The sequence below is a fragment of the Pseudonocardia cypriaca genome (genome assembly GCF_006717045.1).
Classification (GTDB): domain Bacteria; phylum Actinomycetota; class Actinomycetes; order Mycobacteriales; family Pseudonocardiaceae; genus Pseudonocardia; species Pseudonocardia cypriaca.
The window spans coordinates 1-56,739 of record NZ_VFPH01000001.1 but is presented as its reverse complement, the minus strand read 5'-3'; the positions used below and the strand labels follow the sequence as shown (position 1 = coordinate 56,739).

The 56,739-nt window shown below is 72.8% G+C and carries 56 protein-coding genes and 3 pseudogenes (1 of these 59 only partly in view); 26 read left to right on the top strand and 33 right to left on the bottom strand.

The genetic code is table 11. The features are described 5' to 3' along the window. The 3 genes in view from FB388_RS00295 to FB388_RS00285 are tightly spaced (at most 37 nt apart) and all read left to right on the top strand, a layout consistent with a single transcriptional unit that may run on beyond the window. Window positions 1–479, top strand: the 3' portion of a protein-coding gene (locus FB388_RS00295; protein ID WP_142095448.1) for a (Fe-S)-binding protein. 247 nt of this gene lie to the left of the window's left edge; 479 of the gene's 726 nt are visible here — the last part of the coding sequence; its start codon lies off the left edge, out of view; its stop codon occupies window positions 477–479. A 37-nt stretch (window positions 480–516) separates the two neighbouring features. Further along, on the top strand, window positions 517–1,983 hold the full coding sequence (locus FB388_RS00290) for a LutB/LldF family L-lactate oxidation iron-sulfur protein (RefSeq protein ID WP_142095446.1): 1,467 nt from the start codon (window positions 517–519) through the stop codon (window positions 1,981–1,983). After that, entirely contained in the window at window positions 1,980–2,609 is a 630-nt protein-coding gene (locus FB388_RS00285) for a LutC/YkgG family protein (RefSeq protein ID WP_142095444.1), read from the top strand. The genes FB388_RS00290 and FB388_RS00285 overlap by 4 nt, the downstream gene beginning before the upstream one ends. 24 nt (window positions 2,610–2,633) lie before the next feature. On the opposite strand, the gene FB388_RS00280 is transcribed toward FB388_RS00285, so the two are convergent. Then, window positions 2,634–3,917 carry a glutamate mutase L gene (locus tag FB388_RS00280; protein ID WP_246121413.1) on the bottom strand — a complete coding sequence of 428 codons (1,284 nt, stop codon included), beginning with the start codon at window positions 3,915–3,917 and terminating at the stop codon, window positions 2,634–2,636. 117 nt (window positions 3,918–4,034) lie between these two features. Here FB388_RS00280 and FB388_RS00275 point away from each other — a divergent pair, with 117 nt between their 5' ends. From FB388_RS00275 to FB388_RS00265, 3 genes are all read left to right on the top strand, one after another. Further along, window positions 4,035–5,696, top strand: a complete 1,662-nt coding sequence (locus FB388_RS00275; protein WP_142095441.1) for a long-chain fatty acid--CoA ligase — start codon at window positions 4,035–4,037, stop codon at window positions 5,694–5,696. Continuing rightward, window positions 5,693–6,466, top strand: coding sequence for a maleylpyruvate isomerase N-terminal domain-containing protein (locus FB388_RS00270; RefSeq protein ID WP_142095439.1), 774 nt, complete (start codon window positions 5,693–5,695; stop codon window positions 6,464–6,466). The genes FB388_RS00275 and FB388_RS00270 overlap by 4 nt, the downstream gene beginning before the upstream one ends. An 89-nt stretch (window positions 6,467–6,555) precedes the next feature. Continuing rightward, on the top strand, window positions 6,556–7,230 hold the full coding sequence (locus FB388_RS00265) for a nucleoside/nucleotide kinase family protein (RefSeq protein WP_142095437.1): 675 nt from the start codon (window positions 6,556–6,558) through the stop codon (window positions 7,228–7,230). Here the strand turns inward: FB388_RS00265 and FB388_RS00260 are convergent. From FB388_RS00260 to FB388_RS00240, 5 genes are read right to left on the bottom strand one after another with little or no spacing between them, the layout of a single operon-like run. Continuing rightward, window positions 7,177–7,950 (bottom strand): SRPBCC family protein, encoded by a 774-nt coding sequence (locus FB388_RS00260; RefSeq protein WP_142095435.1) that lies wholly within the window; start codon window positions 7,948–7,950, stop codon window positions 7,177–7,179. The two genes, FB388_RS00265 and FB388_RS00260, sit on opposite strands and share 54 nt — an antisense overlap. Further along, entirely contained in the window at window positions 7,947–8,258 is a 312-nt protein-coding gene (locus FB388_RS00255) for an ArsR/SmtB family transcription factor (RefSeq protein ID WP_142095433.1), read from the bottom strand. Before FB388_RS00255 ends, FB388_RS00260 begins: the two co-directional genes overlap by 4 nt. Before the next feature lie 40 nt (window positions 8,259–8,298). Continuing rightward, the gene (locus FB388_RS00250; RefSeq protein WP_142095431.1) at window positions 8,299–9,804 is read right to left on the bottom strand and encodes an amino acid permease; all 1,506 of its coding nucleotides are present in this window, start codon (window positions 9,802–9,804) and stop codon (window positions 8,299–8,301) included. A 52-nt stretch (window positions 9,805–9,856) separates the two neighbouring features. Further along, entirely contained in the window at window positions 9,857–10,777 is a 921-nt protein-coding gene (locus FB388_RS00245; RefSeq protein WP_142095429.1) for a cation diffusion facilitator family transporter, read from the bottom strand. An 11-nt stretch (window positions 10,778–10,788) separates the two neighbouring features. Continuing rightward, complete coding sequence (locus FB388_RS00240) at window positions 10,789–11,373, bottom strand: TetR/AcrR family transcriptional regulator (RefSeq protein ID WP_142095427.1); 585 nt, start codon at window positions 11,371–11,373, stop codon at window positions 10,789–10,791. A 79-nt stretch (window positions 11,374–11,452) separates the two neighbouring features. Between FB388_RS00240 and FB388_RS00235 the strand changes: the two genes are divergently transcribed. Then, complete coding sequence (locus tag FB388_RS00235; RefSeq protein WP_142095425.1) at window positions 11,453–12,586, top strand: DUF418 domain-containing protein; 1,134 nt, start codon at window positions 11,453–11,455, stop codon at window positions 12,584–12,586. Between the two features lie 2 nt (window positions 12,587–12,588). On the opposite strand, the gene manA is transcribed toward FB388_RS00235, so the two are convergent. The 5 genes from manA to FB388_RS00210 form a co-directional block, all read right to left on the bottom strand. Then, entirely contained in the window at window positions 12,589–13,803 is a 1,215-nt protein-coding gene (gene manA / locus FB388_RS00230) for a mannose-6-phosphate isomerase, class I (RefSeq protein ID WP_142095423.1), read from the bottom strand. 16 nt (window positions 13,804–13,819) lie between these two features. Beyond that, complete coding sequence (locus FB388_RS00225) at window positions 13,820–14,914, bottom strand: SIS domain-containing protein (RefSeq protein ID WP_142095421.1); 1,095 nt, start codon at window positions 14,912–14,914, stop codon at window positions 13,820–13,822. Between the two features lie 2 nt (window positions 14,915–14,916). Continuing rightward, complete coding sequence (locus FB388_RS00220) at window positions 14,917–15,126, bottom strand: Trm112 family protein (protein ID WP_142095419.1); 210 nt, start codon at window positions 15,124–15,126, stop codon at window positions 14,917–14,919. A 97-nt stretch (window positions 15,127–15,223) separates the two neighbouring features. Further along, on the bottom strand, window positions 15,224–16,579 hold the full coding sequence (locus FB388_RS00215; RefSeq protein ID WP_142095417.1) for a phosphomannomutase/phosphoglucomutase: 1,356 nt from the start codon (window positions 16,577–16,579) through the stop codon (window positions 15,224–15,226). 26 nt (window positions 16,580–16,605) lie between these two features. Then, window positions 16,606–16,962: a DUF3499 domain-containing protein gene (locus FB388_RS00210; RefSeq protein ID WP_142095415.1), complete on the bottom strand. Its 357-nt coding sequence runs from the start codon at window positions 16,960–16,962 to the stop codon at window positions 16,606–16,608. Between the two features lie 208 nt (window positions 16,963–17,170). Here FB388_RS00210 and FB388_RS00205 point away from each other — a divergent pair, with 208 nt between their 5' ends. Continuing rightward, on the top strand, window positions 17,171–17,653 hold the full coding sequence (locus FB388_RS00205) for a metallopeptidase family protein (RefSeq protein ID WP_142095413.1): 483 nt from the start codon (window positions 17,171–17,173) through the stop codon (window positions 17,651–17,653). 35 nt (window positions 17,654–17,688) lie between these two features. Here the strand turns inward: FB388_RS00205 and FB388_RS00200 are convergent, their stop codons facing one another. Then, window positions 17,689–18,021 (bottom strand): WhiB family transcriptional regulator, encoded by a 333-nt coding sequence (locus FB388_RS00200; RefSeq protein ID WP_246121411.1) that lies wholly within the window; start codon window positions 18,019–18,021, stop codon window positions 17,689–17,691. Window positions 18,022–18,187: 166 nt separating this feature from the next. Between FB388_RS00200 and FB388_RS00195 the strand changes: the two genes are divergently transcribed. Then, window positions 18,188–18,964 carry a site-2 protease family protein gene (locus FB388_RS00195; RefSeq protein ID WP_211361697.1) on the top strand — a complete coding sequence of 259 codons (777 nt, stop codon included), beginning with the start codon at window positions 18,188–18,190 and terminating at the stop codon, window positions 18,962–18,964. Between the two features lie 142 nt (window positions 18,965–19,106). Here FB388_RS00195 and FB388_RS00190 read toward each other — a convergent pair whose 3' ends face one another. The 4 genes from FB388_RS00190 to FB388_RS00175 all read right to left on the bottom strand — a co-directional run bounded on the left by FB388_RS00190 (window position 19,107) and on the right by FB388_RS00175 (window position 22,941). Beyond that, window positions 19,107–19,649, bottom strand: coding sequence for an NUDIX hydrolase (locus FB388_RS00190; protein ID WP_142095411.1), 543 nt, complete (start codon window positions 19,647–19,649; stop codon window positions 19,107–19,109). Beyond that, complete coding sequence (locus tag FB388_RS00185; RefSeq protein ID WP_142095409.1) at window positions 19,643–20,836, bottom strand: coenzyme F420-0:L-glutamate ligase; 1,194 nt, start codon at window positions 20,834–20,836, stop codon at window positions 19,643–19,645. Before FB388_RS00185 ends, FB388_RS00190 begins: the two co-directional genes overlap by 7 nt. Further along, window positions 20,829–21,821: a 2-phospho-L-lactate transferase gene (gene cofD / locus FB388_RS00180; RefSeq protein ID WP_142095407.1), complete on the bottom strand. Its 993-nt coding sequence runs from the start codon at window positions 21,819–21,821 to the stop codon at window positions 20,829–20,831. Before cofD ends, FB388_RS00185 begins: the two co-directional genes overlap by 8 nt. A gap of 121 nt (window positions 21,822–21,942) precedes the next feature. Beyond that, the gene (locus FB388_RS00175) at window positions 21,943–22,941 is read right to left on the bottom strand and encodes a LacI family DNA-binding transcriptional regulator (RefSeq protein ID WP_142095405.1); all 999 of its coding nucleotides are present in this window, start codon (window positions 22,939–22,941) and stop codon (window positions 21,943–21,945) included. 141 nt (window positions 22,942–23,082) lie between these two features. Between FB388_RS00175 and FB388_RS00170 the strand changes: the two genes are divergently transcribed. From FB388_RS00170 to FB388_RS00155, 4 genes are read left to right on the top strand one after another with little or no spacing between them, the layout of a single operon-like run. Continuing rightward, window positions 23,083–24,882, top strand: coding sequence for a glycoside hydrolase family 127 protein (locus tag FB388_RS00170; protein WP_142095403.1), 1,800 nt, complete (start codon window positions 23,083–23,085; stop codon window positions 24,880–24,882). Between the two features lie 26 nt (window positions 24,883–24,908). Continuing rightward, a complete protein-coding gene (locus FB388_RS00165) occupies window positions 24,909–26,234 on the top strand; it encodes an ABC transporter substrate-binding protein (RefSeq protein ID WP_211361696.1) in 1,326 nt (441 codons plus the stop codon). Beyond that, window positions 26,231–27,160, top strand: a complete 930-nt coding sequence (locus FB388_RS00160) for a carbohydrate ABC transporter permease (RefSeq protein WP_142095399.1) — start codon at window positions 26,231–26,233, stop codon at window positions 27,158–27,160. The genes FB388_RS00165 and FB388_RS00160 overlap by 4 nt, the downstream gene beginning before the upstream one ends. 4 nt (window positions 27,161–27,164) lie before the next feature. Next, window positions 27,165–28,025, top strand: a complete 861-nt coding sequence (locus FB388_RS00155) for a carbohydrate ABC transporter permease (protein WP_170225412.1) — start codon at window positions 27,165–27,167, stop codon at window positions 28,023–28,025. 196 nt (window positions 28,026–28,221) lie between these two features. On the opposite strand, the gene FB388_RS00150 is transcribed toward FB388_RS00155, so the two are convergent. From FB388_RS00150 to FB388_RS00125, 6 genes and pseudogenes are all read right to left on the bottom strand, one after another. Next, on the bottom strand, window positions 28,222–29,130 hold the full coding sequence (locus FB388_RS00150; protein WP_142102370.1) for a DNA-3-methyladenine glycosylase family protein: 909 nt from the start codon (window positions 29,128–29,130) through the stop codon (window positions 28,222–28,224). Between the two features lie 5 nt (window positions 29,131–29,135). Beyond that, a complete protein-coding gene (gene manB / locus FB388_RS00145; protein WP_142102368.1) occupies window positions 29,136–30,206 on the bottom strand; it encodes a mannose-1-phosphate guanylyltransferase in 1,071 nt (356 codons plus the stop codon). Between the two features lie 14 nt (window positions 30,207–30,220). Then, a complete protein-coding gene (locus FB388_RS00140) occupies window positions 30,221–30,973 on the bottom strand; it encodes a glycosyltransferase family protein (RefSeq protein ID WP_142095397.1) in 753 nt (250 codons plus the stop codon). Between the two features lie 47 nt (window positions 30,974–31,020). After that, window positions 31,021–31,914: pseudogene (gene mmuM, locus FB388_RS00135) on the bottom strand (homocysteine S-methyltransferase); the annotation flags it as partial. A gap of 40 nt (window positions 31,915–31,954) precedes the next feature. Beyond that, the gene (locus tag FB388_RS00130) at window positions 31,955–32,803 is read right to left on the bottom strand and encodes a tetratricopeptide repeat protein (protein WP_142095393.1); all 849 of its coding nucleotides are present in this window, start codon (window positions 32,801–32,803) and stop codon (window positions 31,955–31,957) included. A 52-nt stretch (window positions 32,804–32,855) separates the two neighbouring features. Beyond that, the gene (locus FB388_RS00125) at window positions 32,856–33,683 is read right to left on the bottom strand and encodes a glycosyltransferase (protein WP_142095391.1); all 828 of its coding nucleotides are present in this window, start codon (window positions 33,681–33,683) and stop codon (window positions 32,856–32,858) included. 342 nt (window positions 33,684–34,025) lie between these two features. Between FB388_RS00125 and FB388_RS00120 the strand changes: the two genes are divergently transcribed. Continuing rightward, window positions 34,026–35,450, top strand: coding sequence for an LCP family protein (locus tag FB388_RS00120; RefSeq protein WP_170225411.1), 1,425 nt, complete (start codon window positions 34,026–34,028; stop codon window positions 35,448–35,450). Between the two features lie 22 nt (window positions 35,451–35,472). Next, a complete protein-coding gene (locus tag FB388_RS00115) occupies window positions 35,473–36,195 on the top strand; it encodes a TIGR03089 family protein (protein ID WP_142095387.1) in 723 nt (240 codons plus the stop codon). A 549-nt stretch (window positions 36,196–36,744) separates the two neighbouring features. Here FB388_RS00115 and FB388_RS00110 read toward each other — a convergent pair. After that, window positions 36,745–38,289 carry a ketol-acid reductoisomerase gene (locus tag FB388_RS00110; RefSeq protein WP_246121408.1) on the bottom strand — a complete coding sequence of 515 codons (1,545 nt, stop codon included), beginning with the start codon at window positions 38,287–38,289 and terminating at the stop codon, window positions 36,745–36,747. Between the two features lie 24 nt (window positions 38,290–38,313). Beyond that, a complete protein-coding gene (locus FB388_RS00105) occupies window positions 38,314–39,150 on the bottom strand; it encodes an oxidoreductase (protein WP_142095385.1) in 837 nt (278 codons plus the stop codon). A gap of 318 nt (window positions 39,151–39,468) precedes the next feature. Between FB388_RS00105 and FB388_RS00100 the strand changes: the two genes are divergently transcribed. Beyond that, complete coding sequence (locus tag FB388_RS00100; protein WP_142095383.1) at window positions 39,469–40,152, top strand: TetR/AcrR family transcriptional regulator; 684 nt, start codon at window positions 39,469–39,471, stop codon at window positions 40,150–40,152. Window positions 40,153–40,234: 82 nt separating this feature from the next. Here the strand turns inward: FB388_RS00100 and FB388_RS00095 are convergent, their stop codons facing one another. Next, a complete protein-coding gene (locus FB388_RS00095) occupies window positions 40,235–40,819 on the bottom strand; it encodes a TetR/AcrR family transcriptional regulator (protein ID WP_142095381.1) in 585 nt (194 codons plus the stop codon). Between the two features lie 76 nt (window positions 40,820–40,895). Between FB388_RS00095 and FB388_RS00090 the strand changes: the two genes are divergently transcribed. Together FB388_RS00090 and FB388_RS00085 are read left to right on the top strand one after the other, a co-directional pair. Continuing rightward, a complete protein-coding gene (locus FB388_RS00090; protein ID WP_142095379.1) occupies window positions 40,896–41,870 on the top strand; it encodes an alpha/beta hydrolase in 975 nt (324 codons plus the stop codon). Window positions 41,871–41,948: 78 nt separating this feature from the next. After that, entirely contained in the window at window positions 41,949–42,539 is a 591-nt protein-coding gene (locus FB388_RS00085) for a GrpB family protein (RefSeq protein WP_211361695.1), read from the top strand. Here the strand turns inward: FB388_RS00085 and FB388_RS00080 are convergent. After that, window positions 42,532–43,686, bottom strand: a complete 1,155-nt coding sequence (locus FB388_RS00080) for an acyl-CoA dehydrogenase (RefSeq protein WP_142095375.1) — start codon at window positions 43,684–43,686, stop codon at window positions 42,532–42,534. The two genes, FB388_RS00085 and FB388_RS00080, sit on opposite strands and share 8 nt — an antisense overlap. 59 nt (window positions 43,687–43,745) lie before the next feature. On the opposite strand from FB388_RS00080, the gene FB388_RS40790 reads away from it, so the two are divergent. Beyond that, window positions 43,746–44,429, top strand: a complete 684-nt coding sequence (locus FB388_RS40790; RefSeq protein ID WP_142095373.1) for a TetR family transcriptional regulator — start codon at window positions 43,746–43,748, stop codon at window positions 44,427–44,429. A 350-nt stretch (window positions 44,430–44,779) separates the two neighbouring features. Continuing rightward, entirely contained in the window at window positions 44,780–44,962 is a 183-nt protein-coding gene (locus tag FB388_RS00070) for a DUF7455 domain-containing protein (RefSeq protein ID WP_142095367.1), read from the top strand. A 321-nt stretch (window positions 44,963–45,283) separates the two neighbouring features. On the opposite strand, the gene purE (FB388_RS00065) is transcribed toward FB388_RS00070, so the two are convergent. Then, the gene (gene purE / locus FB388_RS00065; RefSeq protein WP_281290401.1) at window positions 45,284–45,805 is read right to left on the bottom strand and encodes a 5-(carboxyamino)imidazole ribonucleotide mutase; all 522 of its coding nucleotides are present in this window, start codon (window positions 45,803–45,805) and stop codon (window positions 45,284–45,286) included. A 76-nt stretch (window positions 45,806–45,881) separates the two neighbouring features. Beyond that, on the bottom strand, window positions 45,882–47,102 hold the full coding sequence (locus tag FB388_RS00060; RefSeq protein WP_281290368.1) for a 5-(carboxyamino)imidazole ribonucleotide synthase: 1,221 nt from the start codon (window positions 47,100–47,102) through the stop codon (window positions 45,882–45,884). Window positions 47,103–47,159: 57 nt separating this feature from the next. Between FB388_RS00060 and FB388_RS00055 the strand changes: the two genes are divergently transcribed. Next, window positions 47,160–47,669 (top strand): GtrA family protein, encoded by a 510-nt coding sequence (locus tag FB388_RS00055; protein WP_142095369.1) that lies wholly within the window; start codon window positions 47,160–47,162, stop codon window positions 47,667–47,669. 10 nt (window positions 47,670–47,679) lie between these two features. On the opposite strand, the gene FB388_RS00050 is transcribed toward FB388_RS00055, so the two are convergent. Then, complete coding sequence (locus FB388_RS00050) at window positions 47,680–48,948, bottom strand: ATP-binding protein (RefSeq protein ID WP_142095371.1); 1,269 nt, start codon at window positions 48,946–48,948, stop codon at window positions 47,680–47,682. Window positions 48,949–48,963: 15 nt separating this feature from the next. Next, the gene (locus FB388_RS00045; protein ID WP_246122021.1) at window positions 48,964–49,557 is read right to left on the bottom strand and encodes a response regulator transcription factor; all 594 of its coding nucleotides are present in this window, start codon (window positions 49,555–49,557) and stop codon (window positions 48,964–48,966) included. Between FB388_RS00045 and FB388_RS00040 the strand changes: the two are divergent. Further along, window positions 49,540–50,081: pseudogene (locus FB388_RS00040) on the top strand (response regulator transcription factor); the annotation flags it as partial. The gene FB388_RS00045 and the pseudogene FB388_RS00040 overlap by 18 nt on opposite strands. Before the next feature lie 15 nt (window positions 50,082–50,096). After that, the gene (locus tag FB388_RS00035) at window positions 50,097–51,365 is read left to right on the top strand and encodes an ATP-binding protein (RefSeq protein WP_142095371.1); all 1,269 of its coding nucleotides are present in this window, start codon (window positions 50,097–50,099) and stop codon (window positions 51,363–51,365) included. Between the two features lie 10 nt (window positions 51,366–51,375). On the opposite strand, the gene FB388_RS00030 is transcribed toward FB388_RS00035, so the two are convergent. Then, window positions 51,376–51,885, bottom strand: coding sequence for a GtrA family protein (locus FB388_RS00030; protein WP_142095369.1), 510 nt, complete (start codon window positions 51,883–51,885; stop codon window positions 51,376–51,378). 57 nt (window positions 51,886–51,942) lie between these two features. On the opposite strand from FB388_RS00030, the gene FB388_RS00025 reads away from it, so the two are divergent. Both FB388_RS00025 and purE (FB388_RS00020) read left to right on the top strand, forming a co-directional pair. After that, window positions 51,943–53,163, top strand: a complete 1,221-nt coding sequence (locus FB388_RS00025) for a 5-(carboxyamino)imidazole ribonucleotide synthase (protein ID WP_281290368.1) — start codon at window positions 51,943–51,945, stop codon at window positions 53,161–53,163. Between the two features lie 76 nt (window positions 53,164–53,239). Then, entirely contained in the window at window positions 53,240–53,761 is a 522-nt protein-coding gene (purE, locus tag FB388_RS00020; RefSeq protein WP_281290401.1) for a 5-(carboxyamino)imidazole ribonucleotide mutase, read from the top strand. Between the two features lie 321 nt (window positions 53,762–54,082). On the opposite strand, the gene FB388_RS00015 is transcribed toward purE (FB388_RS00020), so the two are convergent. Together FB388_RS00015 and FB388_RS00010 are read right to left on the bottom strand one after the other, a co-directional pair. Beyond that, entirely contained in the window at window positions 54,083–54,265 is a 183-nt protein-coding gene (locus FB388_RS00015; RefSeq protein WP_142095367.1) for a DUF7455 domain-containing protein, read from the bottom strand. A gap of 352 nt (window positions 54,266–54,617) precedes the next feature. Beyond that, entirely contained in the window at window positions 54,618–55,226 is a 609-nt protein-coding gene (locus FB388_RS00010; protein ID WP_281290367.1) for a TetR/AcrR family transcriptional regulator, read from the bottom strand. A gap of 134 nt (window positions 55,227–55,360) precedes the next feature. Here FB388_RS00010 and FB388_RS00005 point away from each other — a divergent pair. Then, window positions 55,361–56,497 (top strand): annotated as a pseudogene (locus FB388_RS00005) (acyl-CoA dehydrogenase family protein); the annotation flags it as partial. Window positions 56,498–56,739: the final 242 nt, after the last annotated feature.

Genomic DNA, 56,739 nt, shown 5'->3' with positions numbered 1-56,739 from the left:
TGCGCCACCAGCACGCGATGGTCGCCCGCGGCGCCCACGACGAGCGGCTCGCCGAGCGCGCCGACGCCGTGGCCGGGCGCACGTACGAGCTCTCCGAGCTGCTCGTGGACGTACTGGGCGTGGAGGACGTCGGCGCGTACTACCCGCACCGCGTGACCTACCACCCCACCTGCCACTCGTTGCGGATGCTGCGCGTGGCCGACAAGCCGCTGCGGCTGCTGCGCCACGTCCGCGGCATGACGCTGCTGGAGCTGCCCGAGTCCGACCAGTGCTGCGGGTTCGGCGGCACGTTCGCGCTGAAGAACGCCGACACGTCCACCGCGATGCTGGCCGACAAGATGCGCAACGTGCTGTCCACCGGGGCCGAGGTCGCCACGGCGGGCGACGCGTCCTGCCTCATGCACATCGGCGGCGGCCTGTCCCGGCTGCGCAGCGGCACCCGCACCGTCCACCTGGCCGAGATCCTGGCGAGCACGTGATCAACACCCGCGAGACCGAGCGCAGCGAGGCAGCACGATGAGCACCTTCCTCGGCATCCCCGCCCCGCGGGGCGTCGGGCACCTGCGCGGCGACCGGTCCTTCCCGGACGCCGCCCGCGGCGCACTCGCCGACTCCCAGCTGCGTCGCAACCTCGGCCACGCCACCCGCGTGATCCGCGGGAAGCGCGCAGCCGTCGTCGGGGAGCTGGACGACTGGGAGCAGCTGCGCCTTGCCGGTTCGGCGCTCAAGGCCGCCACGATGGCCCGGCTCGACGAGCACCTGGAACGGCTCGAACAAGAGGTCACCGCGCGCGGCGGCACGGTGCACTGGGCGCGCGACGCGAACGAGGCGAACGCGATCGTCACCCGCCTCGTGCAGGAGACCGGAGCGTCCGAGGTCGTCAAGGTCAAGTCGATGGCCACCCAGGAGATCGGCCTCAACGAGGCTCTCGAGGCGGCCGGCATCGAGGCGCACGAGACCGACCTCGCCGAGCTGATCGTCCAGCTGGGCGGCGACCTGCCCAGCCACATCCTCGTGCCGGCCATCCACCGCAACCGCGCCGAGATCCGCGAGATCTTCCTGCGCGAGATGCCCGGCGTCGACCCGGAGCTGACGGCCGAGCCGCGCAAGCTCGCCATGGCAGCGCGGGCGCACCTGCGGGAGCGGTTCCTGCGCGCGAAGGTCGCGATCTCCGGTGCCAACTTCGGCGTGGCCGACACCGGCACGCTGCTGGTCGTCGAGTCCGAGGGCAACGGGCGGATGTGCCTCACGCTGCCGGAGACGCTGATCACCGTGATGGGGATCGAGAAGGTCGTGCCGACGTGGCAGGACCTGGAGGTCTTCCTGCAGCTGCTGCCGCGCTCGTCCACCGGGGAGCGGATGAACCCGTACACGTCGGCGTGGACCGGCGTGACGCCCGGCGACGGCCCGCAGGCCTTCCACCTCGTGCTGCTCGACAACGGGCGCACCGCGGTGCTCGGCGACGACCTGGGCCGCAGCGCCCTGCACTGCATCAAGTGCTCGGCATGCCTCAACGTCTGCCCCGTCTACGAGCGCACCGGCGGGCACGCGTACGGCTCGGTGTACCCGGGCCCGATCGGCGCGGTCCTCTCGCCCCAGCTCACCGGCGTCGAGGACAACGCGTCGCTGCCGTACGCCTCCAGCCTCTGCGGGGCGTGCTTCGACGCGTGTCCGGTGCGGATCGACATCCCGTCGCTGCTGGTGAAGCTGCGGGCCCAGCACGTCGACGAGCAGCGGAAGCGAGCGGTGCCGAGCGCGGAGGCCATCGCGATGGCGGCCGCCTCGTGGGTGATGTCCTCGCCGCGCCGGTTCGCGGCGGCCGAGAAGGGGTCGCGGGCGGGACGGCTGCTGGGCCGCCGGGCCGGCCGAATCCGCACGCTGCCGCCGCCGCTGTCGGCCTGGACGGCGAGCCGCGACGCCCCGCGCCCGCCTTCCGAGACGTTCCGCGAGTGGTGGGCGCGCGAGCGCGGAGGCGACTCGTGACCGCCCGCGACGAGGTACTCGGCCGCATTCGCGCCGCCAACGCCGCGGCGGGGCACCCGGCACCGCAGGAGGTGCCGCGCGACTACCACCGCGCAGGTGCCCACCCCGCCGGTGCGCCCGAGCTGCTCGAGCTCTTCCGCGACCGGCTGGTCGACTACAAGGCGACGGTCCTGGAAGCCCCCGCGGACGACGTCGCGAAGGCGGTCCGGGCCGCGCTGGCCGATGCCACCGGCCGCGTGGTCGTGCCGCCCGGCCTGCCCGACGGCTGGTGGCCGGACGGCCTCGCGGCGACCCGCGTCACCGACGACGGGCTCTCCCCCGCCGACCTGGACACGGCTGCCGCCGTGCTCACCGGGTGCGCGGCGGCCTGTGCCACCACCGGCACCATCGCCCTCGACGGCTCCCCCGACCAGGGCAGGCGCGCCATCACCCTGGTGCCCGACGTGCACGTCTGCGTCGTGCGCACCGATCAGGTCGTCCAGACGGTGCCCGAGATGCTCGCCGCGCTCGAACCGACCCGCCCGATCACGTTCGTCAGCGGTCCGTCGGCCACGAGCGACATCGAGCTGGAGCGCGTGGAAGGCGTGCACGGGCCCCGCACGCTGATCGTCGTACTGACGGGCTGACCAGCCACTACTACAGGGGCCGGCTCAGCCGAGCAGGTGGTCGCGCAGCAGCGACTCCGCCGCCTCCGTGCGCCCGCGGGCGGCGAGGAGCCCGGCGGGCACCACCGCGAAGTCGGAGTCGACCACCACCGGCGCGTCGGCCAGCACCGGGGCGAGCACGGGGTCGGTGCGCAGCGTGGCCACGACGGCCGCGAGGCCGCCCGCGAGGTTCCGCTGGCGGAACACCCCGCCCGCCAGCACCACGAGCCCGATGTCGCGCCCGGCGTCGGCGTGCACGCGCAGGTGCCTGCGCACGGCGACCACGGCGGCCAGCGCGGCGATGCGGCGGTCCTCTGCTGCGCTGCCCCGGTCGCGCGGGACGTAGCCGGTCTCGCTGGCCATGCGGGCGACGGTTGGTCCGAGCAGGTCGGCCTCCACCGGGTCGACGATGCCCTCGGTCTGGCTCTCGACGAGCACACCGCCCGCGGCCGCGCGCACACCCAGGTCGCCCTCGACCGTACGGACCGGCTGGGACCGGCCCGCCGAGTGGACGTCCGTGGTGGCGCAGCCCACGTCGACGACGAGCACGCGGGCGTCGCAGATCGCGGCGAGGCGCGTGGCCGCGTGGCCCACCGCCTCCGGCGTGACCACCCGCACGAGCCTGCGGAAGCGGGGCGCCACCGCCGGGCCGCGCCCGCCGATGGCGTGACGCCGGTACAGCTCCGCGAGCGCCGCACGCGCCGGCCCCGGCACCACCTCGCCGCGGCGGGGAAGCACGTTGTCGCACGCCACCACGCTGCGGCCGGTGGCCCGAAGCAGGGCGAGCGCGTCGTCGCGGGCCGCGGAGTTGCCCGCGAGCACGATCGGATGGCGGATCCTCGCCCTGGCCAAACGGCTGGCATTGTGCAGCAGCCCGGCCGGGTCGTCGCCGTCGGCGCCGCCCACCAGCAGCACCACCCCTGGCCGGGCGCTGCGCAGCAGCCGGACGTCCGCCGGTTCCAGTGGCCCGGCGTGCACGTGCACGACGTGCGCACCGGCCGACACCGCGACCCGGTGCCCCGCCTCCGTCGCCGACAGCCGGTCGGAACCGACCACGGCCAGCCGCAGCCCGCCACCCGCCGATGAGCAGGCCAGCAGCTCCGGCTCCTCACCGCGCCCGGCCGCCGACACCGCGCGCACGGCGGCGTCCATGCCCGCGAGGACGTCGCCCGTGGTGGTCGGGTGCTCGGCGAACCCCGCGAGGGAACCGTCGGCGTGCACCAGCACCGCCTTGGTCCACGTCGACCCCACGTCGAGGCAGACCGATGCGGCCTGGTCGGTGGGCGTCACGGCGCACGAGCCTAACTGCTGGTGAGCCGGTTGGCGCTGCATGAAGCCGATGGTGGCGGCACTCGTCCGGAGGTAACTTTCGGTGACGCCCGACACAGCCGACCGGAGGAGGTCCCGATGCTCGGTCTCATGCAGGATCGGCCGCTCGCCCTGCCACACGTCTTCCACCGGGCCGAGGAGTACTTCGGGCACAAGCCGATCGTCACCGCAGACGTCACCGGCGAGATCAGCACCACCGTGGCCGAGTGGGCCCAGCGGGTGCGGCAGCTCGCCACGGTCCTCGACACGCTCGACATCAGCGCGGACGGTCGAGTCGGCACATTCGCCTGGAACACCAGCCGGCACCTGGAGCTGTACCTGGCCGTCCCGTGCACCGGGCGCGTGCTGCACACCTTGAACATCCGGCTCTTCCCCGAGCAGCTGGTCTATGTCGCGAACCACGCCGAGGACGAGGTGGTGTTCGTCGACCGCTCGCTGCTCCCCCTGTTCTGGCCGCTGGTCGACAAGCTGGAGAGCGTCCGCCACGTCGTCGTGCTCGACGACGGCGCCGACGTCGAGATCCCCACCGACCCGCGCGTGCACGACTACGAGGAGCTGCTCGCCGCCGCCACCCCCTTCGAGGGCCGGTTCGAGATCGCGGACGAGAACACCGCTGCCGCCATGTGCTACACGTCCGGCACCACCGGCAACCCCAAGGGCGTGGTCTACAGCCACCGCTCCACCGTGCTGCACTCCCTCATCACGCTGATCGCGGACGGCGCCGCGCTGTCGGAGCGCGACGTCGTGCTGCCCGTCGTCCCGATGTTCCACGCCAACGCGTGGGGCCTGCCCTACGGTTGCCTGCTCGCCGGCACCGGCCTGGTACTCCCCGGCCCGAACATGACCCCGGCCGCCGTCGCCGCGCTGCTCGAGCGCCACCGGGTCACCGTTGCCGCCGGGGTGCCGACAATCTGGATGGGGATCCAGCCGCTGCTGGCCGACCACGACTTCAGCGCGCTGCGGACGATCCTGTGCGGCGGCTCGGCCGTGCCGAAGGTGCTCTCGGAGGCCTACCGGGAGGCGATCGGGGTGCCGATCCTGCACGCCTGGGGCATGACCGAGACCAGCCCGATCGCCACCATGTGCACCCTGCGCACCCAGCACGAGTCGCTCACCGAGGCCGAGCGCGCCGACGTCCGCGCGCGGCAGGGCCATGCGGTACCGCTGGTCGACATCCGGTTGGCCGATCCGGCCACGGGCGAGCCGCAGCCGTGGGACGACGTCGCCACCGGCGAGATCCAGGCAGCAGGCCCGTGGATCGCGTCCGAGTACTACCGGGGCGAGGGCAGCGGCGCCCAGTTCACCGAGGACGGCTGGCTGCGCACCGGCGACGTCGCCTCCGTCGACCGCTACGGCTCGCTCCGGATCGTCGACCGCACGAAGGACCTCATCAAGTCCGGCGGCGAGTGGATCGGCTCCGTCGAGCTGGAGAACGAGATCATGGCGCACCCGAAGGTCGCCGAGGCAGCCGTGATCGCCGTCCCGCACCCGAAGTGGGTCGAGCGCCCGCTCGCGTGCGTCGTCGTGAAGCCCGGGGAGACCCTCACGGCGGAGGAGGTCATCGCCCACCTCGAGCCCCGCGTGGCGAGGTGGTGGCTCCCCGATGCGGTGGAGTTCATCGACGAGGTGCCGAAGACCAGCGTGGGGAAGTTCTCCAAGAGGACACTTCGTGAGAAGTTCGGTGGCTACCAGGTAGCCGCGTCCGCAGCGGCCAGCACGACCGACGACGGCAGGACATGACAATCGCACGACTCGCTCCACCCTGCACGCCCACCACCCACTCGAACGGGGGTCTGTCGCCGACACTGAGCGGAGCTCCGCGGAGCGATCAGCCGCGGGGGAAACCGCTGGCGAGCCCTGAGCTCACCGCGCTGCGGATCGCCTACTCCGACATCTCGACGATCGCCTCCTCGCTAGAGGAGGAGGACTCGTGGCTGCCCACCCGCTGCCTGGGCTGGACGGTGCGCGACCTGCTCGTGCACCTGCTCAGCGACGTCCAGCGGGCGCTGGTGGCGCTGGCCACCCCGGCCGCGGGGCCGGCCGACCGCGACGCCGTGACGTGGTGGACGGCCGACGAGCCGACCGAGGACCCGGGCTTCCGCGAGCTGCGCAACCTGCGGACGGTCGCCGGGGCGTGGGAGCTCGAGGACCTGGTGCGGACGTTCATGGAGACCACCCGCGCGGTCATCGCGCTCGCCGGGCGCACCCCGCCGGAGGCGCTCGTGGCGACGCGCGGGCACGTCCTGCAGGCGGTGGACCTCGTCACCACGCTCGCGGTGAAGGCGGCCATCCACCACCTCGACCTCGTGATGGAGCTGCGCCGACCGGGACCCCGCTCCGAACCGCTGGCGCTGGTGCGCTGCACCCTCGACGCGCTCCTCGGCTATCCGGCGCCCGCCGACTGGCCGGACGAGCGCTGGGCGCTCCTGGGTACGGGCCGCGTGCCTCCCGGCGGCGGTGAGAGGCGGGCGTTGGGCGCGGAGGCGGCCCGCCTCCCGCTGCTCTGCTGATGATCCGCCCCGGAGATGTCAGCAAAGCCACTTTCCTGACGCTGGACGTCAGCAAGGTGGCTTTGCTGACACACCCGTAGCCTTCCGCCGTGGGGGACGTCCTGGAAATCGCCGCGCTGGCCGCGCGGGTGCGTGCGGCGCCGCCGCGGTGCGGAGCCACCCGCCTCGTCTGCATCGACGGCCCCTCCGGCTCGGGCAAGACCACGCTCGCCGCCCGGCTCGCGGCGGCTCTCGGCCACCCGCCCGTGCTGCACATGGACGACGTGTATCCCGGCTGGGACGGGCTCGCCGCCTCCGTCCCGCTGCTGTACGAGCAGGTCGTGGCGCCGCTGGCGGAGGGCGGGACCGCCTCCTACCGCCGCTACGACTGGCACCGAGGTGCGTTCGCGGAGGCGCACGACCTGGGGACACCGGAGCTGCTCGTGGTCGAGGGCGCGGGGTGCGGGGCGCGGGTGGTCGCGGAGCGGGCGGTGCTCCTGGTCTGGATCGAGGCGCCGCGCGACGAGCGGTTCCGCCGCGGCATCGCCCGCGACGGCGAGACCTACCGCCCGCACTGGGAGCGCTGGGCCCGCCAGGAGGCGGAGCACTTCGCCGCCGAGGCGACCGCCTGCCGCGCCGACGTCCGGGTGGACGGGGCGCCGTCCGCGCCCCACGATCCGGCCCGGGAGCTGGTCCTGCTGCAGCCCGCTACCGGGACGGAGGGCGGGTGCTCACCGGCCGGTCGGGACCGCCTCCAGGCGCTCGAGGAGCCGCGCCATCCGTGACCGGTCGGCCTCGAGCACGGCCTGCGGGTCGCCGCCCGTGCCGGTGTGCGTGAGCACCAGCCGGGCGCCGTGGCCGGTGCCGGGCACGAGCTCCCAGCGGACCCGGCCGCCCTCCTCCGCGTCGTGTGCCAGCACGTGCTCGGCCTCGTCGGCGCCGTCCGGAGCGAGGTCGGTCAGCGCACCCCACACCCCGTCGGCGGGGCGGGTGAGCTGGCGCTCGTGGCGGACGCGCCAACCGTCGGGACCCGTCTCCACGGTGCCGGCGTCCAGCCCGAGCTGCGTGACGAGCCGCTCGTGCAGCGCGATGTCGTCCACGCCGGGGTCGACCCCCGGGCGGCCGTCGAGCGCGAGGTCGAGGGCCACGATGCAGGTGTGCCACCCGGCGCCGTAGCTCGCCGCGGCTGCGCGGTCGTCGAACGTGTGCAGCAGGACCAGGCGCGTCCCCTCGCGTTCCGGGTGCAGCTCCCAGCGCAGGTGGTCCGTGCCCCACGTGTAGGCGATCAGCCGCGGCGGGTCCAGGTCGGTGACGGCGCCGTTCTCCCCGGACTCGTACGCGACCGTGCCGCCGACGCGCAGCTCCGGCGTGACCTTCTCGGGGAACCAGTCGGCCAGCCGCTCCGACTCCGTCACGGCCCGCCACACCTTCTCCGGCGGGTGCTTCAGCCATCGCTCCATGCGCAGCACCGAACGGCCGTCCCGGGTCTGCAGGCTCTCGCTCATGTCTCCTCCGAATCGGCATCGAGGTGCCGTTCGAGGGCGTCGAACCGGTCGGCCCACATCCAGCGGTACGGGGCGAGCCACTCGTCCACCGCGGCGAGCGGCGCCGGGTCGAGCTCGTACCACCGCCGCTGCGCGTCGACCCGCACCTTCACCAGCCCGGCCTCACGCAGTACCCGCAGGTGCTTGGAGGTGCCCGGCTGGCTCAGGCCGAGCTCTGCGGTGAGCTCCCCGACCAGCCGAGGACGCTCCCGCAGCAGGTCGAGTATCCGGCGGCGGACCGGCTCGGCGAGCACCTCGAACGTCACGATGCGAACATACCGAACGAGCTATATAGCCGCAAGGGCATGCTCAGCGCCGACGCGCTCGCTGACCGACCAGCGAGTGCGAGCGCCCGTAGGCGAAGTAGATGACGATGCCGAGAACCATCCAGACGACGAACCGCAACCAGGTCTCGACCGAGAGGTTGATCATCAGCCACAGGCACGCCAGCACGGCGAGGATCGGCACCAGCGGCACCAGCGGAGTGCGGAACCCCCGCGGCAGATCCGGCCGCGTACGCCGGAGGATGACCACGCCGATCGACACCAGCACGAACGCGAAGAGCGTGCCGATGTTGACCATTTCCTCCAGCGCCCCGATCGGGAAGAACACCGCGACGACCGCCACGATCGCACCGATGATCACGCTGACCCGGTACGGCGTGCCGTGCGCGCCGGTGTGCGCCAGCCACCGCGGCAGCAGCCCGTCGCGCGCCATCGCGAAGGCCACCCGGATCTGTCCGAGCAACAGCACCATGACCACGGTGGTGAGGCCGGCGAGCGCGCCGACCGCGATGATCGTGGCCGCCCAGTCCACCCCGACCGTCGCGAACGCCGTGGAGAGCGTGGCGCGGGTGCCGTCCGGCTGGGTGGCCAGGTCGGTGTAGGGCACCATGCCGGTGAGCACCAGTGCGACGGCCACGTACAGCACCGTGACGATGGCCAGCGACCCCAGGATGCCGCGCGGCAGTGACCGCTGCGGGTTCCTGGTCTCCTCGGCCGTCGTCGCGACGACGTCGAAGCCGATGAACGCGAAGAACACCAGTGACGCCGCGGCGAGCAGCCCGTACACCCCGAAGGTGCTGTTGGCCTCGCCGCCGAACAGCGAGAGCAGCGACTGCGTCATCATGCCGCCCGTGTCCGACTCGGCCGGTGCTGGCGGCGGGATGAACGGGGTGTAGTTCGCCGCGTTGATGTAGAAGGCCCCGAGGATGATCACGAAGAGCACGATCCCGACCTTGATCGACGTGATCACCAGGCTGACCCGGCTGGAGAGCTTCGTCCCGAGCACGAGCAGGGTCGTGAGCACCGCGATGAGCAGCAGCACGCCCCAGTCGACGTCGAGCCCGCCGATGTTCACCGTGGTCGGCACGTCGAGCCCGAACTGGCTGAAGACCGTCTCCAGGTACACCGACCAGCCCTTGCCCACCACCGCGGCCGCCACGGAGAACTCGAGCACGAGGTCCCAGCCGATGATCCAGGCGATGAACTCGCCGAACGTCGCGTAGGAGAACGTGTAGGCGCTACCGGCGACCGGGACCGTGGAGGCGAACTCGGCGTAGCACAGCGCCGCCAGCGCGCAGGCGATCGCGGCGAGGACGAAGGCCAGCGAGACCGAGGGCCCCGCCACGTCCCCCGCGGTGCTCGCGGCCAGCGTGAAGATGCCGGCTCCGATCACTACGGCGACGCCGAAGACGATCAGGTCCCACGTGCCCAGGTCTTTTCGGAGCTTGCTGTCCGGTTCGTCGGTGTCCGCGATCGACTGCTCGACCGACTTGGTGCGCATGATCCCGTTGCGGGTCTCGCCGAGGGCCATCCGCGAAACCTAACGGTCACCCGCCTCACCGGCCACCCCAACGGGGCGGTCGTCAGCCTTTGACCTCGGCGCGGTCGAGGTCGGGCTCCAGGTAGATCAAGCGCGCGTCCGGCACGCGCTCGCGGACCCGGGCCTCGGCCCCGTCGATGGCGGCGGCGACGCCTTCGAGCGGGAGTCCGGGTGCGAGCGCGATCTTCGCGGCGACCAGCATCTCCTCGGGCCCGATGTACTGGGTCTTGATGTGGATGACGCGCTGCACGTCACCCGACTCGAGCGCCGAGACGATGTCCGCCAGCACCGGCGGCGCGGCGCCCTCGCCGATGAGCAGGCTCTTCATCTCGATGATCAGGATGATGGCGATGACGCCCAGCAGCACGCCGATGCAGATCGTGCCGATCGCGTCCCACACGGGGTCACCGGTGAGCACGCTGAGCCCCACGCCGAAGAGCGCGAGCACGAGACCGACGAGTGCGCCGAGGTCCTCCAGCAGCACCACCGGCAGCTCCGGCACCTTCGCCTGCCGGATGAACTGCCACCAGGTGCCGGAGCCCTTGAGCGGGCGGGACTCGTGGATCGCCGTGCGGAACGAGTACGTCTCGAGCCCGATCGCCACCACGAGGATCCCGACCGCGACGATCGGCGACGTGAGCGGCTCGTGGGACTCCAGCTTGTGGATGCCCTCGTAGAGCGCGAACACCGACCCGAGCGTGAACAGCAGCAGCGCGACGACGAACGAGTAGAAGTAGCGGTCGCGGCCGTAGCCGAACGGGTGCTCCTGGGTGGCCTTGCGCCGCGCCGTGCGCCCGCCGAGCAGGAGCAGGCCCTGGTTCGAGGTGTCGGCGACCGAGTGCACGGCCTCGGCGAGCATCGACGACGACCCGGTGATCAGGTATCCGATGAACTTCGCGAGCGCGATCCCGGCATTGGCGATCAACGCCGCCACGATCGCCCGCGTTCCCCCACTCGCTGCCATAGCGCGAAAGCCTAGACCGGACGAATCCCGACGGCCGGGAGGATGGCCTGGTCCACGATCTCGGCCAGCCGCTCCGGCGACGGCTCCTCCCCCGTGTCCATCGCGATCTTGAACACGAGCGCCTCGCCGATCTCCTCGACCACGGGCGTGACCAGGGCGGGATCGAGGTCGCCCAGCCGGGCGTAGTGGTGCAGCACCGTGGCGGTGAACCGCCGCCCGGCGCGATCGAAGACCCGGTACAGCCTCCTGACGAGATCGGGATGGCGGTGCCGTTCGAGCACGATCGCCTGCACGGCACGCGCTGTCGGGTGGCGCGACCACTCGAGCATCAGCTGCAGCGCGGCGATGAGGTCGCCTCGCAGGTCGTCGGCCGCCGGTCTGGGTTCTTCGACGGGGTAGGCGGCCGCGATCGCGTCGAGCAGCACCTCCTCCGGCGCGGACCAGCGGCGGTAGAGCGTGGTCTTGGGCGTGTTGGCACGGCGGGCGATGCCCTCCATCGTCAGCCGCCCGAGGCCCACCTCGTCGAGCTCGGCGAGCGCCGCTTCGTGCAGAGCCGCCATGAGCGCCTCGCCGCGGCGCCGTGGCCGTCCGGCCATGGTCCTCCTTGCTGAGATACGCAGGCGTAGCTTAATCTGCCGCTTCAGCTACGAGTCCGTATCTTATGAGAGGCCTGGTGTGTCCTCGCTCCGCTCCGAACCACCGGTCGCGCCCCGCGTGCGCGCCCTCGCGCCCGACCTGGCGAGGGGCACGATGCTCGCCGTCATCGCGCTGGCCCACTCCCAGGTGCTCGCGCGCCCGTTCCTCGGCCCGGTCCACACGCCGGGGCCGGCCCTGGACACCGCGGTGCAGACCCTGCTGACCCTGTTCGTCGACAGCCGGGGCTACCCGATGTTCGCTGCGCTCTTCGGCTACGGGATGGTGCAGATCCTGCGCAGCAGGGAGCCCGCGCTCGGCCGGGATGGCGCACGGCGGCTCTTGCGGCGCCGGGGCAGTTGGCTCGTCGCGTTCGGGTTCGTCCACGTCCTGCTGCTCTTCCCCGGCGACATCCTCGCCTCCTACGGTGTCCTCGCCCTCCTGTTCGTCGGCGCGCTGCGCTGGCCGGCGGCTCGCCTGTTCGCGGCCGCGGGAGCCCTCGCCGTCCTCGGCGCGCTCGTCTACGGCGCGGTGCTCGCCCTTCCCGCCCCAGGCGGCCTCGCGGCGGAGGTCGACCCGCTGACGTCGGCGGTGTTCCGGATCGCGACGTTCCCGCTGGTGATGCCGATGAACGCGGTGATGGCGGCGGCACCCCTCCTCGTCGGCATCTGGGCCGGGCGCAGCAGGCTCCTCGACGAGCCGGCGCGGCACCGCCGCCTGCTCGTCGGGGTGGCCGCTGCGGGAATCACGATCGCGGCGGCGGGTGCCGTGCCCCACGCCTTCGTCACCACGGGGTTCTGGCATCCCGGGACCGGCGTCCTGGTCGCGCTGGGGACGCTGCACACCATCACCGGCTACGCGGGCGGCCTCGGCTACGCAGCTCTGGTCGGCCTCGTCGCAGCGCGCCTGTCCGGCCGGGCGGCGGGTCCGGTCACGAACGCCCTCGCGGCGTGCGGCCGGCGCTCCATGACGTGCTACCTGGCCCAGTCGGTTGCATGGCTGCTGCTGCTCGAGCCGTACCTGGCCGACCTGAGCGGCACCATGGGCGTGGCCGCAGCGGCGGCGGTGGGGCTCGGGGTCTGGCTGGTCACCGTGGTGGCAGCGGACCTGCTGCGCCGCACCGACCGCCCCGGCCCGGCCGAGGCGCTGCTTCGCCGCCTGGCCTATCGAACCTGAGGTCAGATCCCGAGGCCGTCGCTCGCCAGGAACAGCTGGGTGCCCTCGGCGGACGCCTCGAGCGTGACGTCGGTGTCGGCAGCGCTGAGCCACAGCGAGGCCCCGCGGCGCAGCTCCAGCTCGCCGTCGAGGGAACGGACGCGCGCGCCGCCCGCCGTGCACAGCAGGACGCGCGGCCCGCCGTCGGGCACGGGCACCGGGCTACCCGGCGCACCGTCGAAGCGGCGGAGCAGGAACTCCTCGGCAGGCGTGTCGTAGCGCACCCAGTCGCCGTCCGGCTTCCCGATGACGACAGGCGGCGGTGTGGGGTGGAAGTCGAGCACACGCAGCAGCTCGGGCACGTCGACGTGCTTCGGCGTGAGCCCGCCGCGCAGCACGTTGTCGGAGTTGGCCATGATCTCGATGCCGGCCCCGTTGAGGTACGCGTGCAGGTTGCCCGCGGGCAGGTACAGCGCCTCGCCCGGTTCGATCGTGACCCGGTTCAGCAGCAGCGCGGCCAGCACACCTGCGTCGCCCGGGTAGCGCTCGGACAGCTCGAGCGCCGTGCGCGCCTCCGTCGAGAACTCACCGCCGCTGCCGGCGAGTCGCACGCAGCCCTCCTGCAGCGCGGGCACGAGCGTGTCGAGCACGGCCTGCGGCAGCGTGATCCACGTGGTGAACAGGGCGCGCAGGCCGTCGGCGTCCGGCTGGGCGGCGAGCAGCTCGGCGTGCCCGGCCAGCTCGGGAACCTCGAGGGCCCGCAGCAGCCGCACCGTGACCGCCGGGTCCCGGAACCCGGCGAGCGCGTGGAGCTCGGTGAGCGCGCAGATCAGCTCGGGCTTGTGGTTGGGGTCCTTGTAGTTGCGGTCGGCCGCGTCGCGGGCGATCCCCTCGGCCTCTTCGGCCGCGAAACCCGCCCGGGCCTGCTCGAGGCTCGGGTGCGCCTGCAGCGACAGCGGCTCGTCGGCGGCCAGCACCTTGAGCAGGTACGGCAGCGTGGCGTCCCAGCGTTCGCTGCGCTCGGGCCCGAGCAGCTGCTTCGGGTCGGCACCGAGCGCGTCGAGCAGCGACGTGCGGCCGCCGTCCGCTTGGACTAGGCGCGACGGGTCGGCTGGGTGTGCGCCGAGCCACATCTCAGCCTGCGGATGCGACGAGGGCACCTCATGGCCCAGCAGGTCAGGGATCACCGTGCGCGAGCCCCACGCGTAGGCGCGCACGGGGTTGTCCAGCAGCTCCACGTCCGGTCAGCTCTCCTCAGGCAGGCTCGATCGTGCGGGTGGCCAGTCCCAGGTACACCGAGGCCACATCCAGCCGGGACGCGAGCAGTGCGGCCCGGAGCAGGGCGGCGTGGCGGGTACCGCGCGCCACCTCGTCCACCGGGTGCAGCACGTCGGCCGACGGCCACCCACGCCCGGTGCGCCGGAGCGTCACCTGGCCGGGGTCATCCTCCCCGGTGGCCAGGAGGACGAGCCGCACGGGGGGTGTCTCCGTGAGCCCGTCCGGGTCGGCGAAGGGGTCGCGGAAGATGTCGGCGCCCGACGCCCCGCGGTCGAGGGCCCGCACGAGCGCCGTGGCCCCGGCCCCGTCGGTGACGTCTCCCGAGTTCGCGACGACGCCGGCGTGGGTGGCGAGCGCGGTGGCACCGTGCGCCGCCACGGCGGCGGCGAGCCGGTCGGTGCCCCACAGCAGCGGGGTGTGGTCGGCGAGGCGGAGCGCGAGGGACTTCGCCGGGTTCATGAACGGCTCGTGGCCGGGCTGGTTGCGCTCGGCCTCGGCGTCGAGGGCGTCGGCAAGCACGTCCATCGCCGGATCGAGCGGGGCGTCGAGGAGGCCGAGCGCGCGCAGCGTGGCGAGCCCGACGGCGAGCGCGCGGGGAAGGTCCAGCCCCGGCGGCACCGGGATGCGCGGCTCCACCAGCCGCGCGCGGCCGGCGCCCGCCGACGCGACCGGGCCGTCCGCTGGTGCGGACAGCACCACCTCGGCGCCGCGGCGCACCGCGAGCAGCACGCTGTCGGCGAGCTCGGCGTCGGTGGCCTCCGCGGTGTGGGCCACCACCACGTCGAGCGGCCCGATCCACGACGGCGTGGAGTCGGTGACCACCACCGGAACCGGCGCCGCCGGGCCCAGCAGCGCCGTGAGCACACCTGCGGCCGTGGCGGACGCGCCCGGCCTGCGCAGCAGCACGAGCGCGCGAGGGCGGTGCCCCGCCAGCGAAGCGACGTCCGCCTCGGCCGCGCCCTGCGCGGCCGACCGCACCTGCGCGCCCGCCGTGGCGGCGGAACGCAGGACGCCGCCGGTGTCGAGCGCCGCAAGGGCCCTCGGGTCGGCGAGCAAGGTGTCGTCGAGCACGGTCAGCCGCCGGCAGGCGGCGAAGTGGGTGGGGTCGCCTCGTCGAGCAGCAGCACCGGGATCCCGTCGACGACCGGGAACCCCCGTCCGCACTCGGTGCAGGTGAGCACGTCGGCGTCCGGGTCGGCGGGGGTGCCGGCCCGCAACGGGGCGTGGTCGTCGGACGGGCAGGCCAGGATCTCCATGAGCTGAGGGTCGAGCTGTACGGCCACGAGCCTCCTCCTTCGCAAGGGCGCGCGGAACTGCCCGCGATGTTGCCAGTGCGCGGCGCGCTCCGCCCGCTTCGGTTGCCGGTGGATCCGGGAACGGCTACCCGCGCACCACTCCGAGAACCTCGTCGCGCAGCGCCGCCATCGCGGTGGAGTCGGCGGCCTCGACGTTCAGCCGCAGCAGCGGCTCCGTGTTGGACGGGCGGAGGTTGAACCACGACCCGTCGGGGAGGTGGACGGTGAGGCCGTCCAGCTCGTCGTGCTCCACGCCCTCGCGGGAGAGGTACTCGGCCTTCACCGCGGCGATCCGCTCCGCCTGGTCGGCCACCGTCGAGTTGATCTCGCCGGAGGCGGAGTAGCGCTCGTAGTCGGCCATGAGCTGCGACAGCGGTGCGTCCTGCTCGGCGAGCGCGGCCAGCGCGTGCAGCGCGGCCAGCATGCCGGAGTCGGCCTTCCAGAAGTCGCGGAAGTAGTAGTGCGCCGAGTGCTCGCCGCCGAAGACCGCGCCGGTCTCGGCCATCGTCTGCTTGATGAACGAGTGGCCGACGCGCGTGCGCACCGGGGTGCCGCCGTGCTCGGCGACGATCTCGGGCACCGCCTTCGACGTGATCAGGTTGTGGATGACGGTCGCACCCGGGTCCTTCGCCAGCTCACGGACGGCGACGAGGGCCGTGATCGCGCTCGGGCTCACCGGCTCCCCGCGCTCGTCGACGACGAAGCAGCGGTCGGCGTCACCGTCGAACGCGAGCCCGATGTCGGCGCCCTCGCTCACCATGCGCTTCTGCAGGTCGACGAGGTTGGCCGGGTCGAGCGGGTTGGCCTCGTGGTTGGGGAACGTGCCGTCGAGCTCGAAGTACATCGGCACGACGTCGAACGGCAGCGGCTCGAACACCGCGGGCACGGTGTAGCCGCCCATGCCGTTGCCTGCGTCGACCACGACCCGCAGCCGCCGCGACCCGCTGAGGTCGACGAGCTTGCGCAGGTACGCCGCGTACTCCGAGAGCAGCTCGCGGCTGGTGACCGTGCCGCCACCCGGCCCGGCGGGCACACCCGCCTCGACGGCCGCCCGGATCGCCGCGAGCCCGGTGTCCTGGCCGATCGGCGTGGCGCCTGCGCGGCACAGCTTGATGCCGTTGTACTTGGCCGGGTTGTGGCTCGCGGTGAACATCGCGCCCGGCAGGCCGAGCGTGCCCGAGGCGAAGTACAGCATGTCGGTGCTCGCGAGCCCGATCGAGACGACGTCGAGGCCCTGCCCCGTGACACCGTCGGCGAACGCCGCCGCGAGCTCGGGGGAGCTGTCGCGCATGTCGTGCCCGATCACGACCCCCTGCGCACCCTCGTCCCGCACGAGCGCGGCCATGGCCGCCCCGATGTCACGAACGGTGGGGGCGTCGAGCTGCTCGCCCACAACGCCGCGGATGTCATAGGCCTTCACGATCGCGCCGAGATCTGCCACGGGGCAGACCCTAGCGAGGCCCTCGGTCAGTCCTCCGCGGACCCGGGGAGAACACGCAGGTGCCCGCGCCGCCCGGTGCCCGTTGCGGTGATCGGCTCCACGGGACGGTCGGCCCGCCCGGCCTCCCGCACCGCCTCGGCGAGGGCGGTGAGGTCGTCGCTGTTGTGCTGCGGCGCGGCGAACTCGCCCTCGAACCTCACGACCTCCCAGCCCCGCGGCGCCGTCAGGCGGTGGGCGTGCTGGGTGCACAAGTCGTAGGAATGGGGCTCGGCCTGCGTGGCCAGCGGGCCGACGACCGCCGTGGAATCGGCGTAGACGTAGGTGAGCGTGGCCACCGCGGGCTCAGTGCACCCGGTCCGTGAACACCGCCGCACACTCAGCACGTCCCGGACGATACCTCCTCGCCCCGTCACTACCGCGACGCGACGCGCGGCCATCCACGCGAGTCGCACGTTCGCTCCGTGCGATTGCGGCATCTGCAGGTGCGCACTCGTCCGTTCGCAAAAATGCGTCGCCGGGCCGAGTGGTGTCGCGTCCCGGCGCGGTGTCGTGGAGTGGGGCGGGCATCCGCGGGGCCGTAGCATTCACGGGGTGACGACCGCGCGCCGCACGCTGCGCCGCTCTCCCCGGAGGCGGGACCGCCGGGGCCGTGGCCTGCGCGGGCTGATGTACCCCGCGAGCACACCGGCCTCGCGCACCCGTGCGGAGAAGTTCGACGCGATGGTCCTCGAGGCGCTCGAGCCGATCGAGCTGCGCTGGGGATCCGAGCTCGCCGACCTCGACCTCGCCGTCGACGAGGTTCCGGAGGTCGAGGAGACCTCCCCGGACGACGTCGTGTGGGGCCAGGGCGTGCTCGCCGACGTCGGCGTGCCGCTCGCGCAGCTCGTGCCCGCGGGCGTCGACCCGGAAGGCCTGCCGTCGCGGGCCCGCATCGTGATCTACCGCAGGCCCCTCGAGGCGCGGGCCCGGGACGGCGCGGACCTCGCCGACCTGCTGCACGAGGTGCTCGTCGAGCAGGTGGCGGAGTACCTCAACATCGAGCCCGACGCGGTCGACGGCGGCGAGACCCCGTAGCCGACGCGCCGGACGCGAAGCGGAGACGGTCTGCGTCAGGACGCGGCGCGGCGCAGCCTGCGCCGCTCACGCTCGGACAGCCCGCCCCAGATGCCGAAGCGCTCGTCGTGGGCCAGTGCGTACTCGAGGCACTCCGCGCGCACCTCGCAGCCCGAGCAGATGCGCTTGGCCTCCCGCGTGGAGCCGCCCTTCTCCGGGAAGAACGCCTCCGGATCCGTCTGCGCGCACAAGGCGCGCTCCTGCCAGTCCTGCTCCTCGGCCTCCTCGTCGGCAATGGCGACGATGGCTTCGCCGAACGGGTCGGTGGCCGGATAAGGCACTCCCGCTGAGGTTTCGACCAGCCCCATCGTGGCTGTGATCACGTTCACAATTGCCCACCTCCCCGCGCGCCCCCGGCGTGGCTGCCACCAACCCTACGGGCTGGGAATGACAGCAATGTAAGTACAGCGCTGTCAGTTGCAGGTTGGCAAGCTGAAGCTGCCGACCGGGTGATGCAGTCCACCCGGTCGGTCCCAGGTTCAGCACAATGATCCGGTGCGTGTCGACTCCCGACGGGTGAGCCCGTGGTTCCTGCTGCTCCTGGTGATCACGGTCGCGGGAGCCCTACTCACCGTGATCGGCACACCGGAAGCGGTAGCCGAGGGGTCGTCGGTGCTGCTCACGACGGGCATCGTGCTGCTGGTGCTCGGCGGGTGGGCGGTGTCGCTGTGCCTGCACGAGTTCGGGCACGCCGCGGTCGCCTACCGCGGGGGCGACCACTCGGTACGGGCGAAGGGCTACCTGACGCTCGACATCCGCCGCTACACCGATGTCGGGCTGTCGTTCGTGCTGCCGATCCTGATCCTCCTCATCGGCGGGATCCCGCTCCCCGGCGGCGCGGTGTGGATCGAGCACGGCGCCATCCGGTCCCGCGGGATGCGCAGCCTCGTGTCGCTGGCCGGCCCCGCGACGAACCTCGTGCTCGGCGGGCTGCTCACGGCGGCCGTCGCGTTGGTGGACGAGATGCCGATCGGGCTCGCGATCGGGCTCTCGTGCCTGGCGTTCATCCAGGTGATCGCGTTCGTCCTCAACATCATCCCGATCCCCGGCCTCGACGGGTTCGGCGTGATCGAGCCGTTCCTGCCCATCGGCGCGCGCCGCACCGCGGCCCGGGTGCGCCCGTGGGCGCCGCTGGTGCTGTTCCTGCTCATCATCGGCGTGCCCGGGGTGAGCACGGTGTTCTTCCAGGCAGGCGGCGCGGTGTTCGCGGCCGTGGGCGGCGAGGCCGAGCTTGCCTTCGCGGGCTACTCGGAGCTCCTCTTCTGGCGCTGACGCACGCAGAGCGCGACTCACCCGCACCGAGAGCGCGACTCGCGGGGACAGGGTGCACCTTTCCGCGCGAGTCGCGGGCTGGGTGCGCGCGAGTCGCGGGCTGGGTGCGCGCGAGTCGCGGCCTGAGTGCGGGCGAGTCGGGTCAGCCGAGGCGGCGGCGGGCGGCGGCGACCATCGCCGGGACCGTGTCCGTGTCGGCGGGGAGGGCGTCCAGGGGCCACCAGCGCAGGTCGTCGGACTCCTCGCTGATCCGCGGCACGGCACCGGCCGGCGCCCGCACGAGGAACCGGACGTCGAGGTGGCGGGTCGGCAGGCCGAGCGAGCAGGTGATCGGGTGGACGTCGACGTGCAGCGGCTCCGGGTCGATCACCAGCCCGTCCATTCCGGACTCCTCGGTGGCCTCCCGCAAGGCCGCGTCGGCGAGGGATGCGTCGCCGGGCTCGCAGTGCCCGCCCAGCTGCAGCCAGCGCCCCACCCGCGGATGGAGGGTGAGCAGGGTGCACTCCGCAGCGGCGTCGACCACGAGCGCGGACGCGGTGAGGTGGCCGGGCACGCAGGAACGCGAGCACGCGTCCTCCGGGCGGGCATCGAGGAAGGCGAGCAGCGCGTGCCGCAGGCCCTCCTGGCCGTGCTCCTTCGGGTCCCAGGCGCGCAGCTCCGCGGCCGCAGCAGCAGGCGCTACCACTCGACGAGCCCGGCCGCCGGGTCGCCCGGTGAGCGCGGCTGCAGCGGCTCGGCCGGCACCCCGACGCCGATCGCTCCACGGAACCGCCAGCCGGGCGGGACGTCGACGAAGCCGCGGACCACGTCCGGGGCGACCGACGCCGTCCAGTAGGAGCCGATCCCCTCGGCGGCCAGCGCAACGAGGAACGACTGCACGCCCGCGCCCGCCGCCACGGGGTCGTCGGTGTTGGAGTCGCTGAAGGCGAGCACGAGCTCGGGAGCGGTGCGCAGGCCATCGTCGAGCAGGGCGGAGCGGCGGTCGCGGTCGCGCAGCCAGGCGAACCGGATCGTCGGCGTCGTCGCGAGCGCCACCCCCACCGCGCGCCGCACGGCTGTCTCGTCCACCGGCTCGTCGCCGAACTGGCGGACGTCGCTCCGCAGCAGGACGGCCTCGCGCCTGCCTCGGGCGATCGCCTCGTCGGTGCCGAGCCAGAACATGTCCTCGTCGATCGGGCGGACGAGGTCGCGGGCCGTGGAGCCGTCGTCGACGGGGTCCATGCCGCGGACCACCGCCACCGGCAGCCCGCCGAGCTTGCCCTTGACCAGGTCGGCGGCCGCCGCCAGCTCGTCGGCCAGCGCGACCTCCGTGACCAGCAGCTCGTTGCCCTCCGCGTCGTGCATGCCCTCGTAGCGATGCAGCACGGGCAGCCCGGCCGAGCCGATCGCCACGTCGGTCTGCCCCACGCGCCAGGTGCGCCCCAGCGTGTCGGTGACGACCACCGCGACCTCGACCCCGCGCAGCCGCCGCAGGTCGGCGCGCAGCCGCGCGGCGCTCGCGTCCGGATCGGCGGGGAGCAGGGCGAGCTCGTCGCGCCGCACGTTGGAACCGTCGACGCCCGCTGCGGCCTGCACGATGCCGAGCTTGCCCGCGACGATCAGCGTGCGACCGCGGCGGGCGAGCACGCGTTCGGTCTCGGCGTCGACGAGCTCCCGGCGCAGCGCGTCGCGCTCCTCCGGGTCGGTCGGTGCCGCGACGAGCCTGCCCTCGGTCTTGGAGAACACCTTGGACGTGACGACCACGACGTCGCCGTCCTGGAGCCACGGCGCGGCGTCCGCGAGCGCGCCGGCCAGGTCGTCGCCTGGCCGGAACTCGGGGAGCCCGTGGACCGGCAGGACTGTGAGGCCCTCGGGGGCGGCGTGGTCACGCAACGGTGGTGCCCGCCAGCTCGAGGGCGCGCCTGGCCATCTCCGCGGTGGCCTCGACGTCGGTCATCAGCAGCGGAACGGACCGCACGTCGACGCCCGGCACGTCCGCGGTGTCGCCGCTGTGCACCAGCCAGCCGTCGAGCACGCCCCCGTCGGCGCGCGCCCCGAGGTGGCGCCCGACGGCCTCGGCGGTGGTCTCCACGCCGATCGCGGTGAGGCAGGCGTCGGCCATCCCGCGCACGGGCTTGCCACCGACGATCGGCGAGAGGCCCACGACCTTCGCCTTCGTCTCCCGCAGCGCGTCGCGCACGCCGGGCACGTTGAGGATCGTGCCGATGCTCACCACCGGGTTCGACGGCGCGAGCACCACGGCGTCGGCGTCCCGGATCGCGTCGCGCGCCGCCGGCAGCACGGTCGCCTCGTCGGCACCGACGGAGACGATCTCGTGGGCGGCCGGCTCGGCGTGCAGGCGCACCCACCACTCCTGGAAGTGGATCGCCTTGCGGGCCTGCGGGCCGGTGTCGGGGTCGTCCACGACGACGTGGGTCTCCACCCGGTCGTCGGTGGCGGGGAGCAGCCGGACACCGGGCCGCCAGCGGTCGCACAACGCGGCCGTGACGTCGGAGAGCGGGTAGCCGGCGCGCAGCATCCGGCTGCGGACGAGGTGGGTGGCCAGGTCGCGGTCGCCGAGGCCGAACCAGGTGGGTTCCGCGCCGTAGGCGGCCAGCTCGTCACGCACGGTCCACGTCTCGCCGACCCGTCCCCAGCCGCGTTCGGTGTCGATCCCGCCGCCGAGGGTGTACATGCAGGTGTCGAGGTCGGGGCAGATCCGCAGGCCGTGCATCCACACGTCGTCGCCGACGTTCACGACGGCGGTGATCTCGTGCTCCGACTCGCCTTCGCCGGTGGCGGGCAGCCCCAGTGCCGCCTTCACCCCGAGCAGGAACCGCGCCCCACCGACACCGCCGACCAGCACCGTGACTCTCACGCGCGCGAGCCTACGCGCGCGTGATCGACCGCCCGGGGTCCACGGCCCGACCGGGTTCCGACGAACGGCGCGTTCGTCGGTACCTATCCGACGAACGCGCCTTTCGTCGGAAAAGCCTGGATCAGTCGGGGAGGGTCGAGGAGCGCGCCACCAGGCGGGTGGGCATCTGCACCGTGCCGCGGTGCGGCCGCCCGGCCACCGCGTCGAGCAGCATCCGCGCAGCGTGGCGGCCCAGCTCCTCCAGCTCCAGGTCGACCGTGGTGAGCGGGGGGCGGCAGGCCAGCGCCATCACGTCCCAGTTGTCGTAGCCGGTGACGGCGACGTCGTCGGGGATGCGCCTGCCCAGCTCGCGCAGCCGTTCGCACACGCCGCGGGCGATCTGGTCGCTGCCGCAGGACACGGCGTCGAGGTCGGGGTGGGCGCGCAGCAGCAGGTCGACGGCGCCGCGACCCCACCGCTCGCTCCACTCGCCGTAGAGCACGGGACCGCGGAAGGCCGAGCCCGCCGCCGCGGTGGCCGCGGTGGCCCGCTGGACGGCGCTGCGGTGCCGCTGCGGCCCCGTGACGTGCGCGATCGCGGTACGGCCGATGTCCTGGAGGTGTCTCACTGCGCTGGTCGCCCCGCCGTGGTCGTCGACCACGACGGACGCGTCGGCGGGGTCGGTGGAGCTCGAGAACGCGTAGACGACCGGGATCGGCACCTTGATCGGCGCGCGCGGCTCCGTGCGCCGGCCCGTGACGATGATCCCGTCGACGCGGCGGGCGAGCAGCGTGCGGAGGTAGTGCTGCTCGCGCACCGGGTCGTCGCGGGTGTCGCAGAGCAGGAGGGCCATCTCGCCGGCGGAGAGGGCGTCCTCGGCGCCGAGCATGATCGGGATGCTGAAGCGGCCGGAGCTGTCGGTGGTGATCAGCCCGACCGTGTAGCTGCGGCCCGACGACAGCGCCCGGCCGCGACCGTCGGGGGTGAAGCCGAGTTGCTCGGCGGCCCGCCGCACCCGCTCGCGGGTCTCCGCGCGCAGCTGGCCGGTGTCGTTGAGCGCTTTCGACGCGGTGCCGGGCGACACCCCGGCCAGCGCCGCGACGTCGGTGATGCGGACGACGCCGGTACGCCCACTCGTCACCGGCACTCCTTTCCGCGCGTTCCGGGACGAACGCAGCCTACCCGGAGTCTGCAACAGATTTCCCTTGACCACCCCGTACGACGCCGCCTACCGTCATTCCGGAAAACGAATTCCTAGATTTCCGCGACACGCAGGAGTGGCATGACGGCGACCTCGTCCTCGACCAGCACGCGCGGTCCCGCCGCCCCGACGTCGGCCGCCCGGGTGGCGCTGCGCCCGCTCGGGATCGGCGACGTCCGGATCGGCGGGTTCTGGGCCGACCGGCAGCAGGCCAACACAGCGGCCGTGCGGGTGGGACGGCAACGGCTGGAGGACGCGGGCAACCTCCAGAACCTGCGCATCGCCGCCGGGCAGGCCGAGGGCGAGGCGATCGGGCCGGTGTTCGCCGACTCCGACGTCTACAAGTGGCTCGAGGCCGTCGCGTGGGAGTACGCCCGCCGGCCGTCCGATGAGCTGCTGGCGATGCAGCGCGAGGTCACCGCGATCGTCGCGGCGGCCCAGGACGATGACGGGTACCTCGACTCCGTCGTGCAGGTGCGGCACGGGAACCAGCGCTACACGGACCTGCCGTGGAGCCACGAGCACTACTGCGCTGGGCACCTCATCCAGGCCGCGGTGGCCCAGGTGCGCTGCACCGGCGACACCGCGCTCCTGGACGTCGCGGCGAAGCTCGCCGACCACCTGGCCGACACGTTCGGGGAGGACCGCCGCCACGACGTCGACGGCCACCCGGTGATCGAGATGGCGCTCGTCGAGCTGTACCGCGAGACGGGCGACCCGCGCCACCTCGAACTCGCCCGCTACTTCGTCGACGCGCGGGGCCACGGGCTCATGGCCGCGTACGGCAAGGAACCCACCTACTTCTCCGACCGGGTTCCGGTGCGCGAGGCCGGCACGGTGGAGGGCCACGCCGTGCGCGCCGTCTACCTCACCGCCGGTGCCGCCGACGTCGCCGCCGAGCTGGGCGACGAAGGGCTGCTCGAGGCGCTGCGCACCCAGTTCGACCACATGATCGCCACGAAGACCTACGTCACCGGCGGGCTGGGTGCGCGCTGGGAGGGCGAGGCCTTCGGCGACCCGTACGAGCTGCCCACCGACCGCGCCTACGCCGAGACGTGCGCGGCCATCGGCGGCGTCCAGTGGGCGTGGCGGATGCTGCTCGCCACCGGCGACGCCCGCTACGCCGACGCCATCGAGCGCATGCTCTACAACGGCTTCCTGGCCGGCGTGTCCCTGTCCGGCACCGAGTACTTCTACGTCAACCCGCTGCAGCTGCGCAGCGACGCCCACGCCGACGGCAACCGCTCCCCCGCCCACGGCCGCCGCGGCTGGTTCGACTGCGCGTGCTGCCCGCCCAACGTCATGCGCACGCTCGCCGGCCTGGAGGGCTACCTCGCCACGCACGACGGCAGCGGCATCCAGCTCCACCAGTACGCCCCGGGCACAGTCAGGGCGGGCGAGGTCACGCTGACCGTCGAGACCGAGTACCCGTGGGACGGCCTCGTGCGGGTGCGCGTCGACGCGGCACCCGGCCCGGTCCGGCTCTCCCTGCGCGTACCGGCGTGGGCAGACGGCGCCACGATCGACGGCGCACCGGCCGCCCCCGGCTACGTCCAGGCGGAGGTCGCCGCGGGCGAAGCCGTGGAGCTGCGGCTGCCGATGGAGGTCCGCACCACCACCGCGCACCCCCGCGTGGACGCGGTGCGCGGCTGCGTCGCGCTCGAGCGCGGCCCACTCGTGTACGCGGTCGAGCAGGCCGACCACGACATCCCCGTCGACGACCTGCGGATCGATCCGGACGCGCCGCGCGAGAGCGAGCACCGACCGGACCTGCTCGGCGGCGTCACGGTCGTCACCGCGGGCGAGCTGACCCTCGTGCCGTACTACGCGTGGGCCAACCGCGGTCCCGCCCCGATGCGCGTCTGGATCCCGACGATCTGACGCCCCAGCCCAGTCTGGAGAGGACAGTGTCGACCTCACCGCAGACCTCACGCCGCGGTTTCCTCCGCCTCGCCGGCCTCGGCGCGCTCGCCGCCGGGCTGCCGGCCTGCAGCTCGGTGCTCCCGGCACCGGACACCTCCGCCACCGGCTTCGGCACCTCCGCCACCGGCGTCGTGCGCGTCTGGTGCCGGGCGGCCACCCAGACCGGGCTCACCGACCTCGTCGACCGGTTCAACGCGAGTCAGGACCGGCTCGTCGTCGAGCTCACGCCGATCCCGGACGTCCAGTACGTCACGAAGCTGGCCACCGCGATCCGCGCCCGGACCGTGCCGGACCTGGTGGACATCGACGACATCAACTCGCTGCTCTTCGTCTTCCGCGACGCGTTCACCGACCTCACCGACCTGATCGCAGAGCTCGACTTCGCCGACCGGCTCAGCCCCGGCCACCTCGGGCTGGCCACCGTCGACGGCAGGCGGTACGCGGTGCCGTACCTCGCTGACAACTCCGCGCTGTTCTGCAACACCCGGCTGTTCGAGCAGGCCGGGCTCGACGTCGACGCGGCCACCACGAACCTCGACACGCTGCTCGACGCCGCCCGGCGGATCACCGCGCTCGGCGGCGACGTCCGCGGCTGGACGTTCCCCGGCAACTCGCAGGGGGCGCTCGGCTTCGTGGTGCAGCCGCACGTGTGGGCGGCCGACACCGACCTGCTCCGCGGCGAGGTCGGCGCCCAGACCGGCAACGTCGCCGGCAACGAGGCCGTGGCGCGGGTGCTCGAGTTCTACCGGGCCCTGTGGGTCGACGGGCTCGTCCCGCCGGAGAATTTCGCCGACGACGCCTCGCGGTGGGGCGCGGACTTCCGCGCGGGCCGGATCGGGATGATGCCCACCAACTACAGCACCGTCACCACGGACGCCGACCCGGCGCTGGTCGCCGCCACCACGGTGCGGCTGCTCCCCGGGCCCGGCGGCGGTCGCGCGTTCTTCGACGGTGGCGACAACATGTGCATCCCGCGCGGTGCCGAGAACGCGTCCGGGGCCTGGGAGTTCGTGAGGTTCGCGCTCGACCTCCCCCAGCAGTCCGCGCTCCCCGACGGCGGGTACACGCCCGTGCGCTCCGACGTCGCGACGCCCGAGTTCGCGGCGAGGTACCCGCAGGTGCTGCCCCCGCTGCAGGCGCAGAACGAGGGCTACGCACCGCAGACGCTGTCCTACAACGAGATCTACAACCAGCCGGACGGGCCGTGGCTGACGATGTTCCGCCGCGCGGTCTTCGACGGCGAGATCGAGGCGGCCATGGCAGAAGCGCAACAGGGCTACGACCGAATCCTCGGGCAGGCCCAGGCATGACCACCACCACGGCGCCACCGCCGGTCCGGGCCCCGGGACTGCCCACCGCGCGGCGCGAGTCCCTCACCCACCCACCGCGCGTCGGGTTGATGCTGGTCGCACCCGCGGTGCTGATGATCGCGGTGTTCGTCCTCACCCCACTGGTGTTCGCGCTCGGGATCTCGTTCACCGACTGGCCACTCATCGGGGACGTCGAACCCGCGGGACTCACCAACTACCTGAACATCGGCTCCGACACGGGCTTCCTGCGCGCGGTCGGCTACACCCTGCTCTACACGGCGATCGTCACGCTGCCGATCCTCGTGCTCGGCTACCTGCTCGCCGTGCTCGTGCGCGGCAGGCGCCGGGGCGCCACGCTGCTGCGCACGGTGTTCTTCCTGCCGTTCGTGGTGGGCCTGTCCACGCTCTCCTTCCTCACGATCCTCGAAGCCCAGCCGACCAGCGGAGCGATCAACATCGTGCTCGCCGCGCTCGGTATCACCGACGGCAGCACGGCGTGGCTGGTGAACGGCCCGCTGGCCACCGGGCTGATCTCGGTGCTCGTGATCTGGGGCGTCGCGGGGCTGACCATGCTGCTGCTGATGGCCGGCATGCAGGCCATCCCGCGCGAGGTCTACGAGTCGGCCGACATCGACGGCGCGAGCTGGTGGCAGCAGGAGTGGCAGATCACCATCCCCATGCTGCGCCGCACGATCGCGATGAGCCTGGTGATCTCGGTGATCGGCTCGCTGCTCGCGTTCACCCAGTTCTACGTGCTCACCAACGGCGGGCCGGGATCGGCCACGACCACCGTGGTGCTCTACATCTACAAGCGCGCATTCGTGCAGCTGCAGCTGGGAGCAGCGTCCGCCCTGTCGATCGTGCTCGTGATCGTGGTGGCGCTGGTGACGGCCCTGCAGCTGTGGCTCGTGCGGAGCGAGGAGTGACCCGATGACGCGATCCGCAACCGGCAGGCGCGAGACGCGCACCAAGCAGATCCTCTACATCGTCGGCGGCACCGGCGCGTTCCTCGTCTTCGCCCTGCCGCTCGCGTGGGCGCTGTTCCGATCCGTGCAACCGGGCGACGTGATCGTCGCCGCACCGGACCCGGCCACGTTCTTCGACCTGACCGGTGCCAACTTCGCGGCGCTGGTCAGCGGCCCCGGGAACCTGATCAGGGCCGTCGGCAACAGCCTCGTCGTCGCGCTGTCCACCGCCGCGCTCACCACGGTGCTCGCCACCGCCGCCGGATACGGGTTCGCCCGGTTCCGGTTCCGCTCGGGCCCGTTGCTGTTCTCGCTGGTCGTCGCGTCCATGATGGTGCCGTTCCAGGCGATCCTCACCCCGCTCTACCTGCAGATGAACCTCATGCGCCTGACCGACAGCCTGTTCGGGCTGGTGCTGTTCAGCACCACCGTGAACCTGCCGTTCGGGATCCTCGTGATGCGCAACGCCTTCTCCTCGGTGCCCGGGGAGCTGGAGGACTCGGCGCACATCGACGGCGCGAACACGTTCCGGATCGTCACCTCGGTGCTGCGGCCGCTGATCGTGCCGGGCGCGGCCACCGTGGCGCTGTACGCGTTCCTGGCCACCTGGACCGAGTTCCTCGGAGCACTGACGTTCCTCACCGACCGCGACCTCTACACGATCCCGGTCGCGCTGGTGAACCTGCAGCAGGGCTCGTACGGGCAGATCGACTACGGGCTGCTCGCCGCTGGCTCGGTGATCGCGATGATCCCGTGCGTCGTCCTGTACATCGCGCTCCAGCGCTTCTACGTCGCCGGGCTGGCGTCGGGCGCGGTGAAGGGCTGACGCCACCGCGACACGCGCGCACTCACACCGCGACTCGCGTGCACGGAGACCGCGACTCGCGGACGGGGTGTGCACCAACCCCCGCGAGTCGCGCTCTGGGTGTGCGCGAGTCGCGCTCTGGGTGTGCGCGAGTCGCGCTCTGGGTGTGCGCGAGTCGCGCTCTGGGTGTGCGCGAGTCGCGGTGTGATTGCGCGAGCTAGATCGCCCGGTAGTCCTTCGCGGAGAAGCGCGGGCCGAAGCGGGGGCGGCGGAAGCCGGAGACCTCGATGTAGCGCACCGCCCGGTGGCGCTGCGGCTTGTACGGGGCCAGCTCGGCGAGCATCCCCGCGTCGTCGAGGGGGCGGCCGAGCAGCGCCCAGCCGACGACGGACGGGATGTGGAAATCGCCGACGCTCACGGCGTCCGGGTCACCCCAGGCGCGCTGCGCGATCTCCGCCGCGGTCCACACCCCGATCCCGGGCACCTTCCGCAGCAGCTCCCGCCCGCGGTCGCCGCCCAGCTCACAGGCGGCCTCCAGGCGGTGCGCCACCACTGCCGAGGCCAGAATCGCGCGCCGCCGCGCGAGATCGACGCCCGCCCGGTGCCACTCCCAGTCCGGGATCGCCCGGATCTGCGCGGGCGATGGGGGCAGCCGCAGGCCGTCCGGGACAGGTCCCGGCGCGGGGTCGCCGAAGCGCCGGCACAGCTCCCGCCACGAGCGGCGCGCCTCGGTGCCGGTGACCTTCTGCTCCAGGACCGACGGCACCAGCACGTCCCACACCCGCATCGAGGCGCCGAGGCGCAGCCCGGGCTTCCGCTTCGCGGCGTCCGCGACCAGCGGGTGGTGGGCGACGAACTCCTCCGGGCGGTCGTTCGCCCCGAGGAGCGCCGGGATCCCGTCGAGGGACCACGCTGCGCCGGACCCCCATGCCTGCGCGACCACGGTGCCGTCGGAGCGCCGGTGCAGCCGCAGGGTGGCCGGGCCGTCCGGGGTGGTGCCGGTCCGCCAGATCGCGGAGCCGTCGGCGAACCACGTGGGGTCGCCGGGTCCGCGTCGCAGCGGGGCGAGCACGCCGGCGACGTCGAGCCGGAAGTCCGGCCGCCACTCGCGCGTGCTCGCCCCGATCACGATCAGACGTCCGGGGAGAAGCGCAGCCCGTGCGGGGGCAGCACCACGTCCGGCCAGATCCGCATGCCGTGCCGGAGCTCGCAGTGCGCGCCGACGACGGCCCGGTCGCCGATCACGGCGTCGTACAGGGCCGCGCTCTCCTCGACCCGCGCGCCGGTGCCGACCACGGAGTTCACGACGCGGGCGTTGTCCTCGACGACGGCGCCGTCGAACAGCATCGAGCCGTCGACGCGGGCCCCCTTGCCGATCTTCACGCCGCGCCCGACGGTCGTGCCGCCGAACACGCGCGCCGAGTCGTCGACAGTGGCGCCCTCCAGCAGCAGCGACTCACCGGTCGGCCCGGGCAGCGCGTCCGACGGCGCCACGCCGCGGACCAGGTCGGCGGAGCCCTTCACCAGGTCGAGCGGCGTGCCCAGGTCGCGCCAGTAGGCGGCGTCGACGTGTCCCGAGACCCGGGCGCCCGCCTCCAGCATGTCGGGGAACGTCTCGCGCTCCACCGAGACCGGTCGGCCCTCGGGGATCGACTCGATCACCTCGCGGCGGAACACGTAGCAGCCGGCGTTGATCTGGTCGGTCGGCGGGTCCTCGGTCTTCTCGAGGAACGCCGTGACCCGGCCGTCCTCGTCGGTGGGCACGCAGCCGAACGCGCGGGGGTCCTGCACGCGCACCAGGTGCAGCGTGGCGTCGGCCTTGGTGCGGCGGTGGGTGTCGACCACGGCGGTCAGGTCCGTGCCGCACAGCACGTCGCCGTTGAACACCAGCACGTCGGGTGCGGACAGGTACTTGAACACGTTGCGGATGCCACCGCCGGTGCCCAGCGGCTCGGTCTCGACCACGTACTCGAGCTCCAGCCCCATCGCGGAGCCGTCGCCGAAGAAGTCGGAGAAGGTCTCGGCGAGGTAGCTCGTACCGAGCACCACCCGGCGCACGCCCGCGGCCTGGATCCGGGAGAGCAGGTGCGCCAGGAACGGCACGCCGGCCGTCGGCAGCATGGGCTTGGGGGCCGACAGCGTGAGCGGCCGCAACCGCGTTCCCTTGCCGCCGACCAGCACCACGGCCTCGACGTCGTCCAGCACGCGCTCTCCTCCTACGGTTCGGGGTCAGGTACACGGCGCGCGAGCGCCGTCAGCGCCCGCGCCGTTCCACGAGCGCGGTCGCGCACGTACCGGTGCAGCCCGGCCGCGTGCGGCTCCAGGATGCCGTGCCCGTTCCCGAACGTGTCACCGGGCTCGACATCCGCCGCCGCCTCCGGTACGGCGACGACGAGCCACCCGGCCCGGCCCAGGCGATCGCCCAGGTCGACGTCGCCGATCCCGCCGGGTCCGCCCAGGTAGCGGCCGTCGAGCCCGTCGACGGAGTCCCACGCCGCCCGGCGGACGAGCACGCCCGCGGTGGACAGCCAGCCCGTCGGCCCGGCGCCGGTCCCGCCGGGGATCCGGCCCCGCGCGGCGGCGGCCAGCCCCGGCAACGGCCCGCCGCTCGGCCCGCGCACCCCGTGCAGAGTCGGGCCGAGCAGCCCCGCCCGCGGGTGCCGCGTGCCCGCGTCGAGCAGCACGTCGATCGCGCCCGGCCGCCAGCGCAGGCCCGGGTCTGCGAGCACGACCCACCCCACGTCCGGTTCCAGCCCCGCCACCCCGCGGTTGACCGCCGCCGCCCACCCCACGTCCTCGGGCATCCGCACCACCTCCCCGTCGCCGGCGGAGGAGGCGGTGTCGACGACGACCAGTCGCGTGCCGGCGGGCAGCGAGGCCCGCAGGCCGTCGACGGACGGCCGCCCCCGCCGCGTGACGGTGACGACGGCCGGCGCATCCCCGTACTCCCGCACGGGATCGGTGTTCACGCGGCGCAGGGTAGCTGCGCCGCCTCAGACGTTCAGGAAAGCCACGTTCAGGGCCTGTATCGCCCTCGATGTGGCTTTCCTGAACCTCGGACGGCCTCGGCGAGCCGAGCGATCTCCGCCGGCCCCACCCGGCAGCACCCCCCGACGATCCGCGCCCCCGCCCCGACCCACCCGCGCGCGTCCTCGGCGGCGAAGCGCGCAGGCCCGGTCCAGCCTCGGCCGGAGGCGTCCCATCCCGCCCCGCTGTTCGGGTAGGCGAGCACCGGTTTGCCGGTGATGTCGCGGGCGAGCGCCACCGCGGCCGGCACGTCCCGGGGCGCGCAGCAGTTGACCCCGACCGCGACGATCTCCGGCGCCCCGGCCGCGACCGCGAACGCGTCGGCGAGCGGCTGGCCGGCTCGGGTGCGGTCGCCGTCGATGCTGTAGCTCAGCCACGCCGGCAGCCCGAGCCCGGCCACGGCGTCGACGAGGGCCTCTGCCTCGTCGACGTCCGGCACGGTCTCGAGCGCGAGCAGGTCCGGGCCCGCCGAGGCGAGCACCTCCATCCGCGGCCGGTGCCAGTCCTTCAGCGCGGCGACGCCGAGGCCGTAGCGGCCGCGGTACTCCGATCCGTCGGCCAGCACGGCGCCGTACGGCCCGACCGACGCGGCGACCCACCGCCTGCGCCCGCCTGCCGACGCGGCAGCGTCGCGCGCCAGCTGGACGCTGCGCCGCAACAGCCGCTCCGCCCCGGCCCGGTCGATGCCGCGGGCGGCCAGCCCTTCGAAGGACGCCTGGTAGCTCGCCGTGATCGCGATGTCGGCGCCCGCGTCGAAGAAGGCCCGGTGGACGGCCGCGATCTCCGCGGGCTCGTCGATCAGGAGCCGGGCCGACCACAGGGCGTCCGAGAGGTCGTGCCCGCGGGCCTCGAGCGCGGTGGCCATACCGCCGTCGGTGAGGAGGACGGTGTCGCGAAGGGGAAGGCCACTACCCGCCGGCGGCTCAGTACTCGTCGGCCTCCACCCCGTCCAGCTCGGCCAGCGCCTCGAGGGCCTGCTCGTCGCCCTCGTCGACCGCGATCTGCAGGTACGGGCGCGCCTCGTCGAGCCTACCTTCGTCGGCGAGGAAGCGGCCGAGGGCGAAGGCCCACCCCGGCTCGGCGATCCGCTCGGCCTCGCGGAACTCCCGCTCCGCGGCGGCCGGGTCCCCGCTGACGGCCAGGAACTGCCCGTATGCGGTGCGGGCCCGCAGCGCGCCGAGCTCCCCCGCCCGCCGGTACAGCGCGTCGGCGTCGGCGAAGCGGCCCTGCTGCACGCGCACGTCGGCGAGCGCCAGGATCGTCTCGGGACGCCGCTCCGACGCGTACTGCTCCGCGGCGGCCGCGGCCGCGGGCAGGTCACCCGCCTCCAGCTGCAGCTCCACCAGGTTGGCCGCGGCGAGCTGGTCACCGGCTTTCGCGGCGTCGACGAGCAGTCGGACGGCCTCGACCAGCCTGCCCTCGTCGCGCAGCAGGATCGCGAGGTCGTTCGCCGCGGGCACGTCCCCCGATCCGACGGCGAGCCGGAGGGCGGCCTCGGCCCGCTCCCGCTCGGCGAGCTGCACGAGCGCGACGCCCAGCCTGCTCGCGTACCGCAGGTCCCCCTGTTCGACGCGCGGCTCCAGGAGGTCGACGACCGCCCGCCAGCTCCCGCTGTCGAAGTAGGCCCGCACGAGCAGGTCGAGCGCCGAGGGCGCGCCGCCCGCCAGTGCCTGGCGCAGCACGTCCGCGGCCTCGGCCGGGCGTCCTTGGGCGAGCAGCGCGGCACCCTGCACCGCGAGATCCGCGGCGAGATCCTCGGCCGACTGATCCATTCGCAACCACCTCGATCGGGTGGCGCGATGCTGTCACCGCCTCAGCTAAAAGTCACTTTCTGTAGGGGGCGATTACTCTCCGATAGGCCGAACGGCGGAGTCCTTCCGGGACCAACCGGTAGCCACCCCGTACGACCAGGTTCCGAACGAGCTGCCGGCGCGTCGTGAACTCCAGCTCGCGGAACCGGCGCTGGACGGCGATCTCCGCCCGGAGCAGGTCCAGCCCGCCCCGGCGCGCGTACGCCCCGGCGCCCACGCGGTACTTCACGAGCGGCTCCGCGACGTTGGCCACCCGCGCGTCGGCGAGGATCAGCTTCGCCCAGAGCAGGTAGTCCTCCATCTTCGCGAAGTCGGTGTAGCCGCCCACGCCGATGACGAGCGACCGCCGATACACGACGGTCGGATGGTTGAACGGGGTGGCGAACCGGGCCCGGCGGCGGATCTCGGCGGGATCGGTCGGCACGGCACGCGTGGCGACGATCTCGTCGGGATCGTCGGCGAACTCGACCAGTCCCGACCCGACGATGTCGATCCCCGACTCCATGATCGGCATCTGTACGGCGAAGCGGTGCGGGAGCGAGATGTCGTCGGCGTCCATGCGGGCCACCACGTCGTGGTGGCAGGCCGCGAGCCCGGCGTCGAGCGCGGGTCCGAGACCGACGTTGTGCTCCAGCTCCACGAGGTCCACCGGAACGGGGCTGTCCTTCACGAGCTCCGCGATCTTCTCGCCGAGCGGCTCGGGCACCGGCCCGTCACGCACGATGACGACCTGGTCGGGTCGGCGGGTCTGCGCGTCCACCGATGAGCGGAACGCCTCGGCGAGGAAGTCGGGCTGGTCACCTGCCCAGACGGGCAGCAGAAGCGACAGCTGCTCGGGCAACGAGAGCTCCCTCCGCTCCGGCCACGTCTACCGGAGTAACGGTGCGTAACTGGCAGTGCCGCGATGGCCGTCACCCGCGACACGCCCTGCGGCGTTCTGGACGAACGCGTTCCGTGTTGCACCCTAGGAGACAGGGACATCGCGACGAGCGGAGGTGCACCGATGGATGGACGGGGCACCACACGCGCGACACTCGCCCGGCCCCCGGACCGGGACCGTGCGCGCGCCGTGCCGCAACGGCGCCGGCCGTCCGATCCCCCTCGTCCACCCGTCAGGCCCCGGCCGGAACGCGCCGAGCGGCGGCAGCCCGGCCTCCGCCGACGCCTGCGCACCGCGCTCGTGATGGCATCGACGCTGGTCATGGTGCTCACCGGTACGGCGTGGGGGCTCTACCGGGACGTCACGGCCGGCATCAGCACCACGGACGTCATCGCAGGCGGCGGGGACGGCGGTGACCTGAACATCCTGCTCGTCGGCGTGGACAGCCGCACGGACGCCCACGGCAACCCGCTGCCGCCCGAGGTGCAGCGGATGCTCTCGAGCGGCCCGGACACCGGCGTGCTGAACTCCGACACGATCATCCTGCTGCACGTGCCGGAGGGTGGTGGGGCCGCCACCGCGTTCTCCATCCCGCGCGACGCCTACGTGTACATCCCCGGCTACCGCCGCGACAAGATCAACGCCGCGTACCCGGCGACCAAGGCGCTCGCCGCCGAGCGGCTGGTGGCCGACGGGGTGAAGGACCCGAAGCGGATCGAGGCCGAGGCCGCGAAGGAGGGCCGCAGCACCCTGATCCGCACCGTCGAGAGCCTGACCGGGCAGACCGTCGACCACTACGCCGAGGTCAACCTGCTCGGGTTCTACAACCTCACGACCGCGATCGGCGGCGTGGACGTCTGCCTCCGCAAGGCCGTCGACGACCCGCTGTCCGGCGCCCACTTCCCGGCCGGGCCGCAGACGATCTCCGGACCGGACGCACTCGCGTTCGTCCGCCAGCGCCACGGCCTCCCCGACGGCGACCTGTCCCGCATCCGCCGCCAGCAGGTGTTCCTCGCCGCCGTCGCCGACCGGATCCTCGCCGGCGGCACGCTGTCCGACCCGGCCCGACTCGGAGCGCTCATCGGCGTGGCACAGCAGTCCCTCGTGATCGACGAGGACTGGGACCTGCTGGGGTTCGCCCAGCAGGCCGCCGACCTCGCGGCCGGCAACCTGCAGTTCGTCACGATCCCCACCGACGGCCGCGAGTCGAACGCGCGCGGCGACGTCGTGCTCGTCGATCCGCGGGCCGTCGAGGAGTTCATCGAGAGGCGGATCCACGAGCAGGCCGCGGCCGCCGAGGCCGCCGTTCAAGCCGCCGCCGCGCAGGCCGCGGTACCGCCCCCGCCCGCCGACCTCGTCGCGTCGCGCTACGTGGTGGACGTCCGGAACGGGTCGGAGCAGGGCGGGATCGCCGCCTCGGTCGCCGAGCACCTGCGCGACCTCGGCTTCGCCCGCGGGACCGTGGCCAACACCGAGGCCACCGACACCTCCGTGGTGCGCTACACCGGTCCCGACGGCGACGCCGCGCACGCGGTCGCCGAGCAGCTCGGCGACATCGGCACCGAGCAAGACGCGTCGGTGACCCGCGGGCACCTGAAGGTGGTGCTGGGCGCCGACTTCGACCCCGCGGTGGTGCCCGCCGAGAAGGCGCCGCCGGCAACCACGACCGAGGCCGAGCCGAAGCCGACCGAGCCGATCACGGCCTCGGGCGTGCCCTGCATCGACTGACCGTCGCCATAGGGTGACGGGTGTGACGCTCACCGCCGCCCTCCTCGGACCGCTGCGCACCGGCAGTGCCGCCGCTCGCCCGTTGATCACGTTCTACGACGACGCCACCGGCGAGCGCGTGGAGCTCTCCGCCGCCACCACGGCGAACTGGGCCGCGAAAGCCGCGAACCTGCTGCGGGAGGAGTGCGACGTCGAGCCGGGCACGCGGGTGGCGCTGCTGCTGCCCGCACACTGGCAGACGGCCGCCGTTCTGCTCGCGGCCTGGTGGTGCGGGGCCGAGGTCGCCAGCCGGCCCGAAGACGCCGATTGGGTGCTGTGCGACGCCGACCGCGTCGACATCGCGCTGGCGTCCGGCCCGGCCGGCGGGGTGGTGGCGCTGTCGCTCGACGCCTTCGGCAAGGGCATCACCGGCCTGCCACCCGGGGTGGTCGACTTCGCCACGGAGGTGCGGCTGCAGGGCGACGAGTTCGTGCCGTGGGAGCAGGTTCCCGACAACGCCCCCGCACTCGACGGCGCCACCGTCTCCGAGGTCCTCGCCGGCGCCCGGGCCCGCGCCACCGAGCTGGGCCTGTCCCGCACCGACCGCGTGCTGTCCACCCTGGACTGGAACACGGCCGAGGGCCTGCGGGACGGCCTGCTCGCCGTGCTGGCCGCCGAGGCGTCGCTCGTGCAGGTCCGGAACGCGGACGAGGCAGCGCTCACCCGGCGCGCCACCACCGAACGGACCACTTCCCGGCTCGGCTAGTCCGCGTGTGGGGGCTTCCCGATCAGCACGGGAACGGGTGGCTCCGATTCGCGCAACCGTGTGATTACGGCGCGGGTGCGTTCCGCGGAAAGCAGTCGGTGCCGCTGTGGTGGCAGAGCGTTCCGGTGACCGCGAGGTGAGAAGTCGGCACCACCGCAGCTCGCGTGGCACCCGACCGCGGCGGCCTCGTCCCGGCTGCCGTACCCCGGGTCGGGCGGCCGTCGCACCGAAGTGCGCGATCATTCAAACTGGCGGTTACCCATTGCTGTGGCCACGGGTTTTCCAGCGCACAATCGGTGGCATGACTTCCTCCGTGCCAGGGCGTGAGCGTGGTCGGACGTTGATCATGCGTGACCCTGACCAGCTAGTTTGAGCGCTGGTGGCCCGCGAGTCCAAGGTGGATCGCTGACCCGTTCGATTGTCATGCCAGCGGTGCGGACCTGCTCGAACGGTAGGCGGTCGAGGGTGGGATCGAACGTGTACGTGGCGTGCACGAGGGGCTCGATTGGATGGGGCGTCCGCGTCCGGCACCAGCGTCGCCGGTCGTGATCACTCCACGAAGATGTCGACCGGTGGGCGCATCTCGGCGCACACCCGCAGGACCTCGTGGATCACGTGGTCTTCGAACGCCTGGAACGGTGTCGTGTCCACCATCGTCTGCTCGTCGTCCACAGCCGGGTAGGCCTGCTGGGTAAGCAAGTAGTCGAAGCGCGGGGCCCACTTGCGAGCGCCCAGCCGCGCCGTCGTCGAGCAGTTGTCGACCATGTAGGCGACACCACGCGCGTGCATGTAGGGGTTGAGCGAGTCGACCGCCTCGATGACAGATTCGTTGGCGATCTCCGAGTACTGGTGCCCGTGCTCGAGCAACACGTCGACCTGGGCCATCATCACGCCGCAGAACACACCCGCGGTGAACGGGTCGAGCGGGATGTCCTCCTCGACCCGGTCCGCACGGACCTTCGCCCCGACGGTCCACATGTCCGCCTGGTCGATCTTGCCCATCGGGAACCGGCGCAGTCGCTCGCCGGCCAGGACGACGCTGCGGATCTCGTTGCCCGACCGGACCTCGCCATAGATCTCCTGGGTCAGCTCGAACCCGACCGGGTAGGCCGCCGAGTAGGCCTCGGCGAACACCGTGCGTCCGGCCGCGTCGAGGCGGCGGTACAGCCCGTCGAGCCCGTCCTTGGAGATGATTTTCGAGATCGGCCCCGTCACGGACTCGGTGGAGTGCCGGAACGCGTTCTCGTCGGTCATGCCGTGATCGCGGTAGCGTCGGTAGAGGCTCTCCACGATTCCGTGCACCCCGGACAGAAGCATGGCGCGTTCACCGCAGAGGTCAGATCGGTACTCGGACTCCAGCGTGGTCTGGAAGGTGAACGGAGCGCCGATCGCGACCGACCAGCCCAGCGCGCGGTCCGTTGCCTTGCCGGTGACGTCCTGGTGGACGGCGAAACTGGCGTTGATACCCGCCCCGTTCACCTCTTCACCCTGCACGTACAGCGCCCGGACCGACGCGCCCATGCCTTTCGGGCAGACGGCGATGACGTCGATGTCGGGCGGGAACCCCAGGCCTTCGTCGGCGAGGTGCCCCAGTAGGAAACCGTGTGAGAACCCCAGCGTGGCACCGGGCCGCAGCGCCTCGAAGACCTGCGGATAGAGCGCGGTCTGCGCGGCGTCGGAGATCAGCAGGATCACCAGGTCAGAGGAGCCGATGACCTCGAACATCTCACCGAGGGTCTTGTCCTCCTCGCGGAAGCCGGCCGCACGGGCCGCCGCAACCGAGCCGGAGCCCGCGCGCAGGCCGACCGTCACGCGGACCGCACCCTTCAGTGAGTCCCGCAGGTTCTGCGCCTGCGCGGAGCCCTGCGGCCCCCAGCCGATGACGCCGATCTGCGCGACGCCGTCGAAGGCGGCGGGCAGTCGGTCGAACAGATGGCGCCCGCCCTGGACGATACCCTCACGGCGCTCCGCGAGGGTGATGTACTCCTTGTCGAAAACGCGGGTTTCGAAGTCGAGATCGCTGTGAGGCATTTCTTCACTTTCTGGTCGGCCGACGGGTGGTCGATGCGGTGTGGCTCCGCGGAGCGCGGCCACCGCCGCAGGTCCGCGGCGACGATCTCATGCGCGCAAGCCCGAAATGCGCCTGATGAATGCATCGAAGGCCCGGTCCGGAAGCACACTGCGCACGATGAGGAGCGGCCGGGCGCCGAAGCCGACGGTGTAACGGGTTCGGGGGCGGCGAGCCGTTGCGGCGCGGGCCACTGCGCTGGCCACGACGTCGGGGGACGAGGTCCTGGGCGCGTCCGGCCGGGCGCCGTTCTCCAGTGACACGGCGATGGCCTCGGCCTCGTCGCCGTAAGGCCCCTCACTTGAGGTGGCACGCAGCTTGCGGGCCGCCTTGCTGCCCCACTCGGTGCGGATCAGACCGGGCTCGATCACGACAACGTCGATGCCGAAGCGCCGCAACTCCAAGCGGAGGGCGTCGCTGAGCCCCTCGACCGCGAATTTGCTGGCGTGGTACCAGGCGCCCAGTGGGGTGGCTAGCCGGCCGCCCATGGAGCTGATGTTGACGATGGTGCCGCTGCGCCGAGCCCGCATGGCCGGCAGCACGGCTCGGGTGAGGTGTGCGAGACCGAAGAGGTTGACCTCGATCTGGGACCGGGCCTCGGCCATCGGGACGTCCTCGAGCGCTCCGTACGAGCCGTACCCGGCGTTGTTCACCAGGACGTCGAGCCGGCCGTGCACCGCGAGTATCTCCGCGACAACCTTCTCGGTCGACGACTCGTCGGTGACGTCGAGAGCGACGGTCTGCAGGCCGGCGGCGGCCAGCGCCGCCATCCGATCAACGCTGCGAGCGGCGCCGTAGACGATGAAACCGGCCTCGTGAAGGCAGCGAGCGGTGCTCTCCCCGATGCCCGAAGAGGCCCCGCTGACCAGGGCGACCTTCTGAACCATGGATGTCCTTCCCGGCGCGCGAACCGCGGCCGAAGAGATGTTCGGAGTCGACGCGGAGCGAACGCGTGCGCGTCGCAAAGGCGGAGCCGTACAGACGCGGCCACCTGAGCCCGGTGGCGTATCAGGTGAAGCGCGTCGATGTCCGAGCAAGCCCCGGTCGATCGTCATGAGGCCGTGGCCTTCATGGCGTGCCCCTCCCTCGATCGGGCGAACGGAGCGACTCGCTCGCCCGCGGCGGAGTAATGGACCACCAGTACATTGAACTTAAGGTACCGCCGGTCCACAGTCAATGGACCGCCGGTCGACTATCTTCGGGAGATGGCAGCCTTCCAGCGTGCGCGGAGCGACGAACAGCGTGCGGAGCGGCGGCAAAGCATCCTCCGGACCGCGGCCGGCATGCTGGACGAGATGCCGGTGGCAGCTGTCAGCCTCAACGAGCTCAGCCGCCGGGTCGGGCTGGCGAAGTCAGCCATGATGCGCTACTTCGAGTCGCGCGAGGCGGTGCTGCTCGACTTGCTCTCGGAAGCAGCCGCCCGTTACCGGACCGAGATCGCCGAGGCGGTCTCCGGGTGGGCCGACCCGTCTGCACCGGCTCCGATCAGGGCGCGCCAGGTCGCGGCACAGCTGGCGACGTCGTTCGCTGCCCGCCCCATGCTGTGCGAACTGCTGAGTGCGCAACACGCGATTCTGGAGCACAACATCTCGGTCGACGTCGCGACCAGGTACAAGAGATCCTCACGCGACGGCATCCACTGGCTCGCCGAGGGGCTCCGCGGCCTACTCCCCGAGCTCGACGACAAGCAGGCGCTCCGCGCGTCACACATGGTCATCATCCTGGTCGGCGCCCTGTGGACCCGCAGCCGTCCCGCCCCGGCGCTGCTCGCCGCTTTCCAGGCCGATCCGAGCCTGGCGTTCATGCACCCGACCTTCGACGAGGCGTTCGAGGCCGCGACCGCCACCTTCCTCAGGGGGCTCATCGCGGAGGCGGCCGACCCGATCTGACCGGGTTTCGCTCCTGCTGCCTGAAGTCTCTCGCGGCGTCCCGGTTAGGGCGCACCCGCCTAACCTTGCTCACTTTCGCAGGTCACACCGGACCGCTCACGCCGGATTCGGCGAAGTAGCCGCAGACCATCTCGACCAGAGCGTCGACGTCCTCGTCGACCATCGGCTCGCCGGTCATCCCCATCCGGTGCAGCAGGATCCCGACGACGACGTCGATGAAGAACAGGACCCGGTTCTCCGGCTCGCCGAGCGCGTCCTGCAGCGCGCGCCGGTACGGGTCCTGCAGCCGCACGGACAGGACCTCGCGCAGGGCGGGGTCGCTGACGGCGTCGCTGAACACGCCCGCGAACGCCGCGCCCACCCCGGGCTCACCGATCTTCGCGGCGGCCCAGCGGATTGCGGTGGCCAGGATCTCGTACCTGTTGGCGCCCTCCAGTGGCGCGGGGCCGAACGCGTCGACGAGGCAGTCGGCGATCAATGCACCCTTCGAGGGCCATCGCCGGTAGATCGTCGTCTTCGCGACGCCAGCCGCCGCCGCGATGCGATCCACGGTGGCGTGGGCGTAGCCCAGCTCGTGGACCGTGCTGAGGGTCGCGGCGAAGACCACGGTGTCGACGCTGGAGCGCGGGCGACCGGGTGGTCGGGCGGACGTGGTCGCTCGGGCCATGGCCACACGATAACGACTTACGCTACTGTCAGTTTCGCTACTTCTGGTAGCGGAACTACAGCGTCGAGGAGAAGACATGAGCGACGTCGCCACCGTGGAACGGCCGCCACTGGGCATCCGGCTGCTGCAGGTCCTGCGGAAGGATCCGGACTGGTCGGCGATGACGGCCGAGGAGCTGATCGCCTTCCGCGACGCGGAGAACCGGAGGCGCGCCTCCCGCCTGATCAGGGTGATCACCGGCATCCCGGACCGGGACGCCACGATCCGCTGGCAGGAGGTGGTGCTGCCCGACCGCGGGCTCCGGGTCCGGGTGTACCGCCCGTCCGCTGGTGGCACGGGCCGGCCACTCGTGATCCACGTGCACGGCGGCGGGTTCGTCGGCACGGCGGTGCAGAGCGACTGGGTCAACAGCCACCTCGCCGCCCGGTTGCCAGCCGTCGTCGTCTCGGTCGAGCACCGCCTCCTCGACGCGCGCACGCCGCTCGCCGCTGCCGTCGACGACGGCTGGGACGTGCTCCGGCACGTGGTGGGACACGCCGCGGAGTGGGGCGTCGACCCGGCGCGTACCGCCGTCTTCGGCGAGAGCGCCGGCTCGACGATCATCGCGCTGGCCGCGATCCGGGCCAGGGACTGCGGCATGCCCCTCCGGGCGCAGGTGCTGGTCAACCCCTGCGCCGACCTGACGCCGGCGATGTTCGACCACGCCTCGATCACCCGGTACGCCGACAGCCCGACCCTCACCGTGGCGCAGATGGAACTGTTCCAGCGGTTGGCCGTCCCGCCGGGAACGGATCCGCTCGCGTTGTCACCCCTGCACGCTGACGACCTGAGCGGACTGGCCCCTGCGCTCGTGGTGGTCCCGACCCTCGACCCGGTGGCCGATCACGGCCGCCGCTACGCCGAACGGCTGCGGGAGGAGGGGACACCGGCACGGCTCACGGAACACGCCGGGGCGCCGCACGCGTTCCTCAGCATGCCCGGACTGGTCCCGCAGGCGAAGGCGGCGCGGGCGGAGATCGTCGACTTCCTCCGGGGCCGCCTGGTGGCCTGACGAGCCGTGGCCGCCACGTGATCCGACCATCTCCGGTGATCGCGTTGGTAGCGTCGGGCTGTGCCCATCGCGGTGGTCGTGGACTACGAGCCGAGCTGGCCGGTCCGTGCCCAACGGCTGCTCGACGAGGTGAGGACGGCACTCACACCTCTTGCCCGCTCCAGCGCCTTCGGCTACGAGCACATCGGGTCGACGGCCGTGCCTGAACTCGCGGCGAAGCCCATCATCGATCTGCAGGTGCAGATGCCGTCGCTGCCGCCACCGGACGAACTCGCGGAGCTCTTGGCACCCACCGGCTTCGTGCCCGCACACGGGGCTCGGCCGGACTCACCAGGCGTCCACCGGGATATCCCACGGCCGGGCGACCCGACTGACGCCGCGCTCTACGAGAAGCGCCTCCTCCACGACCCGGAACGTGCGGCGATCCTGCACATCCGCCGCGCGGACTCACCCTTCGCGCAGTTCGTCGTGCTCTTCCGCGACTGGCTCCGCAACAACCCCGATCAGGCGGACGCCTACCAGGAGACCAAGCGGCGCCTGGCCCGACAGCACGCCGGCGATCCGGACTACGACGACTACACGCGCTCCAAGTCCGCGTTCCTGGACGAGACGCACGACGAGATGCGGGCGTGGGCGCGGACACAGGCGTCGCGGCCACACCTCACTTGAGCAGGGCCCGCGCCATCACCATCCGCTGGATCTGGTTCGTCCCCTCGTAGATCTGGGTGATCTTCGCGTCGCGCATCATCCGCTCCACCGGGAAGTCCTTCGTGTAGCCGTAGCCGCCCAGCAGCTGCACGGCGTCGGTGGTGACGCTCATCGCGGTGTCGGAGGCGAAGCACTTGGCGGCGCTGGAGATGAACCCGAGGTTCGGCTCGCCGCGCTCGGCGCGCGAGGTGGCGACGTACACGAGCTGGCGGGCCGCCTCCACCTTCATCGCCATGTCGGCCAGCATGAACTGGACGCCCTGGAACTCGCCGACGGCCTTGCCGAACTGCTTGCGCTCCTTGACGTACGCGGTGGCGGCGTCGAGCGCGCCCTGCGCGATGCCGACGGCCTGCGCGCCGATCGTCGGGCGGGTGTGGTCGAGCGTGGCGAGGGCGGTCTTGAAGCCGGTGCCCTCGGCCCCGATGATGCGGTCGGCCGGGATGCGGCAGTCCTGGAAGTAGATCTCGCGGGTGGGCGAGCCGTTGATGCCGAGCTTGCGCTCCTTCGGCCCCACCTCGAAGCCGGGGTCGTCGCGGTGCACGACGAACGCGGAGATCCCCCTGGCCCCCTTCTCCGGGTCGGTCACGGCCATCACCGTGTACCAGGTGGACTCGCCCGCGTTGGTGATCCAGCACTTGGTGCCGTTCAGGACCCAGGAGTCGCCGTCACGGCGGGCGCGGGTCTTCATCGCCGCGGCGTCCGAGCCGGCCTCGCGCTCCGACAGCGCATAGCTGATCATCGCGTCGCCCGCCGCGATCGACGGCAGTACCTGGCGCTTCAGCTCGTCGGACGCCGACAGCAGGATCGGCGTCAGCCCCAGCCCGTTGACGGCCGGGATCAGCGAGGACGAGGCGCAGACCCGCGCCACCTCCTCGATCACAATGCAGCCCGCCAGCTCGTCGGCGCCCTGCCCGCCGTACTCCTCCGGGATGGTGACGGCCTGGAACCCCGCCTTGACCAGGGCCTTCTGCGCCTCCACCGGGAAGCGGGCCTGGTCGTCGACCTCCGCCGCGTGCGGCGCGATCTCCTTCTCCGCGAGCGCCCGGACCGCCTCGCGCAGCGCCTCGTGCTCGTCGCCGAGCCGGTAGGTCTCGAAGTCGGGGTTCATGACACCAGCGTAACGGCACTGGGTGCCACATGTACACCACTACTGTTACCCTCCGTGCCATGACTGGCGCCACTCGCCGCGGCCGCTCCCCCGAGGGCCGGGCCGAGGTCCGGCGCGATCTGGTCGCGGCCGCCGTGCGGCTGTTCCGCACCCGCGGCTACGAGGAGACGACGGTCGACGACATCGCCGCAGCGGCCGGCGTTGGGCGGCGGACGTTCTTCCGCTACTTCCCCAGCAAGGAAGACGCGATCTCGCCCGACCACGAGGTCGGCCTCGCGCGGATCGCGGAGGTGTTCGCCACCGCCCATCCCACCGAGCCGACGGCGATGCTCGTCGTGCGAGCGGGCGAGACCGTCTTCCAGCTGTACGCCGACGATCCCGAGCTCTCCGTGGAGCGCTTCCGCCTCACGCACGAGGTGGCGGCGCTGCGCGACCGCGAGTCGGCCCGGGTGGACCACTACCGCCGCCTGTTCACCCGGCGGCTGCGGGAGCGCTTCGCCGGCGAGCCGGACGGCGACCTGCGCGCGGCGGTGACCGGCGCCGCGGTCGTGGCCGCCCACAACCTCGCGCTGCGCGCCTGGCTCGCAAGCGGCGGCCGGCCCGACCAGCTGGACGACTGCCGCGCCCGGTTCCGCAAGGTCGTCGACATGCTGCCGGGCGAGCCCGCCCGCGAGGAGCCGGCGTTGCAGGGCGTGACGGAGCGGCTGGAGGCGGCCGTCGCGCGGCTGGAACGCCGGGCCTGACGAGGGCGCGGGCTACCACATCCCGCGGCCCCGGTCCACCGGAGACCTGGGGGCCAGCCTCCATCCTGAAGGTGCCGCTGGCAGCAGTGCGACGGGAGGACAGCGGGGTGGAAGGGATCTCTGCCGGTGCCGGATCCTTCTTGGTGCCGCAGACAGCGATCTGGCGGAAGGGAGATCGACGATGAACACGCCGGCGCCCCCCTCAGCCACCGTGAGCTCGCCACTCCTCACGCCGATCGTCATGGGATCCCCTGCGGTGCGGACGGCGAACTGGTCGTGGGCGGCAGGCGCCCCCACGACCAGTCCGCTGCCCCGCATCCGGGTGCGCGGCGCGTAGCGGGACGGCCGCCGTGAACATCGCCGATGCGCTGCCCGTTCTCACCCGGCAGGACCGGTGCGACCGGTGCCGGGCCACAGCCCAGGTACGTGCGGTGCTGCCGGCCGGCAACGACCTCCTGTTCTGCGAGCACCACGCCCGCAAGCACGCGCCCCGGCTCCGCGAGATCGGCGCGCTGCTCTCACCGGAACCCTGACTCCCCGGCACCCACCACGGGCCCGGTCGCGAGATGCGACCGGGCCCGCGGCGGTTCCTGCTGCGAACATGCGTGATCCCCGGGCCGCAGCGGGTGCTGCGCAAGCCGAGCTGGACGGGCTCGGGCCCGGGGATCACGGGTGGCTGCCTGGAATTCGCCGGCACCACACCGGCTTCCACTTGGCCGTCGGAACGAGTCCTGTGGTGCTAGCGGACAGCCACCTCACGAGTCCTGTAGCTATTCAACGCTGGACCACCTCCTCTCACGTGTACCGCCACAGTACGACCGGGAGCCGCGGGCGCGCCACGAGATTTCCGCAGATCACTTCTCGGTGGCCGCGGAGCGCAGCGCGGCGTCCTTGGCCAGCACGGAGTCGGCGAGGTCCGCTTGGAAGCGCACCATCCGCTCGCGCAGGCCGGCGTCGCCCGCCGCGAGGATGCGGACGGCGAGCAGCCCCGCGTTCCGCGCCCCGCCGACGGCCACGGTCGCGACCGGCACGCCCGCGGGCATCTGGACGATCGAGAGCAGCGAGTCGAGGCCGTCGAGCTGGGCGAGCGGCACCGGCACGCCGATCACCGGCAGCGGGGTGGCGGCCGCGACCATCCCGGGCAGGTGCGCCGCTCCCCCGGCACCGGCGATCACCACGCGCAGGCCCCGCTCCGCCGCGCTCGCGGCGTAGTCGAGCATGCGCTGCGGCGTGCGGTGCGCGGAGTAGACGCCCACCTCGTAGGGCACCTCGAACTCGGCGAGCGCCTTGCCTGCTGCCTGCATGACGCGCCAGTCCGAGTCGCTGCCCATGATCACGCCGACCTGCGCGTCAGAATGTGTTCGAGAAGCCCGCACGGGGGCCGCAGACGCCTGCGCTCCAGCGGGTCCCGGCTGCCCTGAGCGGCCCGCTCCGCGCTTCTCGAACACATTCTCAAGCACGCTGCACCTCCCGTTCGTAAGTGCCGGTGTGCGGCGACCAGCCGTCCGGCCACTCGCCGGTGGACAGCCACGCCGCGGCCAGCGCCGCACGCGACCGAACCGCGGCCATGTCGTCGCCGAGCACGGTGACGTGCCCGACCTTGCGGGCCGGCCGCTCGGCCTTCCCGTACAGGTGCACCTTCACATCGGGGAACCGCGCGAAAAGGTGGTGCACCCGCTCGTCCATCGACATCGCGGGCGACCGCGCGGCACCGAGCACGTTGGCCATGACCACGGCGGGCGCCGTCGGCGTGGTGGTGCCGAGCGGGTAGTCCAGCACCGCGCGCAGGTGCTGCTCGAACTGCGACGTGCGGGAGCCCTCGATCGTCCAGTGCCCGGAGTTGTGCGGGCGCATCGCCAGCTCGTTGACGACCAGCGCCCCGTCGGTCCGCTCGAAGAGCTCCACGGCCAGCAGGCCGGTCACCCCCAGCTCGGCGGCGATCCGCAGCGCCATCTCCTGCGCCTGCGCCGCGACGGCGTCGTCGAGGCCCGGCGCAGGCGCGAGCACCTGCACGCACTGGCCGTCCTCCTGCACGGTCTCCACCACCGGCCAGGCTGCGGCTTGACCGAACGGGGACCTGGCGACGAGCGCGGCCAGCTCCCTGCGCATCGGCACGGCCTCCTCGACGAGCAGCGGTGTGCCGGCCGCCAACAGCTCGGCGACGAGGTCGGGCTCCGGGCCGCGCAGCAGCCAGACGCCGCGACCGTCGTACCCGCCACGCGCGGCCTTGAGCACCACCGGCCAGCCGTGCTCGGCGGCGAACGCCGCGACCTCGCCCGGCTGGTGCACCTCGCTGAACGCCGGTCCGACGAGGCCGAGCCCGGCGAGCCTGCGGCGCATCACGAGCTTGTCCTGGGCGTGCAGCAGGGCGTCCGGGCCGGGGTGGACGGGCACCCCGGCGTCGACCAGTGCGCGCAGGTTCTCCTGCGGCACCTGCTCGTGGTCGAAGGTCACCGCCGAGCAGCCGCGGGCGAACGCGCGTAGGGCCGGCAGGTCGGTGGGCACGCCGGCGTGCACGTCGGCGCACACGAGCGCAGCGGGGTCGGCCGGGTCGGCCGCGAGCACGCGAAGCGACTGGCCGAGCGCGATGGCGGCCTGGTGCGTCATGCGTGCGAGCTGCCCCGCGCCGACCATCCCGACGATCGGCCGGCGCGCGACTGGGGAGGCGTCCACGGTGGAGGAAGCCTACCGGCGAGCGGTGCGACGCCCGCGTCTGGCACGATCGAACAGGTGTCCGTTGTCGAGTCGGCGCTCGCGATCATCCCGCAGCCCTACCGCGACATCGCCATCAAGCACCGTGAGCTCGTGAAGTTCGCCTTCGTCGGCGGCACGACGTGGGTGATCGACACCGTCGTGTTCCTGCTGCTCAAGTCCACGGTGCTGGCTGAGAAACCACTCACGGCCAAGGTCATCGCCGTGCTGGTGGCGACGATCGTGTCGTACGTGCTGAACCGGGAGTGGTCCTTCCGCACCCGCGGTGGCCGGGAGCGCCACCACGAGGCGGCGCTGTTCTTCCTCGTCAGCGGTGTCGGCGTGGCCGTCTACTCGGCTCCCCTCGCGATCTCGCGTTATGTGTTCCACCTCTCGGTGCCCGAGGTGAGCCTGCTCACCCAGGAGATCGCCGACTTCGTCAGCGGGCAGATCATCGGGGTGCTCATCGGGATGGCGTTCCGCTGGTGGGCCTTCCGCCGCTTCGTCTTCCCGGACGAGGACGTCCGCCGCCGGGTGCCGGCCGGCTAGTGCTCCTCCGCTAACGAGGCGTCGCCGATCGGCGGGGTGCCGCCGCCACCACGTCGTCCGCCCGGGCCGCCGGCAGGAAGATCGTGAAGATCGGTGGCCGGGGCCTCGACAGCTCCAGCCGGCCGCCGTCGGCCTCCACCAGCGCACGCGCGAGCGCGAGCCCGATGCCGGTGGACGACCCGACCGACACCCCGCGGTCGAACACGTGCGGCACGAGTTCCTCGGGCACGCCTGCGCCCGCGTCGGTGACCTCCACCAGCAGGCTGCTCTCGGCCGTCCGCGCGCTGAGCGTGACCGTGCCGGACCCGTGCTGGATGGCGTTGTCGAGCAGCGCGCCGACCGCCTCGCGGATGCGGGCCGGGGTCACGCGGGCGAGCAGGCCGTCCGGCACGCGGACCTTGATCGATCGGCCCTTCGCCTTGAGCGTAGGTCGCCACTCCTCCGCGACGGCGCCGAGCATCTCCCGCAGGTCCTGCGGCTCGGCGCCCGCGGCGCGCGCCACCCGCGCGGCCGCCAGCAGCTCGTCGAGCACCTCCGTGAGCCGCTCGGCCTGCTCCAGCGCGGCGAGCGCCTCGCTGCGTGCCGTCGGGTCCGGATGGGCTGCGAGCTCGTCCAGCCGCAGTTGCAGCGCCGTGAGGCGGCTGCGCAGCTGGTGGGACACGTCGCCGACGAGCGCCCGCTCCCGCTGCAGCAGGTCGGCGAGCGCGACGGCGGAGGTGTCGAGCACGTCCGACACGCGGTCCAGCTCGGGGATCCCGTGCCGGCCGGGCACCGCGCGGAAGTCGCCCGCCCCCAGCCGGGCCGCCCGGTCGGCCACCCCGCGCAGCGGTTCGGCCAGCCGTCGCGCCGTGACGGTCGCGACCACCGCCCCGGTGCCGACCGACAGCACGACGAGGAGCAGCACCACGGCCGTCACCTGCAGCTGCTCCGTGCGCATCAGCTGCAACGGCTCCTGCATGACGAGCACGTCCCCCGGTGCGAACGGCAGCGACTCGGAGACCGGGTCGTCCCCCACCTCCGCCCCCACGACCTGGTCGGGTTCGCCTGCGCGCTGCAGGACGAGCCGTCCGCCTGCCGGCACGGCGAGCTCGATGGCCGCGCGGTCGATCGTCGCGCCCGCGATGTCCAGCCGCGCCGCGACCTGCTCGAGGCGGGACAGCAGGTCGGCGCGGTGGATGTCCTCGACCAGCCGCCACGTGGTGATCGCGAGGGGCCCACCGAGCACGAGGGCCGTGATGGCGACCACGAGCAACGTGGACTGCAGGATTCGCCTGCGCACGGCCCGGGGCTCCGATCAGTCGTGGTTGAAGCGGAAGCCGACGCCGCGCACCGTGGCGATCCGGCGCTCACCGCCGATCTTGCGGCGCAGCCACGACATGTGCATGTCGAGCGTCTTGGAGGTCTTCATGTCCGGGTCGTTCCAGACCTCGCGCAGGATCTCCTCCCGCGTGACGACCTGACCGGCGCGCAGGAGCAGCACCCGCAGCAGCTCGAACTCCTTGTTGGCGAGCCCCACCTCGGCGCCGTCGACGAGCACGCGACGGCCGGAGAGCTCCATCCGCACGCCACCCACCTCGACCGCCTCGGGGGTGAGGCGGCGCAGCAGGGCCCGCACGCGGGCGAGCAGCTCGGCCAGCCGGAACGGCTTGCCCACGTAGTCGTCGGCGCCCGCGTCCAGGCCGACGACGAAGTCGACCTCGTCGGTGCGGGCGGTGAGCATCAGCACCGGGAGGTCCGGATCGTCGAGGCGCACGCGCCGGCAGACCTCGAGGCCGTCCATCCCGGGCAGGCCCAGGTCGAGCACGAGCAGGTCCACCTGGCCGCGCCGCACGCGCTCGAGCGCGGCGGCGCCGTCGGTGGCGACCTCGACGCGTGCGGGCGCGGCCAGGTGGACCTGCTCGTGCTCGACCTGGGCCTGCCCGGGAGTGGACGGCCTCGAGGTCTGCCGGCGCGTGCGCCTCGACGATCCGGACCTCCCGGTGCTGATGCTCACCGCCCGCACCGACGAGGTCGACTTCGTCGTCGGCCTGGACGCGGGCGCCGACGACTACGTGGGCAAGCCGATTCCGGCTGGCCGAGCTGCTCGCCCGCGTGCGGGCCCTGCTGCGCCGCCTCACCCCCGAGGCGGTCGAGGTGGGTGGCGTGCGGATGGAGCTCTCCGGCCGTCGCGTGCTCGTCGACGGCGCCGAGGTGGGGCTCGCCAACAAGGAGTTCGAGCTGCTGCGGGTGCTGCTCCTGCGCGCCGGTCAGGTCGTCACGCGGGAGGAGATCCTGCGCGAGGTCTGGAACGACCCGGACATGAAGACCTCCAAGACGCTCGACATGCACATGTCGTGGCTGCGCCGCAAGATCGGCGGTGAGCGCCGGATCGCCACGGTGCGCGGCGTCGGCTTCCGCTTCAACCACGACTGATCGGAGCCCCGGGCCGTGCGCAGGCGAATCCTGCAGTCCACGTTGCTCGTGGTCGCCATCACGGCCCTCGTGCTCGGTGGGCCCCTCGCGATCACCACGTGGCGGCTGGTCGAGGACATCCACCGCGCCGACCTGCTGTCCCGCCTCGAGCAGGTCGCGGCGCGGCTGGACATCGCGGGCGCGACGATCGACCGCGCGGCCATCGAGCTCGCCGTGCCGGCAGGCGGACGGCTCGTCCTGCAGCGCGCAGGCGAACCCGACCAGGTCGTGGGGGCGGAGGTGGGGGACGACCCGGTCTCCGAGTCGCTGCCGTTCGCACCGGGGGACGTGCTCGTCATGCAGGAGCCGTTGCAGCTGATGCGCACGGAGCAGCTGCAGGTGACGGCCGTGGTGCTGCTCCTCGTCGTGCTGTCGGTCGGCACCGGGGCGGTGGTCGCGACCGTCACGGCGCGACGGCTGGCCGAACCGCTGCGCGGGGTGGCCGACCGGGCGGCCCGGCTGGGGGCGGGCGACTTCCGCGCGGTGCCCGGCCGGCACGGGATCCCCGAGCTGGACCGCGTGTCGGACGTGCTCGACACCTCCGCCGTCGCGCTCGCCGACCTGCTGCAGCGGGAGCGGGCGCTCGTCGGCGACGTGTCCCACCAGCTGCGCAGCCGCCTCACGGCGCTGCAACTGCGGCTGGACGAGCTCGCAGCCCATCCGGACCCGACGGCACGCAGCGAGGCGCTCGCCGCGCTGGAGCAGGCCGAGCGGCTCACGGAGGTGCTCGACGAGCTGCTGGCGGCCGCGCGGGTGGCGCGCGCCGCGGGCGCCGAGCCGCAGGACCTGCGGGAGATGCTCGGCGCCGTCGCGGAGGAGTGGCGACCTACGCTCAAGGCGAAGGGCCGATCGATCAAGGTCCGCGTGCCGGACGGCCTGCTCGCCCGCGTGACCCCGGCCCGCATCCGCGAGGCGGTCGGCGCGCTGCTCGACAACGCCATCCAGCACGGGTCCGGCACGGTCACGCTCAGCGCGCGGACGGCCGAGAGCAGCCTGCTGGTGGAGGTCACCGACGCGGGCGCAGGCGTGCCCGAGGAACTCGTGCCGCACGTGTTCGACCGCGGGGTGTCGGTCGGGTCGTCCACCGGCATCGGGCTCGCGCTCGCGCGTGCGCTGGTGGAGGCCGACGGCGGCCGGCTGGAGCTGTCGAGGCCCCGGCCACCGATCTTCACGATCTTCCTGCCGGCGGCCCGGGCGGACGACGTGGTGGCGGCGGCACCCCGCCGATCGGCGACGCCTCGTTAGCGGAGGAGCACTAGCCGGCCGGCACCCGGCGGCGGACGTCCTCGTCCGGGAAGACGAAGCGGCGGAAGGCCCACCAGCGGAACGCCATCCCGATGAGCACCCCGATGATCTGCCCGCTGACGAAGTCGGCGATCTCCTGGGTGAGCAGGCTCACCTCGGGCACCGAGAGGTGGAACACATAACGCGAGATCGCGAGGGGAGCCGAGTAGACGGCCACGCCGACACCGCTGACGAGGAAGAACAGCGCCGCCTCGTGGTGGCGCTCCCGGCCACCGCGGGTGCGGAAGGACCACTCCCGGTTCAGCACGTACGACACGATCGTCGCCACCAGCACGGCGATGACCTTGGCCGTGAGTGGTTTCTCAGCCAGCACCGTGGACTTGAGCAGCAGGAACACGACGGTGTCGATCACCCACGTCGTGCCGCCGACGAAGGCGAACTTCACGAGCTCACGGTGCTTGATGGCGATGTCGCGGTAGGGCTGCGGGATGATCGCGAGCGCCGACTCGACAACGGACACCTGTTCGATCGTGCCAGACGCGGGCGTCGCACCGCTCGCCGGTAGGCTTCCTCCACCGTGGACGCCTCCCCAGTCGCGCGCCGGCCGATCGTCGGGATGGTCGGCGCGGGGCAGCTCGCACGCATGACGCACCAGGCCGCCATCGCGCTCGGCCAGTCGCTTCGCGTGCTCGCGGCCGACCCGGCCGACCCCGCTGCGCTCGTGTGCGCCGACGTGCACGCCGGCGTGCCCACCGACCTGCCGGCCCTACGCGCGTTCGCCCGCGGCTGCTCGGCGGTGACCTTCGACCACGAGCAGGTGCCGCAGGAGAACCTGCGCGCACTGGTCGACGCCGGGGTGCCCGTCCACCCCGGCCCGGACGCCCTGCTGCACGCCCAGGACAAGCTCGTGATGCGCCGCAGGCTCGCCGGGCTCGGCCTCGTCGGACCGGCGTTCAGCGAGGTGCACCAGCCGGGCGAGGTCGCGGCGTTCGCCGCCGAGCACGGCTGGCCGGTGGTGCTCAAGGCCGCGCGTGGCGGGTACGACGGTCGCGGCGTCTGGCTGCTGCGCGGCCCGGAGCCCGACCTCGTCGCCGAGCTGTTGGCGGCCGGCACACCGCTGCTCGTCGAGGAGGCCGTGCCGATGCGCAGGGAGCTGGCCGCGCTCGTCGCCAGGTCCCCGTTCGGTCAAGCCGCAGCCTGGCCGGTGGTGGAGACCGTGCAGGAGGACGGCCAGTGCGTGCAGGTGCTCGCGCCTGCGCCGGGCCTCGACGACGCCGTCGCGGCGCAGGCGCAGGAGATGGCGCTGCGGATCGCCGCCGAGCTGGGGGTGACCGGCCTGCTGGCCGTGGAGCTCTTCGAGCGGACCGACGGGGCGCTGGTCGTCAACGAGCTGGCGATGCGCCCGCACAACTCCGGGCACTGGACGATCGAGGGCTCCCGCACGTCGCAGTTCGAGCAGCACCTGCGCGCGGTGCTGGACTACCCGCTCGGCACCACCACGCCGACGGCGCCCGCCGTGGTCATGGCCAACGTGCTCGGTGCCGCGCGGTCGCCCGCGATGTCGATGGACGAGCGGGTGCACCACCTTTTCGCGCGGTTCCCCGATGTGAAGGTGCACCTGTACGGGAAGGCCGAGCGGCCGGCCCGCAAGGTCGGGCACGTCACCGTGCTCGGCGACGACATGGCCGCGGTTCGGTCGCGTGCGGCGCTGGCCGCGGCGTGGCTGTCCACCGGCGAGTGGCCGGACGGCTGGTCGCCGCACACCGGCACTTACGAACGGGAGGTGCAGCGTGCTTGAGAATGTGTTCGAGAAGCGCGGAGCGGGCCGCTCAGGGCAGCCGGGACCCGCTGGAGCGCAGGCGTCTGCGGCCCCCGTGCGGGCTTCTCGAACACATTCTGACGCGCAGGTCGGCGTGATCATGGGCAGCGACTCGGACTGGCGCGTCATGCAGGCAGCAGGCAAGGCGCTCGCCGAGTTCGAGGTGCCCTACGAGGTGGGCGTCTACTCCGCGCACCGCACGCCGCAGCGCATGCTCGACTACGCCGCGAGCGCGGCGGAGCGGGGCCTGCGCGTGGTGATCGCCGGTGCCGGGGGAGCGGCGCACCTGCCCGGGATGGTCGCGGCCGCCACCCCGCTGCCGGTGATCGGCGTGCCGGTGCCGCTCGCCCAGCTCGACGGCCTCGACTCGCTGCTCTCGATCGTCCAGATGCCCGCGGGCGTGCCGGTCGCGACCGTGGCCGTCGGCGGGGCGCGGAACGCGGGGCTGCTCGCCGTCCGCATCCTCGCGGCGGGCGACGCCGGCCTGCGCGAGCGGATGGTGCGCTTCCAAGCGGACCTCGCCGACTCCGTGCTGGCCAAGGACGCCGCGCTGCGCTCCGCGGCCACCGAGAAGTGATCTGCGGAAATCTCGTGGCGCGCCCGCGGCTCCCGGTCGTACTGTGGCGGTACACGTGAGAGGAGGTGGTCCAGCGTTGAATAGCTACAGGACTCGTGAGGTGGCTGTCCGCTAGCACCACAGGACTCGTTCCGACGGCCAAGTGGAAGCCGGTGTGGTGCCGGCGAATTCCAGGCAGCCACCCGTGATCCCCGGGCCCGAGCCCGTCCAGCTCGGCTTGCGCAGCACCCGCTGCGGCCCGGGGATCACGCATGTTCGCAGCAGGAACCGCCGCGGGCCCGGTCGCATCTCGCGACCGGGCCCGTGGTGGGTGCCGGGGAGTCAGGGTTCCGGTGAGAGCAGCGCGCCGATCTCGCGGAGCCGGGGCGCGTGCTTGCGGGCGTGGTGCTCGCAGAACAGGAGGTCGTTGCCGGCCGGCAGCACCGCACGTACCTGGGCTGTGGCCCGGCACCGGTCGCACCGGTCCTGCCGGGTGAGAACGGGCAGCGCATCGGCGATGTTCACGGCGGCCGTCCCGCTACGCGCCGCGCACCCGGATGCGGGGCAGCGGACTGGTCGTGGGGGCGCCTGCCGCCCACGACCAGTTCGCCGTCCGCACCGCAGGGGATCCCATGACGATCGGCGTGAGGAGTGGCGAGCTCACGGTGGCTGAGGGGGGCGCCGGCGTGTTTCATCGTCGATCTCCCTTCCGCCAGATCGCTGTCTGCGGCACCAAGAAGGATCCGGCACCGGCAGAGATCCCTTCCACCCCGCTGTCCTCCCGTCGCACTGCTGCCAGCGGCACCTTCAGGATGGAGGCTGGCCCCCAGGTCTCCGTGGGACCGGTGGCCGCGGGATGTGGTAGCCCGCGCCCTCGTCAGGCCCGGCGTTCCAGCCGCGCGACGGCCGCCTCCAGCCGCTCCGTCACGCCCTGCAACGCCGGCTCCTCGCGGGCGGGCTCGCCCGGCAGCATGTCGACGACCTTGCGGAACCGGGCGCGGCAGTCGTCCAGCTGGTCGGGCCGGCCGCCGCTTGCGAGCCAGGCGCGCAGCGCGAGGTTGTGGGCGGCCACGACCGCGGCGCCGGTCACCGCCGCGCGCAGGTCGCCGTCCGGCTCGCCGGCGAAGCGCTCCCGCAGCCGCCGGGTGAACAGGCGGCGGTAGTGGTCCACCCGGGCCGACTCGCGGTCGCGCAGCGCCGCCACCTCGTGCGTGAGGCGGAAGCGCTCCACGGAGAGCTCGGGATCGTCGGCGTACAGCTGGAAGACGGTCCTCGCCCGCTCGCACGACGAGCATCGCCGTCGGCTCGGTGGGATGGGCGGTGGCGAACACCTCCGCGATCGCGCGAGGCCGACCTCGTGGTCGGGCGAGATCGCGTCTTCCTTGCTGGGGAAGTAGCGGAAGAACGTCCGCCGCCCAACGCCGGCCGCTGCGGCGATGTCGTCGACCGTCGTCTCCTCGTAGCCGCGGGTGCGGAACAGCCGCACGGCGGCCGCGACCAGATCGCCCGGACCTCGGCCCGGCCCTCGGGGGAGCGGCCGCGGCGAGTGGCGCCAGTCATTGCACGGAGGGTAAAAAGTAGTGGTGTACATGTGGCACCCAGTGCCGTTACGCTGGTGTCATGAACCCCGACTTCGAGACCTACCGGCTCGGCGACGAGGCACGAGGCGCTGCGCGAGGCGGTCCGGGCGCTCGCGGAGAAGGAGATCGCGCCGCACGCGGCGGAGGTCGACGACCAGGCCCGCTTCCCGGTGGAGGCGCAGAAGGCCCTGGTCAAGGCTGGGGTTCCAGGCCGTCACCATCCCGGGAGGAGTACGGCGGGCAGGGCGCCGACGAGCTGGCGGGCTGCATTGTGATCGAGGAGGTGGCGCGGGTCTGCGCCTCGTCCTCGCTGATCCCGGCCGTCAACGGGCTGGGGCTGACGCCGATCCTGCTGTCGGCGTCCGACGAGCTGAAGCGCCAGGTACTGCCGTCGATCGCGGCGGGCGACGCGATGATCAGCTATGCGCTGTCGGAGCGCGAGGCCGGCTCGGACGCCGCGGCGATGAAGACCCGCGCCCGCCGTGACGGCGACTCCTGGGTCCTGAACGGCACCAAGTGCTTGATCACCACGCGGGCGAGTCCACCTGGTACACGGTGATGGCCGTGACCGACCCGGAGAAGGGGGCCAGGGGTCTCCGCGTTCGTCGTGCACCGCGACGACCCCGGCTTCGAGGTGGGGCCGAAGGAGCGCAAGCTCGGCATCAACGGCTCGCCCACCCGCGAGATCTACTTCCAGGACTGCCGCATCCCGGCCGACCGCATCATCGGGGCCGAGGGCACCGGCTTCAAGACCGCCCTCGCCACGCTCGACCACACCCGCCCGACGATCGGCGCGCAGGCCGTCGGCATCGCGCAGGGCGCGCTCGACGCCGCCACCGCGTACGTCAAGGCGCAAGCAGTTCGGCAAGGCCGTCGGCGAGTTCCAGGGCGTCCAGTTCATGCTGGCCGACATGGCGATGAAGGTGGAGGCGGCCCGCCAGCTCGTGTACGTCGCCACCTCGCGCGCCGAGCGCGGCGAGCCGAACCTCGGGTTCATCTCCAGCGCCGCCAAGTGCTTCGCCTCCGACACCGCGATGAGCGTCACCACCGACGCCGTGCAGCTGCTGGGCTCTACGGCTACACGAAGGACTTCCCGGTGGAGCGGATGATGCGCGACGCGAAGATCACCCAGATCTACGAGGGGACGAACCAGATCCAGCGGATGGTGATGGCGCGGCCCTGCTCAAGTGAGGTGTGGCCGCGACGCCTGTGTCCGCGCCCACCCCGCATCTCGTCGTGCGTCTCGTCCAGGAACGCGGACTTGGAGCGCGTGTAGTCGTCGTAGTCCGGATCGCCGGCGTGCTGTCGGGCCAGGCGCCGCTTGGTCTCCGGTAGCGTCCGCCTGATCGGGGTTGTTGCGGAGCCAGTCGCGGAAGAGCACGACGAACTGCGCGAAGGGTGAGTCCGCGCGGCGGATGT

What these genes read in the sequence shown, in the direction of transcription:
- FB388_RS00090 (WP_142095379.1), top strand. Translation starts at nt 40,896, where the DNA reads ATGAGCGACGTCGCCACCGTGGAACGGCCGCCACTGGGCATCCGGCTG.
- FB388_RS00240 (WP_142095427.1), bottom strand. Translation starts at nt 11,373, where the DNA reads ATGGCCGGACGGCCACGGCGCCGCGGCGAGGCGCTCATGGCGGCTCTG.
- FB388_RS00170 (WP_142095403.1), top strand. Translation starts at nt 23,083, where the DNA reads ATGACGGCGACCTCGTCCTCGACCAGCACGCGCGGTCCCGCCGCCCCG.
- FB388_RS00130 (WP_142095393.1), bottom strand. Translation starts at nt 32,803, where the DNA reads ATGGATCAGTCGGCCGAGGATCTCGCCGCGGATCTCGCGGTGCAGGGT.
- FB388_RS00250 (WP_142095431.1), bottom strand. Translation starts at nt 9,804, where the DNA reads ATGGCCCTCGGCGAGACCCGCAACGGGATCATGCGCACCAAGTCGGTC.
- FB388_RS00245 (WP_142095429.1), bottom strand. Translation starts at nt 10,777, where the DNA reads ATGGCAGCGAGTGGGGGAACGCGGGCGATCGTGGCGGCGTTGATCGCC.
- FB388_RS00290 (WP_142095446.1), top strand. Translation starts at nt 517, where the DNA reads ATGAGCACCTTCCTCGGCATCCCCGCCCCGCGGGGCGTCGGGCACCTG.
- FB388_RS00275 (WP_142095441.1), top strand. Translation starts at nt 4,035, where the DNA reads ATGCTCGGTCTCATGCAGGATCGGCCGCTCGCCCTGCCACACGTCTTC.
- FB388_RS00270 (WP_142095439.1), top strand. Translation starts at nt 5,693, where the DNA reads ATGACAATCGCACGACTCGCTCCACCCTGCACGCCCACCACCCACTCG.
- FB388_RS00100 (WP_142095383.1), top strand. Translation starts at nt 39,469, where the DNA reads ATGGCAGCCTTCCAGCGTGCGCGGAGCGACGAACAGCGTGCGGAGCGG.
- FB388_RS00105 (WP_142095385.1), bottom strand. Translation starts at nt 39,150, where the DNA reads ATGGTTCAGAAGGTCGCCCTGGTCAGCGGGGCCTCTTCGGGCATCGGG.
- FB388_RS40790 (WP_142095373.1), top strand. Translation starts at nt 43,746, where the DNA reads ATGACTGGCGCCACTCGCCGCGGCCGCTCCCCCGAGGGCCGGGCCGAG.
- FB388_RS00260 (WP_142095435.1), bottom strand. Translation starts at nt 7,950, where the DNA reads ATGAGCGAGAGCCTGCAGACCCGGGACGGCCGTTCGGTGCTGCGCATG.
- FB388_RS00080 (WP_142095375.1), bottom strand. Translation starts at nt 43,686, where the DNA reads ATGAACCCCGACTTCGAGACCTACCGGCTCGGCGACGAGCACGAGGCG.
- FB388_RS00095 (WP_142095381.1), bottom strand. Translation starts at nt 40,819, where the DNA reads ATGGCCCGAGCGACCACGTCCGCCCGACCACCCGGTCGCCCGCGCTCC.
- FB388_RS00160 (WP_142095399.1), top strand. Translation starts at nt 26,231, where the DNA reads ATGACCACCACCACGGCGCCACCGCCGGTCCGGGCCCCGGGACTGCCC.
- FB388_RS00120 (WP_170225411.1), top strand. Translation starts at nt 34,026, where the DNA reads ATGGCATCGACGCTGGTCATGGTGCTCACCGGTACGGCGTGGGGGCTC.
- FB388_RS00155 (WP_170225412.1), top strand. Translation starts at nt 27,165, where the DNA reads ATGACGCGATCCGCAACCGGCAGGCGCGAGACGCGCACCAAGCAGATC.